The organism is Borrelia parkeri (assembly GCF_023035815.1).
Taxonomy (GTDB): Bacteria; Spirochaetota; Spirochaetia; order Borreliales; family Borreliaceae; genus Borrelia; species Borrelia parkeri.
Genome location: NZ_CP073164.1, coordinates 1 through 57671 on the forward strand (window position 1 = coordinate 1; position 57671 = coordinate 57671).

Consider the following 57671-nt stretch of genomic DNA (forward strand, 5'->3'; position numbering starts at 1 on the left):
ATTTAATTGTTAATAGTATAAATTAACTTTTCCAAATATTGCGCTATACTTTAAATTAAATTTAAAAAGAAATAACATGAAATTCAAAAATAAAATTTTAATAAATTAGAAATTATTATTGACTTTATTTTCACCAATAATTTAAACATTTTACTCATGATATTATTAAAATGAAAATAGCTAATTTTTCCATTTTAATAATATCAGAAACAAATTCTGAATTAATCTTTTCGCCTTTGATGTTAAAATACATAAAAAGAAAAAAGATCATAAACAAGAAGATGATATACATAATGAAGACATGAAAGATATCTTGGTTCTTGAGAAAGATCTTGCAATGAAAAAGGCACCCAAAATGTAATTAATATTAAATATAAAAGCAATTTTTTCCTTGATGGCATGATCATAGAATTTGCTCCTATATTTTTAATAGAGTTTTTCTTTTGATTATTCAATAATATTTATGAACCTAGTCAAATCTGATTTTTTAACTACAAATGATTTTCCTGATAAGAAATTTTTAATTTTATTAAAACTATCAAATTCTTTTTCCTCTTCATTATCGCTATCAGAATGATTCTCAATAGAATTAGTAACTTCAAATTTAAGAAAGACATAGTCTGAACTATTACTTTTATTAATCCTTATATTAATTTCATTTTCCATATCATCATAAGTTGTAGCTTCAAATACTTCACCAGTAGTAGTCATTGCATTTTTAAGTTTAGAAAGGTGCTTGTGTTCTAAATCTAAACCAATTCCTTGTGGCCCATCTTTTATGTAATTATTATGTCCTACTCTAAAACCAGTACCCCATGTATAATTATTTGTGATAACAAAAATAGCTCCATTGTTAAATTTTGCAAAAAATAGCTTCCAGTTATTAAAGTTATAATCAGAACTTTTATTAGTAATATTTTCATCCTTTCCATCTTTAATACCTAATGAAACTTCGTACATCATAACATCATTAGCACTTGCATCATTAGTATCTTGAATTTTATATTCTTTAAAAGATTCTTGATTATCTACAGATACCTTTAACTTTGGGTTTGATTTTGATTTTTTTTGTTTTTGTGATTCTAGTTGTTTTGGTATTGATTCTACTACTGGTGTAGATACCATTGAAATTAAATCTTTTGAAGGAGTTTTATTAGCTTCTAACTTTTCCGATGATACTGGTTTATTTGGAACTGAACCAGATTTTGCACTATCATCACCACTATCTTTTTTTGATTTTGAATTTTGATCTGGTAATTTTTGTTTTTCATCCGATTTTTTAATTGTCTTTTCCTTTTGTACCTGCTCTAAAGATGGTTGATTTAATTGTGGGTTAAATGAAATTGGATCATCCGCTTGTAGCTCCTTTTTTTCAGCTTTTACTGAAGTTTTTTGACTCTCATTATTCTTAAAATCTATTGACATTTTTTTTATTTTTTTAAAATCACAAGAAAATAATAATAAGCTAATAAAAATAATTTTTCTCATTATTACACTCCTTATATAAGGGATATAACATCTTTGTATTTTTATTTAAGAAAGTAATATAACTTATTATATTTTATCCACTCATATAAATATAAGTCTTATTTTATATTTTCCCAATATTTTGAGGGTTTTTATTCAAAAGCAAAAATGCAAACATAAAAATATACACCTGATGATTTGAGTTTATGGTAACATCAACAATCGAAGAACGACTAATGTTAGTCTAAATTTGTTAATCTTGTATAAGATACTACTATAACAATCCCATATCATAATATTTGTAAGATTGATTTTAGATTTAAATATTTGCTAATATTTTTTAAACTAAATTTAGTTTTATACCATTTAGCTAAGGGTAAAATTGCAGGAATAAAGAATCCTTTACCACATGCTTTCTTAAACTTCCATATATTCCATATATATTGAATATACCCGGGGCCAACTCACTAATCTAATATATAAATTAATAAATCTTTTATAAATAGCCTTATTAAAGGGCTCCTACTCCTTTTAAAATATCAATCTAGTTTAACAAATAATGAACTGTACGATATATAAGCTACTCTATGTCAATAGTTTGCAAAACTTTAGCCCTTAACACATCACAATTCGAACTATTTACTTGGTTTATACACTTATTGCTATATATTTTTGCTCTAAGGAGGTAACGATGCAATTAAAAAAACAATGTTTATTTGCACTTATATTGATAAGTTTTATTAGTTGTGATTTACTATTTGACAAAGATATACAAAAAAAATCTGCTGGTCTACTTGATAAGGTTCATTCTATCTTAGATGCTAAAAATCAAGCTATCAGCAATACTTCTGATAAGCCAAGTAAATTAATTAAAAGATCTTTAAAAAAAATTAGAAAAAAACGTAAAAAAGGTATGGAAAGAGGAAAAGTAAACACTCAAGAATCATCACAAGACAATGGACCTATTGCTGGTGTTTATGTCCCTAGTGTCAATGGTATATTAGTTTCAGATTCTATGACCCAAAGTACACTTCAAGAAAAAGAAAGAAAAAATTTGTCTGTTGATATTGTCAGCAGTAATGATTCAACTTCTCTTAACAGTCAAGAAAGAGAGTCAACACCAGAGCTTACAATACCTACAGTCAGTCTAAGTGGTACTACAGGCACTCTTAGTGATTTAAGTAGTGGAGGATACTCAGGTAACTACGAGTACACTTATTACTCAATACCAACAACAATTTCAGGTTACGCTAATCCTATTACAGAAGAAGTAGAAGATAGCCCTCAATATGAATATTATGATCAATTAGAAGAAGCTGAAAAAACTGTTAATTCTGCACTTAAGTTGATTCAAAAAATCAAAGACGATAGAGATCAAGTCGAATTTCAAGCTACTATGAGCATAAGTGGTTATTCTACCTCAGACGACAGAAAAAATGCTAAAGCAAAATTGAGCCAGTTTAGTAAAGAAAAGCTAGCACAAACACTTAAAGAAATTTTGAAAGAAGTTGACGATACACGAACAGCAATTGATAATGCAGTAGAAAATTCTTACGAACCCGTAACACAAACTTCTGCAAGCTATACCACTTATGCAGATCAAAAATTATACTTGGCTAAAGGTGAACTATACGATCTTATAAAAGCAATTGAAAGTACAACTACTACTTATGATGCCTACATAAAAAGCACAGGCTTAAGCAGACCCAAATTTTCAGAAGTAGAGAAGTATTTAAAGGAAGCAAAAGGGTTAATCAAACAAGCTATAAAATAATGTAAATTGATACTTCAAAAATTAGATTACATAAATGTTATTTTTAATTTACAACAAAGATAGGCTACATTTATAGTCTATCTTTGTTGATTAATATATTAATGTTTTTTTAAAGCAAATTGCGATATATTTATTTTAAAGGAGATAAAATTAATGAAAAAAAAATGTTTACTAACAATTCTCTTATTAAGTCTTGTTAACTGTGGTTTATTAAGTAAGAATAAAAATTCAGAGACTAGTTTATTAAATACCCTTGATAATAATCAAAAACAAGCACTTATTACCTTTAAAGATTTACTTCAAGATAAAAATCACCGAAGTATCCTAGAAAAACAACAGAAAAGTATTTTAGAAAATTTAGCACAACCCCAAAAAAATTCTAATCTGCAAGATAAGCTTAAAAAAACACTAAACTCTGAGTACGATAAAACTCAATTAAATAAATTATTTGATGAGCTTGGAAATATTAAGACTAAACAATTCCTTCAAAAATTGCACATAATGTTAAAGTCTATTAACAATGGAACTCTTACAAGCTTTTCATCTAGCAATTTTAAAGACTCAAATCAAACTTTGGAACAAAAAAAAGAACAAGCATTACAATATATAAAAGGTCAGTTATATACTGATTATTATCTTTACATCAATGGGATTCAAGATGCAAACTATTTCTTTGAAAGAATAATGTCCGTTTTAGAAATTTAAGTTCGTTATTCATAAATAAAATATTGAATTTCTTTTAACACTTAAGATTTATCTCTGACACGCGCTTCGATCTTAATTTCTTCGAATTTATTTGCATAATTCATTGAAATAAGCTCAGCGCACACTTTATCAGGATCATAAAATGCAAGTTTTAACGCTTCTTTATAATCATTGTCAATTTTCAAATAATTAGCATTTAATCTATCTTTCTCAGATATATCATTTATCATGTTTATAGCTGCTAAAGCTTCGTCCTGAGCTTTAAGAGTTTCCATAACATTATTAGTAACCATTTTGAATTTATTAGTAACAAAAATAATTTTAGATATCAGATAATGAAAATCATTGCTAGTATATGTTTTTAAACTGTGTTTAGGTTCATGACCTACATAATAAAATACAATAAACTTGGAATCAATTATTACATCTCTCAAGTAATAAACGGCTCTTTTCTCCTCAGTAGTTAAATTAAATTTGTCAAATATTTTGGCAATCAACGCCGAATCATACTCAATTGCCTTAAACTTAATATCTGCATCCATATTCAATTTAGTAAAGTGACTATCAATAAGCTTAGTATATGCCTGCTTAGGATCATCACATGCCAATTTTAACGCTTCTCTATAATCATTATTAATCTTTACAAATCGTTCACTTAATGCGTTTTTTTCAACTTCCTTTTGGACCTTTGCAACAGCTACTTCAGCAGCTACTTTTGCATTAAAAGTAACTGCAATGTTTCCAACAACCATTTTGGTTTTAAGAGCACCAAAAATAGTAGATAATAGCTTATAAAAATCATGATTATCATACGTTTTTACCATCACCCCATCTGAATCACGTACAACAAACTCAGAATCAGTTAATACACTTTTTAAATACAAAATAACACTTATTTGGTAATCAGTTAAATCAAATTGAGAAAATAATTCATCAAATCTAAAATTATTATGATCATTCACACTCTTAAATGTTCTATTTATTGGAAAATTAATAGTATGATACTCATCTATAGCGTTTTTTTTATTCATATTACAACTAATTAATAATAATATTAGTAATAATTCACTCTGACTGATCTTCATGTTTATTTCATTTCTACTTTTTTATTTACATGCAATAAATACTTAGTAATAACCCCCTATTTTCTGATCTCTCTAATAATTACCCCTAAATCTATCTGAATTCTCTCTAACAGGCTTATACAGCAAAGATTAAAATTAGCAAAGACCACACCCATAAGCTTAGCATATGATTGAGCAGAATCACTAAATAACTTTTCAACTTGACTTTATAAGTACTATTCTCCTCATTAATCCTTGCAGCAACCCACTTCTTTAGGTCTCATATTGTACATTATCAACAACTGCAACAATCCCTTTATTGTAATTCAAGACTATCTATAATATTGCTTAAAGCTCCTTCAATTTTAACAACACTAAACAGAGGAAATGATAATATAACATAAAATCCTCATCAGAAAATACTACTTCTACTTCATTACCTAGAATAATTGCAAAAATAGTTAATACGTCTCGAAAGTAATATATAAACTTTTTCTATTCAGGGGTTAAATCTGCTTAAGTTCTATCAGAATCAATAAATAATCTCCTTTTTTATGTAAAATAAATCCCATTATTTCAGTTTTAAGACCCACTGTTTACACTAACTTTTTGCTTGTGCTTCTCGTTTAAGTCTTTCAAACTCGCCTGCAACACTATGATTTAAACGAGCAAATACATCACTAGTAAGCTTAGCAAATAATTTATCAGGATCTTTTAATACGGGTTTTAACTCCTGATCATATAAATCCTTCTGACGATTAAACTGCTCTTTCAAATTATTTTTCTCAACATCATCTTTTACTTTATCAATAAATGTCTCAGCTGCGTATAAGTTTTTAATAGTATTTTTCATGGTTGCTACAACCTTTTTAAGGTTAGCAGCACCAAAAGGAGAAGACACTAGTAACTCATAAAGTTTATATTTAGTATATGGATTCACATTTACTCCAGACTCATCATCTTCACCGGGAACAAATGATAAAACTAAAATATACCGAATAACTCTTTTTTCATAAAGACCCAAATTAAAGGTATCATATATTTTAGAGGCGACCTCTGCACTTATCTTAATTTTTTCAAATACGTCTGCTACATTCAGATTACGTTCAATAAGCTCAGCATATGACAACGAAGGATCATTGCATGTCACTTTTAATACCTTTTTATACCAACCCTGCCTTAACTCAAGCTGCTCAAATACCTCTCGTTCAATTAAATCCCCTATCTTACTGACAGCATTCTTAGCTTCGGCCTGTGCTTTTAAAACTGCCACAATGCTTCTAGCAACTGCTTTAGTACCCTGTTTATCAAATCTAGATAATAAACTATAAAACTCAGCACTGGTATACGTTTTATAATACTTTTTATGTATACCAGGTATAAAATGCTTAAAATTCATTAATGTATCTTTAAAATAATCTATAGCTCTTTTCTCTTCAGCAGTTAGATCAAAATTTTTTTCTCCAATATCTTCAACAAATGAATAACGAAATTGAAAGTCATTTTGAAACAAACCACAACCAATTAACAACAACAATAATAATAATTTAATCTTATATACCTTCATACCTAATTCCTTACTTATACATAATCCTTTTATTTTAGACTAAAATAATACCCAGCGTGGAATATTATTCTGGTTTTATACTTTTAGCTTCATTAAATCTTCTTTTTCATTAACAGTGAAAAAATCGCTATCAAATATTTGATTAGGTAATACTATTATTAGTTCTCTTAACTCTTTATATCTCTTAGACCCTATCTTATCACATATCAACAGATGTTATAACTTTTTCAAAATCCCTAAAAACTTTCATCACAAATCAAAACCTTCAAGTAATTTAATTAGGCAACTTTTTACTAAATCACCAGTTAGAGATGTCGTTGATTCTTCTTTTTTAAAACTCGCAACTAACTTAATAATATTAATAAATACTAAAACCAGTATATTTATTATTATATAATAATAAATATTAAGATCCAACACTCATTCATTACTATCAAGTAATTAAGGTTAAAAATTATTTATAAAAAAGAAATTCCAAAAAATTTTAAAACTTTTTTAAAAAAAACTTGAAAACAAATAATTTTTGAATTAATAATTAATTACCAAATACTTTAATTTTTCAAAAGGAAGATTGTTTACTCACAATGTTTTATACATTCTTTTAAATATCCCCTTTATCAAGGGGCTTTTTTATATTTATTTCCTAAATAACTGCATTGTTATCTTCTTTAATTGGCCAATTTAATTCAAATATTACGTCACTCCCCATTTCTGCAAATTAAGCAAATCGAAAAGTTAAAGCGGTAATTTAAGTAAAACACATTTTAATAAATATTTACCAAGTACTATCAGATTTATGAAGTATATTTAATTGTCAAAGGAGATATTATATGGGGTATGTAAAAGTAATAAGTATTGTAGCATTGCTACTTACAATCAATTGTAAATTAGATAATAAAAGACTAAAAGCAGAAAGTGAGACTAAATTAGCACAAGAAAACGCAAAATCTGTAGCAAAATCTATTACAGGACACGTAAGTAAAATTACAGGATTAACAGTAGGTGAAATTAAAGCTTTAAGTGAAGAAGAGCTCGCCAAGATTGCTGCTGAAGCAAAAGCAAATTCTGAAGATTCTAAGAAAGAAATTAATAATTTTAGAATAATCAAAAATAAAGCAAAATTAGAAGTAAATGATATCCCAAATCCCGTTAAAGCAATCAAAAATGCTGCTGAAAAGATTGAAACGGCATTTAAGGCATTACTAAACGCAGGATACAACGGTCCTGTGGCAAATGTAATCAAAAGTAACATAGATAGTGGAGTAAAAATGATATCATTACTGGATAAGTTATTAGACATAGCTACCAAAGGAATTAATAATACCAGAGAACTAGATATTAAAAAGGTAATAGAGGAATTTAACACACAAAATCCAGAACTACGGATTTATATTAATGAATCTGGGGTAAACGATATCATGAGATCATGCATAAAGATTATTATGACAAATATAAGTAGATATTTTTTTAATGGAGTCCATAATGAGTTAAGAGATAATTTAGATAAAGCTCCAAACAAGCTTAAAGAAGCTTTAACATCTCTAAAAGAAGCTGCCAACTCCATAAACACTGCAGCAGGAATAATTGAACTATGCTTTAATAATGATTATTAATGATATTATATATGAATGATATACTGAAAGGGTGTCTCTACGAGATTATTTCGGTATATCTATCTACTTTAATAAACTTATAAATTCTTGTATAAGAAACTTGAGTATTTTTGGTAATAAATAAACATATAACTGTAAGGCTTACTTGAAAATAAAGCCCGCTACTATAATAATAGCAATAATAAAAGTAAAACCAAATATCCATCTAACAAGATTTTTTGTCTCTTTTATATTCTCATTTAATGCTTTCATAGATGCATCTATTTTATCATCTAGATAATCAAATTTAATATTAAAATTCTTCTCTAACTTTTCTAAGTCTTTATAAGTAAGCTCATTATGATGATAACGCTTCTATAGATCAAGTGTAATAAATTTATGCATCCCCATCTTAACAAATTCACTATAAATTTGATTTTATATAATTATATGAGCTATCTTAATATTTATTCCTTATTCCAAGGACAAATAACCACATATACAAACAATCCAAGTGCAAGTTGAGAATTGTAAAATGAATGTTACATATTATTCAATGTTAATTATTTAATCAGATTATTATAACTTACTAAACTTTTTCCTTTCATCCTTTTGATATTTAAATTAAATAATATATAATTATCAAATAATACGTATTATAATTTAATAAAATTATTAATTAATATTTGTTAAATTTTACAAGCAAGGAGATTATTTTGAAAAATAAAGTTTTTATAATGTCTTTTATAATAATTTTTACTCTAACCGCTTGCAAATCAGACCTTAATGAACAAAGAACAAAAGGATTTAATTATAAGACTCAAAAAGACTGTACACAGTCAATACATAAAGATGGTACATCATCAATACAACAGATACAACAAAAATGCAAAAAAGAAGTTAACACAAAAGAAAAACAGATCTTAATAGACTTTTTAAGAAAACAGGTTCAAAATGTCACTGCTTTAATAGAGAAAGATAAAAAAAATACTCAAAAGAACGAGCCTGCGGATCAATTTGGAATGAAAAATGGTGTATTTAAAATTGTCATAGGCAATCCCAGCCAGAAAGCCTACAATGATCCTGAAAGTCAAAGTAATAGAAGACAATTTTATTCATCTCTAAATTACAATGAAGTAAAAATTAGAAAGCTTGGGATCATCCTTAATCAAATAACATCTGATGATATCAACAGAGGACAATTACACATAGACATCACAAATGCAGGAAGAGCTTACTCTCAATTTTTATTTGAACGGGTAATCGATAAAATAAAAGATGTTCAAGATAAACTCGATTCTTTGAAGTTTAAAGATTTAAAAACAATTAAAACCAAATTTGATGAAATTGCAAAACTAAAGTTATTGTGGAAAAACACCGCAGATAATATCATCAAGAACTATGATGACGATGCAGATGGAATTAAAACTGATAGTCAAAAATTGATTGAATATATAAGAGAAAAATATGGCAATATATTTCAAAAGGAAATTCCTAAAATTGGCATATTAGTTGGTGATATTAACAAAATTTTACTAATTTTAAATTAGTAATTTAAAATTAGTAATTTATATTAAATATTATACTTTTATAATTAAGTAAAGACAAATCGAAAAATTTTTGCCTTAACATAAAGCATATCATACTGATAGTAACAATATATATGCTATAATATTATTTAATAATAATAAATAAATAATCATAATTAAAATATATAAAAATTTTAAAAATAAGGACAATGTTTTGAAAAATAAAATTTTTATAATGTCTTTTATAACAATTTTTACTCTAACTACCTGTAATTCAGATCTCGAGTTATTTCCAAAAACAGGAATAGTAGGTTTACGCAGATTTCTTGCTAGCTTAGAACCAGAATCAATAAAAAAAGCCAAAAATGATTTAATAAATACACTAAGCACAAAAGCTTACAATATTAAACCCATATTAGATTTACACAACAATGATACTTGGATCGAAGATAGTACTCAATTTGGACTTAAAGGAAATGGTAAGGCATTTGATAAGATTGACAATAAAATGAATAATCAAAAAGCAAGTGATACTATAAACAAGCCCATTAGAAGGAAATTTTATTTATCTTTGGAATATGATGAAATACTAATCAGAGATTTCGGAGCAGTTCTTAACCAAATAGCAGCAACTACGACTCATAAAAATAATGCTATGCTTACAACAATCATAAATGCGACAATAACATACTCTTCCAATTATTTTGAAATTGCATTCACACTACTCATTAATAAAGAAAAGCAACTTCAATCTTTAAATTTTAATGCTCTACAATTTCTTAAAGAAGAATTTGACAAACTTGAAAGGATAAAACAGAATTGGAAACAAACCGTCAAAAATATTACAAATGATTACATTAAAAATAAAAATAACATTAAAACTGACAAAACTAAAATAGTAACCCACATAATTCGTAACTATAAATTGAACTTTACAACCGCATTTAATAAAATTGATACAATAAATAATAATATTGCAAAAATCTTAGGCGAACTTAAATAAAATCAATAAAACTAACACTTAAAAAGTTTATAAAAAAAATCACATGCTCTAAATAACAACTTAATTTTCTAACTTTTCCTATTGATATTAAAAATCAAATCAATATAATCAATAATTGATATTAACAAAAAATTAATTTGATTTTAAAAGCAAGGAGAATACTTTGAAAAATTATTTTTTCACCCCATTAATTTTCATAACTTTTATTTTAATCGCTTGCGATTCAAGTTATAATTCAGATCCCAAATCAGTTATTAATGATAAAAAGATTAAGATTTTAATAGACAATTTAACAAACAAAAATGACAATATTAAGCATATATTCAACATAATAAATATACACAAAGATAATAAATGGGTAGAGGACAGTGATCAATTTAACATGCAAGGAAAGAACCAATTATTTGATGTTACTACCACTGATGATAACATAAAATATAAGAATAACAAACTTGCCAGAAGAGAAGTTTACTTAGCTTTTGAGTATCACACAAACTCCATTAAAGAATTTGGGAAAATTGCTAACAAATTAGCCGAAGGTGCTATTAAAGCCAGTAATACAGAAATTCAATACCTAAAACAGGTCATAAATCAAGTAAGACAATATGCTAGAAATTATTTTTTAGTTACATTTACACTACTAATGAATAAACAAAATAAGCTTAACTCTTTAAGTCTTTCTACATTAAAAAAACTTACAAACAAATTCAAGATACTTGAAAATACAAAACAAGAGATTAAAAATGCTATGAACAAAATCAAAGATGACTTCAATAATGATCATAATAAAATTAAAACTGGTGACATCGCTAACCTAATAAAATACCTAACCATCGATAATAAGTATCATGAACAATTTCAAAAGGCAGCTATTAAAATCAACTATATATGTGAAGACATCAAATCAATCTTAGATAAAAGATAAACATTATTTAAACATAATTACATTACAAATAATAAAGAAACAAAAACATTTATTGATTCTTCCTACATGGTAATAAGATTAACATTTATAATTTATAGGTCAATCTGCATTATGTAGGACCTGGACACAGAACACAATTGGGCTTTTTATATGTTGATTATTTTATTTGTACAATTTAAAATTAAGCTATGGATCATTTTTTTATATCCCTTTAAACAAAATTTAATATCAAAATCCAACTATAATAATTACTTACATACAAAACAATTATATATAATTTTATCTTTAAAAAAAAGAATACAGGTTTTTGATTAATTAATATTATCATAATAAAACTTTATTATTTTTAACTATTGCTATCTTGATATTTAAATTAAATCCATATACAATACTAGTTAATAACAATTATTAACTAACACTTTTATAAAAATGGTTAATAAATTTGTTTAATCTTAACAACAAGGAGAATATTGTGAAACATAAGGTTTTTATTATATTTATTTTAGCAAGCTTGGTTTTATTCATTGCTTGTGACAACAATCCAAATAAAACTGATCAGGCAAAAAAGCCGACAGAGGAAGAAACAAAAAACAAAGAAGAGGCTCAAAAACAACAAATAGTAGAAGATATACAAAAATTACTACCAATGGCAACGCAAATACTAACAACACATAATGATAATAATTGGGACGAAAATTCACAAGGATATGACCTCACTGCTGCCAATCAACTATTTGCTGTAATTCAACATACTCCCCAAGGTCAAGCAGGTGCTATACTATATAACGGTAATGATGCTGATAGTAAAATAGCCAGAAAAGAAATGTACCTAGCATTTGAATATAATAAAGACTACATTAAAGCTTTTGGTACACTTGCTAACAAAATGGCAGCAACTGCTACAGCAACTCCTGCTATAAAGACTATCCTAGAGGAAATCGTAAATGGTATGAGAGAGTATGCTGACGCTTATTACTTAAAAGTATTCTATACACTAAATAACAAAAAAGATGAACTTAAAAACTTATCTCTTGAAAAGCTACAAACACTGTCAAATAAAATTAATGCAATTCAAGAAGCAAAAAAAAATATTATAAATGCAGTAAATAAAATCAAAGCAGATTACGATACAGACAAAGAAGTTGGTACCGCTACACATAAACTTAAAACTACTGCTACCGCTACTGAAATACAAAATTACCTAGTAAGCAAACAAGGTACCTTTGTAAATGACATTAACACAATTAAAAACACAGCTGCTGAGATCCTTACTATCTTATCTTAATTAATTAATGTGATATAAAAAATGTGATATAAAACATATAAATATCATTATAAAATTTATTGTAAGAGAAGAATAAATGTTCTTCTCTTATTCGTGTGTAAATGAAATAATATTGTATCCTAATAGAAATTATTATTTTGTGCACTTATTATCTCAATATTTACTTGATATTTAAATTAAATCCACATATAATACAAGTTAATAATTTGTTATTCAATTATGCTTATTATAAATAGCATTCATAAGTTAGTTTAATCTTAAAAACTAAAAATAAGGGGAATATTTTGAAATATATCATTTCTGTCACACTCATTTTAATCAGCCTAATTTCTTGTAAATCAAGCATAAGCAAGGCAGAAATAGACAAAAAGGCACGTCAAATTAGAGAAGCAATAAAAAAAGAAGCAGAAAAAAAAAGAAAGGCACAAGAAACAATAAACAAAGCATTAACAACAATGCCAGAAAACGAAGAAATAAAAAAAGCAAAAGACGCAAGAAAAAAACAACTACTAAATCAAATACTTCAATTCAATAATACAGACATGCGATTTTATTATAAAGATTCGGTACCTTGATATCCAAATTCAATAAACATATAATATTAACTGATGGTTATTAATTAACTAATTTATAAAGTAAAATGAGCTGTTAATTAGCTTGCTTTTAAGAATAAGGAGAATATTTTGAAATACATCATTTCTGTTGTTATTTTTATCCTTACCTTAATAACTCTTAACTGTAAAATGGATCCTGGTAAGACTGCAAAATTAGAAAAAGTACTACAAGAAGCAGAAGATGCAAAACAAATAGCATTAGAAGTGCAAACAATAAGAGCAGATGTAGAAGTAGAAGCAAAAATAAAAGCAATAGAAGTAGAAGCAGAAATGGAAGTACAAAAAATCACAGAATCTGAAGCAACAGTAGCAGAATCAATAAAGGACACAAAACAAAAAATCGCAACATCAGCAAAAGCAGAAAGCGAAATTGCAAAACAAGAATTGCAACAAGCACAAAATGCAAAACTAGAAGCAAAACAACAAACAATAAGAATAACAGAAGAAATGAATCAACAACAAAAACAGTTCATAATTGCTAAATTAAAACTTAAAATTGAGAATATCGAAACAGTATTAAATATACACACAGATCCCAATTGGCCCGAACCTATTGATCAATTTGGCATGTCACATTCATCACAAACATGGAAGGACCTGAAAAGATTTAGATCAACGGACAGAAGAAAATATGATCCACACAAAACATACTTCTTAAATAAAGAGAGATCTGCTAACGACAGAAGAAACTTTTACTTAGTTTTTAAATACAATAAAACCAAAATCCAAAAATACGGTGAAATTTTTCATAAATTAATGCTGGCTCATCTATATTATGAAACCACAGAGATCGCCGATTCAATAATTAATTATGCTATGGCTTACTTTCAAACCGCATTAATGACACTGCGTAAAAAACAAGATAATCTTAATTTTTTAAGTCTTGAAAATTTAATCAATCTTCAAGAAAAATTCGATGAACTTGAACAAAAAAGTAATATTTTTGAAAATCACCTTACAACACTATATGATGACTACCACAATAATCAGTATAATATTAAAGACGGTCATTACACAAACATAATAAATTACATAAATAATCAAAACTACATACAAAAACTTCAAGAATTAATTGAAATCATAACAAATATAACTTTACAGATCACACATATACTTCAATAATATAAAAGCTTTTATTTAATATCACTCATTAACTTAACATCTACTTCAATATCCATATAGCACCTACATTCAAAACTTATTAAAAGTCAATATCAAAACAACTATTAATATTGCTATATTAGCAACCTTAATCTAGCAATATTGATATTAAAATCCAATAAATGTATAATACCCTTTAAACAAACATTATAAAATAATAGCTGTTAATTGGTTTATTTTTAAAAAAGAGGAGAATATTTTGAAGCACAAATTGCCTGTTATACTTATTTCAATGACTATTATTACCTGCAAAGCAGATCTTGGCAAGACTGAAAAATTAGAAAGAGCACTAAAAGAACAAGAAATAAAAATAGTAAAAGAAACAAAAAAAACAAAAACAAAAGCAATAATAGCAGAAGCTAAATTAAAAACAGCAAAAGAAGCAACTGAAAAAGCATTAAAAACAGTGATATTATCAGCAACAGCAATAAAAGAAGCACAAAAAACATCAGAAAAGTCAAACAGGGAAAAAGAAGATGCAAAAAATGAAAAAGCACAAATAGAGAGAGAAAAACTAGAAATAGAAAACAAGGCAAAACAATTAGAAGTACAATTGAAAGAAAAATGGAATCAACAACAAACACAGTTTGAAATTGATGAAGCCAAACTTGAACTAAAACGCAAAACTAAAGATATCGAAAGACTACTAATTATATACAACAATGATTATAGGATTGAACCGTCTGATCAATTTGGAATGCATGATAGTAATTCCAATAATAAAACATTTGATGTACTGCATCAAGGCCTAAAACCATATCATCATGCCGATAATAAAAAGGTTAGAGAGAAAATTTACTTGGTTTTTGAGTACAAAAATATTTACATTCAATCTCTTGGAGAAATTCTTAACAAAATTGCAAAGGATTCTTACCTGCCACCTGATCAGGCAAAACAAAAAACTCTTGAGCAAGAGCAGGCTAACGCCTTACTAAAAGAAATCATAGAAAATATTCATGAATATTTTGCTCACTACTTTGAGGGTACATTCAAAATACTTAGTGATAAACAAAATAGAATTGATGCGTTAAATCTTAGTGATTTAAGAACGCTTTTAAACAAACTTGATGAACTTCAAAAAATAAAGGATACCTGCAAAATGTACTCAGAAACGATTTACAATGATTTTAATAATGATAAAGGTAGAATTAGAACTGGGGGTGTTAAAGAATTAGGAGAATATATCACTAATCATGAATACAGAAAAATTTTTAAAGAGGCAATTGAACAAATCAAAACATTAGGCACTCAAATTAGCAACATCATATTAAAATAATTAATATCAAATAAATATTTTGATAGCTATTCTTAAACAAACTTGATATCAAAGCTCTATAAATATATAATATTATTTAATAAATATTATCAAATAATAATGGTTAATTGGCTTATTTTAAAATCAAGGGAAATATTTTGAAGCACAAACTAACTGTAACGCTTATTATAATCACTTTACTTATCACTACCACCTGCAAATCGGATTTTGGAAAGAATTCAGAATTAGAAAAAGCACTAAAGAAAGCAAAAGACGCAAAGCAAGCAGCCTTAAAAATCTTAAAAGCGCAAACAACAAGAACAGATGATGAACTCAAAAGACAAAAAAAATTTATAATCGCCATATTAAAAAGCAAAACTACAAGGGCCAAATATACATTAAAGATACACAAAAATGATATTTGGACAGAGAATAACGATCTATACGGAATAAATGAGCAAGGCCAAACATTTTATGTAGCTAAGAATAGCGATAATGGTGAAATTTATTCAAGTGATCGCAATAAGGCTGCTAGAAAGCTAATTTATTTAGCCTTTGAGCACCGCCTACCAGCCATTATAAATTTTGGAAAAATTCTAAATAAATTAGCAGAGAATGCTGATACTAACATTAATCATGCACCAAATGAATATGACATCAAAACAGAATACAATATTTTAATAGAAAACATCCTAGCAGAAGCAAAAAAATATGCACATAATTACTTTGAAGTTGCATTAATACCACTGTATGAAAAGCAAGATAAACTGAATTCTCTAAGTCTAGAGACCCTAAGCGACCTTAAAGACAAATTTGATGAACTTCAAAAGATAAGAGATACTTGCAAAATGTACGCAGAAACAATTTACAATGATTTTAAAAATGACAAAGATAAAATTAAAACTAGTGGTGCTGATTTAAGAAACTACATAAATAAAAACAATTATAAGCATAAATTCAAAGAATTGATAAAAAAAACAGAAGAACCAGCCTATCAAATTAGCCAAATCTTAAAAAAGATAAACACACATTGACTTGAACATTTATTTACAAGTAACTTCACAAAAAAAAATAAAAAATCTTCCTTTACTTATTGATATTTAAACCAAAATAAATATATAATAATTATTAATTAATAATTATTATCCATTTATAATACTAAGTTATACAATCAATTTTAACTAAATTACTAATTAGTATTAATTAACTTTAGTATTAATTAACTTTTAATTTTAAAAATAAGGAGAGTATTGTGAAACACATATTTTATATACCATTTATTTTATCATTATTATTTCTAATCTTTCTAACTTCTTGCAACCCAAATTCTGGAGAGACTAGTAAAGACACTGAAATGTATAAAGCAAAACTGACAGAATTGAAAGATCAGATAAGAAACAATGCAATTTATGAATTAAATACAAGGGTTAGTAATGCTCAAATAGCACTAAGCATCCATGCAAATCAAAATTGGAATGAAGAAGGTTCTGAACAATTTCAAATGCATGATAGCGTTTCCCAAAACAAAGCATTTGATATACTGAAAAAAGATAACAAACCATACAGTCATACTGACAACAAGAATGCAAGAAGAAATTTTTACCTGGCCTTAGAGTATCACGAATCTTCCATTGTATCCTTTGGCAAGATTCTAAATACACTAGCACAAGGTGCGGTTGCTAGCCCGCAAAACAAACAATATTTATTGCTGAAAGAGATCATAGAAGCAACAAGTAAGCTTGCCACAAATTACTTTGAAGTTGCATTAACAACACTAAAAAACAAAAAAGATAAACTTACAAGTTTAAGTCTAGAGGCGCTAGAAGAACTTCAAAGTAAATTTAGAAGACTTGAAGAGAAAAGACAATTAATCAGAACACGAGCAGATGAAATACAAAATAAATTCAAAGATGCTAATACTACAATAGGTACACAAGATAATTTAATAAAGTACATAGAAGACGAACATCAAGAAGTCTTTACACAAACATTTGCAACAATAGAAACATTAGCTAATGAGATTAAAGAAATTTTAGATACAATATAAACGCTATATGCTTAAAAAAACTTTAATAACTCTACTAGGAGCAAAGAAACACATCTTTGCTCCTTTTTCTTGCACACATATTTCATACAAGCATAACCACTAAACACATAAAATGATAATATCATCTTTATTATTTTCTATCTCTATTCCTATCTCTATTCATCACTACATCTGCACAAATTATCTTAAGTTATCTCAATTTAAAGCGTTGATTTAATAATCAATATAAATATATAATGTTATAAATATGTAATATTAATTAATAATAATTGGGATTTTTTTAATGGTATTTTTTAATGGTATTTTTTAAATTTATATTAGTATTAATTAGATTTTAATCTTAAAAACAAGGAGAATATTGTGAAACATATTTTTGATATATTTACTATAACGTTTATTTTACCACTCTTAGTGTTCTTTGCCTGCAATTCAAAATCTGGAGAGGACAGAGCTAATCAATTACAAACAAAATATAACTCTATTCAATCAATAGAAGAAAAACTCAAACAACATAAACAGGAATCTATAATCTTTAAATTAAAATTAAGAGCTCAAAAACACGAAAAGATGTTATATGCTCACACCCATTATGCTTGGATTGAGGATGGTGATGAGCTATATAGAGGAGCACCAGAAGGATATGGGAGAAGTCAATATGGAATGAGAGGAAATGATCAAGTATTCGGTATGATTTATGAGAAGCCTAAGAATTATGAATATCCCTTTAAATATTCATATCTAGAAAATAAACCAGCCAGATCAAAAATCTATTTGGCTTTTGAGTATAATGAAAACCTGATTAGAAATCTTGGAAAAGTACTTAATAAATTAGCGGATTCTGCCACTGAGAATACTAGCCCATCACAGTTCAACTTAAATGAATACAATCATTTACTTCAAGAGATTGCAGATGAAATAAAAGAATACACTCACAATTACTTTGAAGTTGCATTTGCAGAACTAATTAAAAAGGTTAATAAACTCAACATTTTATCACCCAATCAGTTACAAGAACTTGATCAAAAGTTTGATAAACTTACAGCAGAAAGACAGATACATATTAAAGATGCAAAAACAATTTACAATGATTTTAAGAATGACAAAGATCAAATTAAAAGTAATGCTGCCAACTTAAAGGATTATATAAATCAAAACTATAAGCAAAAATTCCTAACCTCATTTGCAACAATAGAAACATTAGCTAATGAGATTAAAGAAATTTTAGATACAATATAAAGAACTATATTCTTAAAAAAACTTTAATAACTCTACTAGGAGCAAAGAAACACATTTCTGCTCCTTTTTCTTGCACACATATTTCATACGAGCATAACCACTAAACACATAAAATGATAATATCATCTTTATTATTTTCTATCTCTATTCCTATCTCTATTCATCACTACATCTGCACAAATTATCTCAAATTAAAACGTTGATTTAATAATCAAGATAAATATATAATGTTATAAACATATAATGTTAGTTAATAACTATCGATATTTTTTAATGGTATTTTTTAAATTTATATTAATAAATATACGAATAATTTTAATTAAATGACTAATTAGTATTAATTTTAGTATTAGTTAGCTTTTAATTTTAAAAACAAGGAGAATATTGTGAAACATATTTTTGATATATTTACTATAACGTTTATTTTACCACTCTTAGTGTTCTTTGCCTGCAATTCAAAAACTGGAGGGGACAGAGCTAATCAATTACAAACAAAATATAACTCTATTCAATCAATAGAAGAAAAACTCAAACAACATAAACAAGAATCTATAATCTTTAAATTAAAATTAAGAGCTCAAAAACACGAAAAGATGTTATATGCTTACACCCATTATGATTGGATTGAGGATGGTGATGAGCAATATAGACGAGACCCAGAAGGATATGGGGGAACTCAATATGGAATGAAGGGTCATAATAAAGTATTCGATATGATTTATGAGAAGCCTAAGGATTATGAAAATTCCGTTGAATATTCATATCTAAAAAACAAACAATCCAGAGCAAAAATCTATTTGGCTTTTGAGTATAATGAAAATCTGATTAGAAATCTTGGAGAAGTACTTAATAAATTAGCAGCTTCTGCTACTGAGAGTACTAGCCCATCACAGTTCAACTTAAATGAATACAATCATTTACTTCAAGAGATTGCAGATGAAATAAAAGAATACACTCACAATTACTTTGAAGTTGCATTTGCAGAACTAATTAAAAAGGTTAATAAACTCAACATTTTATCACCCAATCAGTTACAAGAACTTGATCAAAAGTTTGATAAACTTACAGCAGAAAGACAGATACATATTAAAGATGCAGAAACAATTTACAATGATTTTAAGAATGACAAAGATCAAATTAAAAGTAATGCTGCCAACTTAAAGGATTATATAAATCAAAACTATAAGCAAAAATTCTTAACCTCATTTGCAACAATAGAAACATTAGCTAATGAGATTAAAGAAATTTTAGATACAATATAAAGCACTATATTCTTAAAAAAACTTTAATAACTCTACTAGGAGCAAAGAAACACATTTCTGCTCCTTTTTTTTTGCACACATATTTCATACGAGCATAATCCCTAAACACATAAAACGATAATATCATCTTTATTATTTCCTATCTCTATTCATAACTACATCTGCATAAATTATCTCAAATTAAAACGTTGATTTAATAATCAAGATAAATATATAATGTTATAAACATATAATGTTAGTTAATAACTATCGATATTTTTTAATGGTATTTCTTAAATTTATATTAATAAATATACGAATAATTTTAATTAAATGACTAATTAGTATTAATTTTAGTATTAGTTAGCTTTTAATTTTAAAAACAAGGAGAATATTGTGAAACATATTTTTGATATATTTACTATAACGTTTATTTTACCACTCTTAGTGTTCTTTGCCTGCAATTCAAAAACTGGAGGGGACAGAGCTAATCAATTACAAACAAAATATAACTCTATTCAATCAATAGAAGAAAAACTCAAACAACATAAACAAGAATCTATAATCTTTAAATTAAAATTAAGAGCTCAAAAACACGAAAAGATGTTATATGCTTACACCCATTATGATTGGATTGAGGATGGTGATGAGGAACATAGACTAGACCCAGAAGGATATGGGGGAACTCAATATGGAATGAAGGGTCATAATAAAGTATTCGGTATGATTTATGAGAAGCCTAAGGATTATGAAAATTCCGTTAAATATTCATATCTAGAAAATAAACCAGCCAGATCAAAAATCTATTTGGCTTTTGAGTATAATGAAAATCTGATTAGAAATCTTGGAGAAGTACTTAATAAATTAGCAGCTTCTGCTACTGAGAGTACTAGCCCATCACAGTTCAACTTAAATGAATACAATCATTTACTTCAAGAGATTGCAGATGAAATAAAAGAATACACTCACAATTACTTTGAAGTTGCATTTGCAGAACTAATTAAAAAGGTCAATAAACTCAACATTTTATCACCCAATCAGTTACAAGAACTTGATCAAAAGTTTGATAAACTTACAGCAGAAAGACAGATACATATTAAAGATGCAGAAACAATTTACAATGATTTTAAGAATGACAAAGATCAAATTAAAAGTAATGCTGCCAACTTAAAGGATTATATAAATCAAAACTATAAGCAAAAATTCTTAACCTCATTTGCAACAATAGAAACATTAGCTAATGAGATTAAAGAAATTTTAGATACAATATAAAGCACTATATGCTTAAAAAAACTTTAATAACTCTACTAGGAGCAAAGAAACACATTTCTGCTCCTTTTTTTTTGCACACATATTTCATACGAGCATAATCCCTAAACACATAAAACGATAATATCATCTTTATTATTTCCTATCTCTATTTATAACTACTCTGCATAAATTATCTCAAATTAAAACGTTGATTTAATAATCAAGATAAATATATAATGTTAGTTAATAATTATTGGTATTTTTTAATGGTATTTCTTAAATTTATATTAATAAATATACGAATAATTTTAATTAAATGACTAATTAGTATTAATTTTAGTATTAGTTAGCTTTTAATTTTAAAAACAAGGAGAATATTGTGAAACACTTTTTTGATATATTTACTATAACATATATTTTACCACTCTTAGTGCTAATTGCCTGTGGTTCAAACCCCAAGCCAACCAACCAATTAAACACTTCTCCAAAAAAAGATATATTCATAATGAGCTCAAAAACAAAAAACAATCTCAACATAAAAATAAATTTAACAAACCAAATAAAGAATAAAGTCGACACTGCCTTAACTTTAATAGATAAACACTCGGCAGATATTATCAAGGAACCTGCCAAACAACTTGGAATACAATGTGCAATCTTTGATGAAATTCACTACCATAAGGTAATGTATTCATTAAACAAAATATATCCCATCAACAAAGAAAAAATAAAGTTATTTCACGCATCTCTAAACTACAATATAATAAGATTAAAATGGCTGGGAGAAATCTTTATTCAAATGCAAGCTACCAATACTAAAAAAGGTAATGAACTTTATAAATCAATCTTAGACACAGGAAGAGAATATTCGCAAAAATCATTTGAAGCTCTCATGAATAAAATCAATATAGAAAGAGATAGGCTAATTCTCTTAAATGTTGAACAACTAAAAGACATTACAAACAATCTTGACACAATTAAAAATTTAAGAACAAGTTGGATATCATTTATCGATGATATCATTAATGATTATAGAACCGATACAGACATTAAAAATAACAGCATAAAATTAATAGAACATATAACCACTAAATACAAAAAAATAGAAGATAAAATTAATGGCATCAAAGATATAGCTCACAAAACTAACAAAATTTTAAAAACAATAAAGCACCAATATTATATTAATAAAAAGATTCATTAAAAGTAAGATAAGATACTTTGCAAAAATATTCTTATCATTTAATAAAATTACAAACTAACAACTAATATTTCAGATAAACATAACAAAAAAATAACATTTTAATATTTTTTTATAATTATATTGGTTTTTAAATTATATGATATACAATTTTATATAAGAATCATTATTAATTAATGATCATATTAATATAATATTAAGGAAGAAGAATTTCTATGAGAAACAACATTTTAAATAACTCTTTTATTACATTTGCTTTAATAGCACTTATACTAGTCGGATGTAACCCAAATGGAACCCTTGCAAAGATAAAATCTCACACAAACTCTAAAGCAAATGCAAATCAAAGCAATGACATACAAACAAAATCCAACTCAGATGAAGAACATGCTCAAGACAATCTAAAAGAAGATAACGAAAAAACAGCACTAATAGCTGAAATAATAAAAAAAGCTCAAACCAGTATAGCTTTAATAAATGGATATAAAAATAATATTGAAGATAATGATCAATATGGAATGGAATGGGGAGTTTTTAGATTCTTAAATAACGAGAAAAATAAAAAAACACTAAATTCTCCTGAAAATATACACATAAGAAAGCAATTTTATTTATCATTAGAATGGAAAAAAGATACACTTAAAAAGTTTGGAACAATCATAAAAGATAACACTGATAACTTAGCAAAAACAATCTTATTCACAGGAATACATTATGCTCACGAATATTTTGAATGGATAATTAATATAATACACGATAAAAAACACAACCTTCGGATTTTGACACTTCAAGAATTAAAAGACATCAAAAATAAACTTGTAAAAATTGACGGACTAAGAAAGAAATGGAGAGATACTATTGATAACATTATTGCTGAGTATGAAGCTGATAATGACATGCAAAATAATAATCAAAAATTAATACAACACGTAAACTCTAAGTATGGCACAATATTTAATACTGAAATTCCTAGCATTCAAGTATTATCTCAAGATATTGCAAAGATTCTAAAATAAGACTTTACAAATAACTCAAACATTTGGGAAGGAAAATATTTTTTCCTTCCTTTTTATATTTATATAAATACTACAAATAAAAATAATCTAAATCTCAACTAATAAATTACAAAAAAAATAACATTTTAATATTTTTTTATAATTATATTGGTTTTTAAATTATATGATATACAATTTTATATAAGAATCATTATTAATTAATGATCATATTAATATAATATTAAGGAAGAAGAATTTCTATGAGAAATAATATTTTAAATAACACTTTTATTACATTTGCTTTAATAGCACTTATACTAGTCGGTTGTAACCCAAATGGAACCCTTGCAAAGATAAAATATCACACAAACTCTAAAGCAAATACAAATCAAAGCGATGATACAAAAAAATCAATGAACATAACGTTCAGCCCACAAATACCTAATAGTAATGCTCAATTAGCAGCAAAAAAAGGCGATGACAAACCATCAGAACTCAACCCAAATAAAGAACATGCTCAAGACAATCTAAAAGAAGCTCAGGACTTAGAATTAAAAGAAGATAAAGAACAAAAACATGCACAAAAAAATCCAAAAGAAGATAAAGACGTAAAGTCAAAAGAAGATAACGAAAAAGCAGCACTAATAGCTGAAATAATACAAAAAGTTCAAACCAATATAGCTTTAATAAATGGATATAAAAATAATATTGAAGATGATGAACAATATGGAATGAAATGGGGGGTATTTAGATTTTTAAAAGACAATAAAAATAAAAAAACACTAAACTCTCCTGAAAATATACACATAAGAAAGCAATTTTATTCATCCTTAGAATGGAAAAAAGATACACTTGAAAAGTTTGGAACAATCCTTAACAACATAGAAAAACATAACACCACTTCGGCAAAAACAATCTTATTAACAGGAGTAGAAACTCTTCAAACAATATTTGAAGAAACAATAATTAATATAAATGATAAAAAAGAGAACTTAAATAAGTTAATTCTTCAAGAATTAAAAGACATTAAAAATAAACTTGTAAAAATTGAAGAATTAAGAAAGAAATGGAGAGATACTATTGATAACATTATTGCTGAGTATGAAGCTGATAATGACATGCAAAATAATAATCAAAAATTAATACAACACGTAAACTCTAAGTATGGCACAATATTTAATACTGAAATTCCTAATATTCAAGCATTAGCTCAAGATATTGCAAAGATTCTAAAATAAGACTTTACAAATAACTCAAACCTTAGGGAGGAATTTTTTCCTCTCTTTCTTATTTTAGATAAAATACCAAATTAAGAAATAAAAATGATTAAACTTCCTACAAGTTAAATATCTTCCTTCAAATCTAATTGACAAACTGACTTATTTTTAGATCTATAATAAACAATTATCATAGGCAATATCAGAAACAATATAATAAAATTTTTCATAAATATCGATCTTTTTTTAAGCTTTTCTACTATACAAATAATAATTAATCTTATATAATACATATTACATTATAATACTTATTACATATTTCATTAATATATAATTTAAAGGTGGCAAATTTTTTGTTTCGTCCATTCATAACAAACAATATTTAAATATCAGCTTGAGAATACAAGCTGATAGGTGGCTTAGCCTTCTCAGCCAAATCTTTATTACATCCTTTCAATATATTGATAATATTATTGATAAAATCACTTACCAAAAATACAATAATAAAAACATATTCTTTTTTTAATACTGCTCTTTAAAAAAGGAGGCCTGACACAGGCCTAAATGAAATAAACCCTTTAATCTTCACATTTATATCACATAATAATCCATGCTACCTCGCACTCTAGAAAGTTTAAATTATTCACCTAAATTCACCCAATTTATAAAGAATTAATTAAATGTTCAATGTCTTTTGACAGTTTGAATAAAGACTCAATTGCCAACCTTATCTTACCCTTTGGATCAGTAATTTCATTCAATGCATTTAACATTCTCTCTTTGTTAGCTTTGTGTACATTTGCAATATACAATTTTCTCTGAATCTTATAAATCACATCTTTCCTTACATCAATAAACTCTTCTAATTTAAGGTCAATTGCAGAAATTTTGTCTGCAGAATCACAATTATTAATTAAATCTAATTTTTTTTCATTGAAATTCATACCTAAATTATAAGAAGAATGATCTGAAACATCACACAACCGGTATAATACACCCGCCATAACACTCGTTTCACTACTACTGTATCTAGGATCACGATGATCAATTGACAAATCTAAATTTTTAAATATACTTTTCAAAGTCAGAACATTTTTAATATCATTTCCCAATGATAGATAAATCTTCCTTTTTGGATGCCGCTGATTAAAATCTCGTAATCTCTCAGAGACATTTTGGTCACCAAATAAAAAGGTTGTTGGATCAAATCCTGCTTGCACAAACGCAAATTCATCTACCTTAGAATTAAGAGTATCTCTATAATCTTTTAGTCTCATAGTGAATATTTTATAAGCCAAATCTCTGGCTGCTCGCTCTCCATTACCTTGTTCATCTGCTCCTTGTTCATCTGCTCCTTGTTCATCTGCTCCTTGTTCATCTGCTCCTTGTTCATCTGCTCCTTGTTCATCTGCTCCTTGTTCATCTGCTCCTTGTTCATCTGCTCCTTGTTCATCTGCTCCTTGTTCATCTGCTCCTTGTTCATCTGCTCCTTGTTCATCTGCTCCTTGTTCACCCGCTCCTTGTTCACCTGCTCCTTGTTCACCTGCTCCTTGTTCATTTGCTCCTTGTTCATTTGCTCCTTTGTTTTGCTTATTAACATCAACCTCAACATTATCTACTCTCAGTGCTTTTAAAATATCTGTTCCTGAATTTTCTCTAATCTCTCTAGTCAATAAAGAACGCGATACATCTAACTTATCTATAGCACCATTTACTGGATTTTTTGGGGAAATTGCCTTACCTACATGTTTCTTCCCTTTGTTCAATGATCCTTGGTCACATCCCAACATTATGCTTATAATACTAATTAAAAAAATTAATAAATTAATTTTTTTCACTACACTTCTCCTTATATATTAAAATAATTTATAAATCAACATTCAATTAATATAATTAATAAATCAAATTACAATTAAATCAACTTACAAACTAATTTATTATTAAAAAATTTTATAAAATCACTTATTTTAAGTTAAAATTATGCCATTTTGAAGATATACACAAATTGGTGAAACGTTTGAAATTAATATATACATTTAGTGATGCATAATTAACATTTATAACTTTATTGGTACTCTTTTATTTACAAATAACTACTTTTCAAATAAGAAAGCATAACTTAAAAAAATCTCATGTTAAGTTAAAATCCAAAGTGTAGTTATAGAGTGTGCTTTAAGTTGTTGTGGGATACTTAAGTTACAAAGTTAACCAATTAAATGCAATGTAATTTAAAAGTGTGTACATATGGTATAAAATTGTGTTATATATATTAGGTAATCTTGAATGATTGATAAAAATTGATAAAAGATTAAAAAAGGAGAATTATTATATGAAAAGAGTCGAGGTTAGCATTTATATAGTTGCAGTTGCAACTCTGTCTTGCAAACAGGGGGTGTCTCGTGATGTAACTAGTCAAGATGGAATGAGAGTAGTGTCATCAAAAACATATATTCCCACAAATCCTGAAGTTTCTAACGTTATCAAACCTTCTAAGTCAAAAAAGAAAAAAATTTTGATTCCTGCAATGTCTGAAATTAGCAAACCTTCTGACGCAGACATAAAACGAGATAAAGCTTACATTGAATTTAAGCAAATCATAGATGAATATAAAAAACAATTGGAAATTGAATTCAATAAAGTTACAGTTAATAAATCAGTCGATGACCTTATAAAATCATTATCAGAATATAATACTCAGTCTCAGTGGAACTATATTTATACTAGTCTGGGACATGATGAGAATGTTATTGAGAATTTAAGAGTAATACTTGACAAGTTATCTAATCTCGTTGAAGAAGAGTCTGATGAAGAAGAGTCTGATGAAGAAGAGTCTGATGAAGAAGAGTCTGATGAAGAAGAGTCTGATGAAGAAAATAAGAGTTTTTTTACAAGAACATTTTCTAATTTTTTCTTTTCTAAAACTAACTCTTCAGGTCCTGATGATACAGTTCCCAAATCATCAGTTGACAAAAACTTAGAGCATGAAGTCCTTATTGATGATTTATTGAGTAATTTATTTAATCTTACAGATTTGATTCATAAAATTTTGCATAAGTGGTCAGATGAGAAAAACTTAGTTAAATTTCAGTCTGCAGAAGAGATTGCTAACAAATCTGATCAATTAAAGACAATAATGCAAGCACGAAACACCGCTATTTCTAAGATTAAGGCCCAAATAGTATTAGCTGCAAAAAATGTAGATGATGAAGAGAAGTTGGTAGAGGAACTTGAAAAGATTACTGATAATGGAGAAGCTAATTCTGCATTTAAATATGTTGAAGAATCTGCTACAAAAGATTGGGCGGTTACGAGTTATTAAGGTTTTGATCCCTTAATCAGATATAGGAATATATTTTTTTAATGACATAAGTATTGTTAATTACAGTTGATATTTTTACTATAAAATCAACTATAAACCTAATCTTTACGTTTGCATTAATATTTTAAATACATCCATAATGCCCTCGATCCATTTTGACTGAAAAATTTAGAAAACACTGTTAATTTCTTTATAATAATCTTTAAGTTAAGGATATATTCTAAATTATATCCTAACTCAGCATAAACGCTATCTTTTTTGCCTGTATTAAAATAATTTTCTAACTTATACTAATAATATATATAATATAACTTACTAAAAAATATAGTCTTATCAAACACCATTTTGTTTTCAGCAAATGTATCATTGTTCTCTCTCAATGATCACCTAAGCCATTTAATCTCTCTAGTATGACATCATAGGATTTCTCTAACTCCTTTATCAAGACGCTGAACTTATGATCTTTTGATTTTCTTGTTTTTGTATACTTGAGAACTCACCTTTATGGTGAACTGAATCATCCTTCAATAAACCACCTACTGATGGACATCATAATATCAATAGTCCAAAAAAACATTAAAGATACATAACATACATACTTTTATCATAAAATTGCTCTTTATGTTCTTTGGTTTTTTATTTTTTAAGTGAAAGTAAAATTTGAACTTAAAAAGTTGAGCCACCACCTGATCCAGATTACTTGATTACTTATTTAAGAAATTTAGACCGGTATTTTTGTTAGCAACTTTCATTTTTTAACTATATAAATTAATTACATATTAATATCTATTATTATATACAAATAATTATTAATAATCACAATTAACATCATTTTAATGAGGATTTTTAACTGAAATTAAACTATTGGATTATAATCTACATATTTTAACTGGTTAACTGGTTATATTAATTTATATTAACATTTAATAACAAAAATATAAAAGCTCGCTAGTCCAAATATAATTGTTAGTCTGCGGACTAGCAAAAGCTCAGCCTTTTATAATCACTTAAACTAAAGGTTTTAAATTTTAATTATGCACTCTTCTTCCTCCGGTACCTTGAAGATGAATTTATAATGTCAAATCTCTTACTAATTAAATTGCTTAAGCCCAATAAGCTCTCATCGTTATCTAAGTCATTCTTCTTGGTAGAATAAATTTTATGATAAATAGATCCGCTCTTACGAGAAAAAATCTTCTCAAGTTCACTTCTAATTGATTCATTATCACCCAATTTTTCTACTGCTGATGCTAACATTTGTTTAATATCTCCTATCACCTCAATTCTTCTTGCAATCAATCCATCTAAACAATTCTTAAGATATTTAATGGTTCGTAAATCACTTCTTTTCCGCAGTATATATAAATTGAAGTCACTTAAATCACCCTCATTTTCATCTACAATCGTTAAGACAAACTGAGTAGTATCTCTTAAAGAGTCCAATAAATCATCAGCACTCATTATATCTTGATCGCTGGCCTTAGATCCTGTTAATGCATTTACTATTGTTTGTAAATTACGCACAGCATTAACATCATATCCTAGCGCAGCATAAATACTGTCCTTATCTTTACTAAAATCATTTGCAAATTGCCCATGTACAAATGTAATTCGTGAATTAAAATAAGCAGAATTATTAGACCCTTGCTCAAACGTATCATAATTATCTTTAAATGATTTATTAAAAGCTACTAATGTTTTCTTTAAAATTCCAACAGCTTCCATTACTGTCTTTGGAATTGATACTGATTGGTCTACTTCAAAATCCAAGTGTAATCGATTACATACCTTTTTTACAAATACGCATTTATGTTCATCTTTACGTTCATCTTTATCTCCTTCTAAGCCTTTATTTACTACTAAAGCTGGCTCCACAGAACTAGCTTTTATAGCTGGGATATCATTAGTACACTGGATCATCATTAATCCTAAGATACTTAGTATACATACATAAATAGATGTTATTGTCATTAATATTCTCCTTATCATTATTTTTATGTCGTACTTTTATCTACACTTCTACACATATACATAACCAAAATATAAATCCATTAATTCAATATAACAATAAAAAATAGATATATTTATTAATAAATATATCTATAATTAAAAATTTTATTTATTATTGAATAATTTATTTCTATATTTTATATCCATGTTTCAATTGGTAATACAAGAATAATTAAAGTGATATCATAATACATAAACACAATAAAAAAGCCAGTCTACGTCTTTAAAGTAAACTTTAAAGTACGTAAACTGAATCAGGTGGTGGCTCAACCTGTAATAGTTATTATACTTAAACAATATAAAATTTGCAACCTAATCGGAATTAATATTAAATTAAAACTTGAAATTAAATTTAAACAACAGCAAACCTGCCTAATAAATACACAACTGATCTAAGTTCACCTACGGTATTAAATTACTAACTTTCTTTTTAATACTTTCTTTTAAGTTCTTCAAATTTTTACCAATAACACAAATTTGACTGCTACATGTTTTAAATATCAAACCAATAATAGAGCCCAATGCATCTTGAATGTGATTTTTATCATTAACATTGAATAATGCTGCTTGATTTATTATATCTTTAAGTAATACTACCATTTGTTCTCTTTGTACAAGCATATTATGTACCATAGTCTCAAGTTCACTTAAACTTGCTACATCTTGGGTTGCTTTAAGTTTGGTTAAATTGTCTTTATTTAAATAACCATTATTTTCACTGAGAACGCTAATAAAGAACCCCACACTCTCATCTAAAGCCATCAATAAATCACAAGCGGTCTTCATACCTGCAGCACTAGTAGCAGTTGTAGTCGTTAAATTTATTACTACTACCTTCAAGTTACTGAGAGCCTCAGGATCTCGCTTTAAACTAGCATAAACTCTGTTCTTTTTCTCTTCAACAGGCAAATCCCAAACCCTACTAAACATACTATCAAACACATCCTGATTAAATCCCTTGGGCTTAAAATTTAATGACTCTTCAAGCAATCTTAATCTTCCAAGTAATGCAGCATAAGCTTGCTCTGTTGGTGTTTTAAGCTCGCATTCCTCTTGTCCCTTTACGTCCTCATTTATATCTAAGCGACAATCTAATGGAACGCTTTTTTCATTTTTGGTTGTCTTTTTGAATGCGCACCCCAGCACTGACACACTAAGCAAGCACATTACCATACATCTTATTTTCATGAAATGATTCATTAACATTCTCCTTGATAATCTTTTTGTACATTAAACACTAAGGTACTACCTTTATACCATATAATATGTAATATATATTTATATTCATTATAATATAATATTATATTAATTAATAAAAATTAATCTATTTACTTAAACAGGTACTCTACACCCCGACTTTACCTTTCTTAATTCTTTTGTTTTAAACAACATAACAAAAAGTAAAGTCTACCCTATATACTTAAATATAAAGTAAACTTAATATTTGTAAAAACTATAAAATGAACATCAATCCTAAGCAATAGAAAACTGCTTAATAAGTACACAATATGATCACACTTAGTAGACCTATTTTTTTAACTCTTCTTTCTTCAACCTTTCCTCTTTAAGTCTTTCTTTAATTTTGAAATTAAGTCGATCCTTCCGCTTCTGTTGCTCTATTAAATCATCAATTTTATTTTTAATTGTATCCTTCAATCCTAGCAAGCTATCATTACCAACCTCAATTACCTTCAAAATCTCTCCGTCATTACCAATAATGAGATCCACCGCATCTTTAATTGATTCAACCTTTTCTAGACCTGATATATCCCTTATTTTATTTTCAAATAATTCTATCACACGATTTCTTTGTACAAGCAAGTTATCTAAAGCAGAATTAATACCACTAATAACCTCTACATCCTTGATCTGCTGCAACATACCTAAATTGGTATTATTTAAAATCTGACCATCCTCTTTCACAACTTCACTAACATAAAGCCCACTATCTCTTAACGATATCAATAAATCAAGAGCAGTATCCTTATAATCAGCAATACCACTACTCATTAATGCCCTTACAATTTGCCTTATTTTCTCAATATATACAAAGTCATACTTTAAGGCAGCATAAACACAATTTTTTAAGTAATAATCATCACTCTTAAAGTACAAAGTAAAACCATTAAACATGCTATCAAACGCAGTTTGATCAAATCCTTCAGACTTAAAATTTAATGACTCTTTAAGCAATCTCACACTTTCAAGTAATGTAGTATAAGGCGTTTGTGGTAAGTCCTCAGGTAGACTTGGATTAACTAAGTCAGACTTACTACCCAAATGGTTTGTGTGGATGGCTTTGCCTGTGCGGAGCTTGGTAGGAACATTCAATGAGACTTTTCTACCCGCTGCACAACTTAGAATCACTAATCCCAAAACACTAATTATAAATATTACCATACCTATTCTCATTATATATTCTCCTTATCTGCACTATACCTCTAATTATTATAAATACATAGAAAATGCATAGAAATAAACTATAAATCTATGCAAAAATCTATGTTAACACAATACTTACCCAATTATACAATAACATTGTTAATAAATATTGTTAATATATTACTTATTGTCCCACCAACTGCTTAACATATAATTACTATAAAACCTAATGTCCTAATTTATTAACTCGTATCTTCATTAAATCTCTCAACCCTCGCAAACCTAAAATTGGCTTACAAGTAGAAAAAATACTCTTATAAAGGAATCCATCTTCCTCAATAATCTTATCAAGATGAAAGATCAATGCTTGAACATTAGCCCCTGATAATACTTTCATAGTAGCCAACCCTGCTGCTCCCCGTAGCATTATTTTAACTCTTTCTATCAAATTATTACGTATTAATAACATCAGCTCTAAAATATTCTTAATGTCATGCATACCTAATACATTATTACTGGCTCTAAGTGCTACTAAATTATCTCTACTTAAAATTGAACCCTTATCATTTATAACTTCACTTATATACTCCGCACTACTCTTTAAATTATCCAATAATTTCATAGCAATAGTCCAATTCACAACATGGTTACCTGAACTTGCCAAGTTATCTACTACTATTTCCAAGTTACTGAGAGCTTCAACGTCTCGATTTAAACTAGCATAAACTTTATCCTCATCTTCTCTCTCTTTTTTAAAACCCTGAGAATCAACCCAAACTTGAAATATATTATTAAACTGAGATCTATTAAATTCTTCGGGTTGATAATTCAATGAAGTTTTAAGTTTATTCAAATTTTCAAGTAATGCACCATAAGCTTGATCTGCTGGTGTCTTGCTCTCTCTAGCGACTCTCCCTTCACCCATCTTTACTAAGGTTAATAAATTATTATCGTTTCTAACACCTGAATAATTCCCCTTCTCTTCTTTTATAAAACTACTACCTGCTGGACACCCTAGCATTAGACTCAACAAACCCAGCATACAAATCATCATACATACTCTTTGCATTAAACAACTCCTTTTTTACACATACAATATATTTTAACTCAGTTTAACAATTAAACCATTATTAATTAAAAACATTAATATTTTATTGATTAATAAAATTTATTATTTTGGTTTATTTTTTTATTATATTTAATTTTAAATTAGTAATATGGTTAAATTTAAAAATTTAACCTAAAACTAGCATGATAGTAATCTATACCACCATACACAACAATGAAGGAAGCTTGACATATATTTGACATATAAATAACACATCAAATAATATATTATTTAATATATAAACATTACAAATATAACATAGGTTTAAGCAATGCTCATCTAAATGTGCATATATTAAAAATATGCTACGATTTACCCCTTAAAACTTGCAACCTTAAATTATCAACTGTACTTTCAATTTTAGTTCGTAAATCTCTCAAACTTAGTTTTGTACCAGAATTAATGCTCTCTTTAAGCCTACCTTGGGCACTAGTAATCGGCTCGAGTGCAAGTCGAATATTTGCATTATCACCTACCACTTTTACTGCCATCTTCAACATACCTTTCGCCATATCTACTACAATATTTCTCAATTTCAGCATTTCATCTAAATCAGACTTAAGTAAATTGATGCCCTTTAAATTATTGCTATGTTGCAGCACATTTAAATTGGCTTGATTTAAAATTCCCTCATTTTCATCTATAATTTCCCTGATGTACATCGCACTAGCCCTTAAACGGTATAATAAACTCAAAGCACAATTCCTACTAGACTGATCGACATTAGATGTTAAAGTCTTTATCACTGTTTTTAGGTTTGTAATATCTGCAACCTCATACCTTAGACTTGCATAAACATCATCTTTTGCATCACCATCAAAATCCACCTCAAACTCACTAAATATACTACTTTCAAATAGAGCCTTCATCGGCAAAAAAGCATCACGATTGTCATTATAAGAAGCTTTAAGAGTAGACAAACTTATGTTTAATGCATCATAAGATGTCACTACCTGTGGATATCTTTCTCTAGGTGGGGGAGGTGTAGATGGTGCTAATGATCCAATATATCCTGAAAGTCTGTGAATACCAGACACATTCATGCCAACTGAAGATTTTTCAGTTACTGCACATCTTAACACTAAAAACCCAAATGTGCAAACTAACATACATACTTTTTGCATTAATATTCTCCTTCCTCCTACCTATACAAAAAGACTTAAAATAAGTCTTAACATAATTATTTTATACTATAATACATCTAAATTTAGCAAATATATACACTAAGACACACAAGGTGTGTAACCCTTTGTGTCTATTGTGCGTTTGTTTTTATAAATTTATTATTTACTTAGCTTTTTTTTCAATCTCAGCTTTTAAGCCTTGTAAGCTAGTTATAGTATTCCCATAAACTTGTACATAAATACTTGCACCTACATTAACAATTGGCGATAAAGCATCTTGAACTCTGTCAATATTTTGCATATCTTTTACTGAATTTAATATTGAGTAAATCTCTTTTATTAAGTTAAATCTCAAAAAAAACATTGTATCTAGCAAAGAAACAAGATCAAGAAGAACATCTTGCTCTTTAGATAAAATAAATTTATCTAGAATATCGCTAGTTAAAATTACATTTGCTCTACCCTGCTCTACAACATCACCAACATAAGCTCCAATATCCCTTATAACATTCATAAGCGTCTGAGCAGTTGAAATTCCAGCATTATTAGCAGCAGAAACAGAATTTAATAATTTACTTATTACAATTTCTAATGCTTCAGCAAAATTTTGATTATAATCCATACCAGCATAAAGATTATTCTTTACAAGATTATCTTCAAAACCAATAAATGTCTTATCAGTACCAAGCTGATGATCAAATGGTATATTAACTGATCCATAATCAAATTGATCTTTATTAGCAGAATATGCATTGCTAAGACTCCTGAATTTTACCCTTAGCAATCCAGCACCAACATTCCCGTCCCGACCCGGCATTCCCGGCAAGCCATCCAATCCCGGAGGCCCATGCAATCCTTGAGGACCCACAAATCCCGGAATACCCGCAGGTCCCGGAGGGCCATCAAGTCCATCTACTCCTGCTGCTCCTTGTGGGCCTTGTGGACCTTGTGGGCCTTGTGGACCTTGTGGGCCGCGTAGCCCTTGTGGGCCTTGTGGGCCTTGTGGGCCGCGTAGCCCTTGTGGACCTTGTGGACCTTGAATTCCGTCCTTACCATTTTTGCCTGCAACTCCTTGCGGTCCCACTGAACCAGAACATCCTACAATCATAAATAGTAAAAAAATCAAAAAATATATACCACACATACCCTTAAATCTTTTTTGCATTAAATATCTCCTTTTTTACTTAGTTTTACATAATAAAAAAAATAAAAATAATATTATAAAACTAACTATCTATTATTAATAATAATATTTAGCATCATATTAATCAATATTTTTTATCTGTACTCCAAATTAATTAACAATAATTATTTGGAATACATAAATTCAGTCATCTAAAATGGCAGTGCTTTATATATTTATAATCTCTAAATATATCTCAAACTAAAAGCTATGCTTCACTATGGTAATAATATTTGCTTGATGTTATTCACTTTCTTCTCAATTGCATCTCTTAAATTTTTCAAGCTTTCATCACCCACATAAATTTTTTTATGAATTTTGCCATTAAAGAGAACAATTGGGTCTAATTTAGATCGAACACTTGCGATATGATGTAAAATAGACAGGTTGACTAAAAACAATTTTGTTGAATCTAGCATATTTTTTATATCATCTAGAACACTCCCCCTTCTGTATAACATCTCCATTAACATAGCATTAAGTTCACTAATATCTTCTTCATTAATTTCTCTCTTCAGTTTAGCTAAATCGAAATCATTCCCTGCATCCATAATTTCTATGACTTCATGGACATACTGAGCACTATCTCTTAAAGCTAATAGCAAATCATTAACATAGCGTTTATTAGCATTACTAACAATATTCATGAATCCAGTTACGATTTGTTTTACTATCTCAATATCTGAAACTTTATACCCTAAACCAGCATAAACGTAGTTTCTTTGTTTCTCCGTGACAAATTGATTATTAAATTCATCACTGCTAAATGGAATAATTTTATCAAAATCAGCCTTTCTTGACTTAAATGTTTCATAATTAGCATCATAGACTCTTACAAGATTCAAATAATTTGCCTTGAGTAAGTCAACATCACTTCGTCCATCGTGCCCTTTAAATCCCTTTTGACCAGTACGTCCTTTAGGCCCACTCAGCCCACGTGGCCCCATTGGACCAACACACGCTACAAATCCTAAGGCACTTAAAACGCATATTACCATACATATTCTTTTCATTAAAAACCCCTATATATTTTTTACCTTCTTTAATACCTTTAATTCACCATTAAGACACTAATAATCGTTTTAATTCATCAATTTTATTTTTAACCGAATCTCTTAACCCCTTCAAACTTCCATTTCCAATATAAATTTTTTCATAAACTTTGCCCTGAGTATTAATAATTGAATTTAGGCTACTTCTAACCTTTGCAACATCCACTCCCCTCTTAAATAACGACCTTATGTTAATTAATACCGATTGCACATCGTCTAAAACACTTTCTCTTTGTCTAAATATATCCATAACCATAGCAGAAAGTTCAGAAATATGGGGTTCATCATACTTACGAAACTTAGCTAAACCAACACCGGATAAAAAGAAATCCATAAACTCATATACATACTTCGCACTGTCCCTTAAAGCCAATAACAAACGCTTAGCAGCATTATTATCAAGATTATTAGCCAAAACATTACCTGTTAATTGCGCTACGATCTGTTCTACCATACTAACATCGCTCTCATCATGCTTTAAGCCAGCGTAAACGTAGTCTTTTGACTGCTCTGTATTAAATTCATCCTGAAATACACTATGTCCAAATGCAATACTATTATTAAAATTTGCTCTCTTTGAATTGAATACCTGATAGTTATAATAATAAGAAGACTTCAGAATCAATATACTTGCCTCTAGTAATTCAAAATCACCGCGCAAACCTTGGCCAATTGCACCACGTTTTCCATCAGGGCCTATAAACCCCATAAACCCCTGTGGTCCCATTGGACCAGTACATCCAAACATCAAGGTGCTTAAGATGCATATTATCATACATATCCTTTCCATTAAAAAACTCCTCTTTTTTTTTTACCTTCCTTTATACACTACTATGATATTAATGCCTTCTTTAATTGATTAACTTTTTCTGTAATTGCCACTAGCAAGCTTTGCAAACTCCTATTAATACTAAAACTCCCTCCATAAACTTTTTCACGCAATCTTTCCCCCGGCCTAACAATTGAACCTAATGCATCTTGAATTCGTACAGTATCAACAAAATTTGGTTTGAAAGACTGTTTTGCGTTTTTTAGTATATCGTGAACATCGTCTAGCACACACTCCCTTTGTCTAAACATCATTATTAACATAGCATTAAGTTCACTCATACCTTCTAAATTATTACTTTGCTTAAGTATAGCTAACTCCTTATCTAACAAAGAGATAACCTCTCTAATAAAACGGGCACTGTCTTTTAAAAAGATCAACAAATACTTAGCATACTCCTTAACCATAGAATCAGAAGAATTTGTTAATGACTCTACGATCCGTTTTACTGTTTGAATATCTTCAACATTATGCTTTAAACTCGCATAAACATCATCCCTACCATTTTCTGGATTATTTAACTTAAACGAATCCTCAAATATACTATGATCAAATAGAGCCTTAGTATCAATATCGTTTTTTTGTAAATTAAATTCATTAATGTTAGCATAATATGAACGCTTAAGCTTCGACAAGCTTGTCATTAACATTGCAATATCACCTCGTCCGGATTTCTCTCCAACATCTCCTCTAAGCCCTGCATTTCCTGCTAACCCCGTTATCCCTCTCGGCCCCCTTTGCCCTACTATCCCAATTGACTTTGCTATCCCCATTGGGACAGTACATTGCACTATCAAAAACCCTAATGAAATCATAACAAATATAACCACACATACTCTTGTCATCAAAAAAACTCCTATTTGTTTACCTTTTCTTTGCACGACATAAAATACATAATATAAAAAGCATTCCTACACAACCACCTATATTATCTATAATAAGATTTATACCAATATAGTAAACAGTATTTATTTATACTTATTATTATATCATACTTTATTAAGTATGATTAATTAAAATTTAGTATCCAGGTGTCATATAAATAAACATATATCCGTAAATGATATATTTAAAACTTGCAAAAACAATAGGGCCTACAATTGACCCTAACTGAATTTTTATTAAATTCTCTCTTGATAACTTCTATTTGCCTTCAATTATTTGCCTTCAATTTCTCTCAACAATCCTCCGAATTTTTGAAGATAATAATATCATATCCGCAATCTCAATCTGAAATCCTGCTCCATGCCTCCTAATCTCATTAAGCTGATCTATAATAAATTTACGATCATCACTTCCCCCTGCTAACATTATTTGATTTTTCAATTTACCTATTAATCGCTCTCTTGTCTCAATGAATTTTGTTACATCAGAATAAGTCTTAAGAATAGCATCCATACCTTTCTTTTTAAGTTTATTTAAACCTTCTTTACTCAAGATCTCACTAAATACTTCTTCAGTAATTTCTGTGATTTCAAGCAACTCTTCAAACAAATTTTTAATAACGGCACTATATACAGTTTCATCAACAAAAATCAAATCTAATATATCATCTAATTTATTAATAACTGCAATATCGTATCCTAAGGCAGCAAAAACTTCATCCCTTTTATCAGAATCTTTAAGAGAGCGCAAGGCTGCTTCATAAAGCAGACCATACAGCTCCTTCTTGTCGGCAAATTTAATATATTCATTATTAAAACTATCCTCGTATTTAGTTACTAGATTTGATAATATATCGTAAGCTTGCTCCACTGTCTCTATCTTAGTCACTTTTCGGTTAGTTGTTACAGGAGGGGGATTATTAATAATCTCTTGAACTATATGCACCCCATCCCTTTTCACTGGAGGTGGTACTGGTGGTAACTTCTTTCGCACAGGTGCAACCAATTTATTATTTGAACCTGGTTGGATCACTTCTCTTTGAGCCGAATCTATTTTTTTATTCGATTTATTATCCACACCTTGCTTACAAACAAGAATGCTTAATATACATAACATAAATAATAAGATATTGATTCTTTTCATATAATTCTCCTTTCTCATTCCATACAATTTTTTTACCCATATGGTAAAGAAATATAATTAACAATCTTCAATATTAATTAATATAGAGCACAACCACAGTTATACAATAATTTAAAGATAAAAAAATTTAAATTTTATAAATATTAATTTAACCTAAATAGCAATAAAAACTTTAAAAATAAACATTAAACCTGTATTAAATATTATTTATATATAATTAATTATTAATTATATATAAACTAAAAAACACTAAAATAAAAAAATAAAAGGGAGGGGACCAAAAGGCCCCCTTTAGATCATAAATTACTTCACTAAATATGCTATGCGAGCTACCATTCCTATAATAGAATAAGATGCATGTTGAATCTCTCTAGCAGAACCGCTACTTAACCCAATAGTTTTCTTAAGCCCATCTAACATCTCTCTCTTATTTTTTGATGCCAATGATATTATTTGGTATTGAATTGTCTTTACTGCTTTCTCTCTCTCTCTTATAAATTCTCCTAAAAGCGCATCAATTGCAATAATATCTTCTACACTCTTTCCCGTCCTAATTTTCTCAAGATTAGTACTACTTAAATGAACATTGACAAGCTTCCTGGTGTGATCTGAAATATTTAATAAAAGATTAAATAAATGAGCGGCTATTTTCGTATCACCATAAGTATACCAAGCAGGCTCTTTTAAATCTAAGTTATTAAATATCCTCTCCAAGTTCATAATAACTGACACGTCACTCCCCATAGCAGCATAAATATCCGACTGATACTCTGCAGAAGTAAAGATTGGTGATACCTTTTTAAAGGGAATATTAAATGAATAGTACCTTGGATCAAGTCTATTACGCTCATTTACAAGCTTTGACTTATACTTTATTACTCTAGCCTCAAATTCAGCATAAACTTCTTGTGCTGTCTTTCTTGGAACTGGAAGTTGTTCTTCTACCTTAACTTCTGACTGCGATTCACCCTTTTTACCTTCAACCCTATCATCTGAAACCTCCCCGTCTACAACTTTTTTATTCTCAATCCTATTATCTTCAACCTTTTTGTCTATGACTTCCTCAACTACCCCTTTATTTTCAACCTTTTCGTTTTTAATATCTTTATCTATATTTGGTGATTTTGCTGCATCTTTACTCGATGACTTACTCTTTGACTGACGCAAAACTGAAGGTTTTTTATTGGAAGATAAATTCGAATCTGCTTGGCTTAAATTTGAGTAACGCTTTAAACTATCTTCTGCTTGATACCCAAACGGAGGCTCTGTAACCACTCCACTTGCCAACTCACCCTGTTTACAAGAAAGCATAACAAAGACATATAAAAATATTATAATCAACCTTTGCATAAACTTCTCCTTTTTTAAAGCTTTTACATTAATCAATATTTATTAGTAAATATAATGCAACAGAATGATATTTACATAGTAATTTAAGTAAAATACAATAAAAAATCTTGACTTTCAAATTTTGACTTTTTTATACTTTTTGTTTTAGATAAAATTAAAAAAAATAAAAATATAAAGATAAACACAAATTCAATATAAATTATTATGAAAAAAAATGGGAGTTAAAATTAACTCCCAAATCTAATTAACAAACTAATTAGTCTTCAATTAATCAATAATTGTATATTATCTTCCAGTCTTACAATCAAGTAAGATACATTCTGAATTTCTTTACCAACATCACCATTTAAACCAATAGTGCTCTTTATTGCCTCTAACAGCTCTGACTTATCATTTTTTGAGACTAATAATCTTATTTGCTCTTGAATTGTCTGTACTGCATTGGATCTCACTCTAATAAATTTCTTCAAAAAATCAGTAATTTTAATAAGCTTATCTACATCATTGCTAGCCTTAATTCGATTTAAGTTACCATTACTTAAATGAACATCAATAACTTTTCTAGTGAAATAGCCAACCTGCCATATGAGCATTAATAAGTTATCAGCAAGGTTATTCTCAGAGATTGTACTATTTTCCTGTGAAAAAGGAAGTTCTCTTTGTAAATTTAACCTATTTAATACCCTTCCCAAATCTCGAACAGTTTCAACATCATGTTGTAACGCAGCATAAATATCTGCCTGTTGATCTAAAGCAGCAAATTTTGCGTTTACCTTATTGAAAGGAACATGTAATAAATGATGATTTGGATCAAATTGACTACGTGCATTGTTAAGTTGTGCTCTGTAATTAGCTATCCTTCCTTCAAGTTTAGTATACACTTCTTCTAAATCATTCTCTGGTATATTCCCCTTAACTTCTTTTGATGCTTTTGCTAAAATCCCTTTTGGATCATTTTTTGAGATTGTTTCTATACCTTTTGCTAAATCCTCTTTTGGATCATTTTTTGAGATTGTTTCTATACCTTTTGCTAAATCCTCTCTTAGGTCATCTCCTGGTTTTTTTTCTGGAACTACAAAGGAATTTTTTACATCACTCTTCCCTGTCGCACCTTTCACACCTTTCAAACTTTCAGCACCCTTCTCTGTTTTGTCTGAGCCCAAGTAGGTCTTTACAAGATTATCTAAACCCTTGATAACTGAACCTTTATCTAAGGACACTAAACTATCTTGTTCACAAGACATCACACCCAAGCAATACAACGAATAAAAAATTATACTAATCTTTTTCATATACTCCTCCTTTTTTAAACTTCACATCATATAATATTATGTATTATATGATACACGTTATAATAATATATTCATTATAACATGAATTTATACAAAATAAAAACCTAGAAGCTAATTTAACATCAAATTATAATAATAATCTTAAATGATTTGTCTAAGATAAATATGCATTTTAAATTTATTGAATTTGAATTACTCTTCAATCTAGAGTTTTTTAATTTCTCACAAATACTTTATTAAATGTCTCCAAACTAGTTTATTAACCGGTCTTGGATTATTCCATGCCATACTTTACACTCTATTTCAAAATAACACTACTCTTATCCCACTTAACTTACCTCAAATTTAAAAACATGCGTTGAAATACTCACTTTCAACTTAACCTAACCTTAACAAAGACTCCAAATTGTGACTGCAATTGTACTCATTAAACTAACTGTTCTTCCAATCTCTCCCTCATAATCAACAATTTCCCTTATTCCTGATAACACGGCTTCTCTAGTCATTCTTGATTCTAAAAATGTTATCTGTAATTTAACTTTAGACATACAATCTTTGCTTATATTAATAAATTCTTCTAAACTGGTATTAATTTCATTAATCCTTGATTCATTCTTGGTAGCTCTAATTTGAGATAAGTTTTCATCACTTAAATAATAAGTTACAACGGTTCTGATATAATCCGTAATACTATTTAAAATTACCAATAAATTATGAGCAATACTTGCATCAGTATTGATGAAATAAGGACCGTTGAAATCCAATTTATTAAGTACTCTTCCTAATTGTTTAATAACCTCAGCATCATAACCTAGCCCAGCATAAACTTTATCTTGTTTATCTGAAGCAATAAAATCTGGTGAGATTTTTTTGAAAGGAATATTCAATAAAAGCTTACCTAGATCAAAATGATTGTGTGCATCTTTAAGCTCCTCTTTGTAAGAACCTACTCTTGTCTTTAATGCATAGTAAGCTCTATCTTTGGAACTTATATTAAACGATTGTTGTGCACATTCATTATTACTTGAGTAACCCCTTACACTCAATGAGTGTTCAACTGGTTTGTCCTTTGCAATTCCTTCTAGGTTGTAAGAAATCACACCCATAACTAAACTAGATCCTTTCATATATTCCTCCTTATTATAGTCTGTATACTATATAATAATATATATTACATAATAAGTAATATATATTTATATTAATATAAATCAATAATTTAATTTATCAAAAATTTCAATAATAATTTAATGAAAAAATTATAATTTTAATTGCAATAAAACTTGAACAAACTTTCCCTAAAACCCTTTTATTACGCATAAATGCTCAATAATTCAATATCTTTAATATCTATTTATACTAAATATAGTTTAATACCTGATATTATATAATATAATTACATTTATGCAATAAGATCTTATACTAATAAGATACTTAAAGATTACTTAAAAAATTAAAGTGTCACAAAACAAATTAAAGACTCAAAAAAATCACAGTATTTAATTCTCAATAAAACACAAAATTATATCTACTTTTCTTTTCATACTGACATAAAGTAAATTAATAGTGTCTCGACTAATCGAAGGAGTTAACTCAACAAGATCTCCATGCCTAAGCCCATCGCCTTGCCCAACAATATCATTAGTAAGTCTCTCGAAAACAAAATCCCTATCAGCATTCTTCACTGCAATTTTGATTAACGCTATTGAAAGTTGTTTTATAAACTGCCTCCTATAACTCATAGCCTCACCTAAATAAAAATTAATTTTAGTAAGCTCCTCAGCTGTCTTATTAACCTTAAGCCGCTCTAAGGTTGCCTCATCTAATTTATCATTTAGAAGCGTCTTGAGCAATCTTGCACTATCTGATATATACTCTAATAATTGGGAAGTCTGCAATAAATCTTGATTAACAATATTAACGTCCAAGTTCAATGTATACAATATAAACTCCAAGCTATTAATAGCAATAGGATTATAATGTAAACCTTCATAAATGAAATCTGCATTCTTATAGACTGGAAATATTTGTGCTATAGGAAATTTAAATACAAGCTTATAATCTAAACCTTGAAATGTTCTACTATTAAGAAACTCTTTATATTCATTTACCATTTTGTAAAGCTTATAAAAAGCTACATGTCTGGAATCAACCTCTATCTGTTCTACCGGTTTTAAACCCATTTTTTGATCACATGGACCTATATCTTTTTTCAACTTGCTGTCCTCTTTATCAAATCCTGAGCTATCCGGGGCCCTTTGCTCACAAGCCAGTAGGACCAATATATACAATACCATACCAACTTTTTTCATAATATTTCTCCTCTTAAATACATAATTTAATCTATAAATAGAATAATAATAAAATTAAGGCACAACTTTTGTAATCTGAGTAATTAAATTTTGAATATCTCTTACCAAACTACTAATATCGCTAATTTTGCTCTTTATTTTGCCATCATTAACAATCTTTTTAAGCTCAGCGTCCATTAATTGTCTATTATCTCTTACTACTGCTGCCAAACTAATAACCTTTCTCAAATCTCTAATTAGCTCGTCTCTTGCTTGCATAAACGAAAACAGCCAAGAAGTAATCTGAGAAATATTCTCTATTGTTGCTGCACTGCTAGTCCTAACTTCATTTAATTTTTCATCACTCAAGATATTCTCTAAAAGGAAAGTATAATATGAAACCTGTTCTAAATTAAATAACAACTTAGAAGCAATGGCTATATCTCTATCTCCCTTCTTGGAACCTGGTTTAAGGTTTAATTCAGCAATTATGTTCTTTAATGCCTGCATAAGTTTAAGATCACACCCTAAAGCTATATAAATGCTATAACTCTTACTATCCTTCTTAGATATACCATAATCTGTAATACCATAGTCTGATAATTGCTTGACAATAGAATTGCTAAAATGATCAATTATAAAAGGTATATTAATTAAATTATTGAAATATTCATATGCAAACTGATTTCTAAAATACTCTACTAATGACTTTAAATCATTATAAGCTTTACTTGTCGTATCTTGTAAAAATGGTACCAGCATAGATATTGAAAAAGGTTCTTCGGATCTTTGACCTTCCATTAATACTGTGTCACTTCTACCATCAGCAGCACATCCCAACACTAAACCCATCATGCACAATATCATACTAAACCTTTTCATACTCATACAAATTCTCCTTTTAATTATCATTTTCACATATGTATAACACACATAATATCCATATTACTACATAACATACAACATATAATAATACTCATTATATAACTTTAAATTCTCTTAAATAAAAGATTTTCTCTTATATCTCTTATACACTAATTAATCACTATTCTTTATCTACAAAATATAAACCTTTAAACTTAAAGTACTTACTTGCACTTATAAAAACTAAAGGAAAAATCATCCTCTCTTAAGCAATAATCATATCAAGCTCAACCCATGCTATAATATCAAACAAAAGACCATGAATATTGCGAAGCATACTATTAAGCATTACATACTGGTTGGCAAGAATACCCTCATTTAACGCCTTTACCACATCCTTTGCACTAGTTTTTGATGCAGCTGATATCATACCATCCTTAATCCTAGGCATCAAATTCTTTACCATCTCTATAAACTGAACTAAACACTGAGTAATTATATTAAGGTCATCTATATCTCTAAACTTAAGCATCTCTAATTTTGATTCATTGAAAACATTATCAAAAAGAATCTGATTCGAACGTGCAATATGCATTAACCCGTTTAATAAATTAGTAACGGTTTTTGTATCTCTATCACCTAGATGTCTGAAGTTCAACTTATCAAACACTTGCCCTAAACTACAAATAACCTCAAAATCATACCCTAAGGCCTTATAAACTTCCCCCATATCTGATGGATAATAAACTTCACTTAATGCTCCACTTAAATTAATATTCAATTGCCCTTCCTTAAGAACAAATGCAGCACGTTTACTTTCAAGTTCTCCTTTGAACTCCACCAATACTTTATTAAGTACACCAAAAACTGTATTTACTTCATTCATATATGTCTCCCTTTTTTCTACATATACTTCTATATACACAATTGTGTAACATGTAAATATCAATTAATATAAATCTTTATTATCTATATTTAATCTGAATTATAATATAAACTTTTAACACAAAATTTATTTGAAATAAATAATAAAGTAATAATGCTTTCTTGCAACTCATCATAAAAGATCAACTAACTCTATGATATCAAATAAAAGATAATGAATACTACGCATTCCCCTATTAAGCCTCGCATCCGAATTAGAGATAACTCTATTTAACTCTTTTAATATATCATCTTCATTGTTTTTTGATGCAGCTGATAATATAACAGACTTAAGTTGAGGTACTAAATCTTTTACCATCTCTATAAACTTAACTAAATACTGAGTAATTATATTAAGGTCCTTTGCATCTCTAGACTTAAGCATTTCTAATTTTGATCCATTTAAAACATCCTCAAAAAGAATCTGAATTGAATGCGCAATATGCATTAACCCGTTTAATAAATTAGTAACAACCCTTGTATCTCTATCACCTAGATGTTTGAAGTGCAACTTAGCAAAAACTTGACCTAAGCTACGAATAACCTCAACATTATACCCTAATGCCTCATAAACTTCCCCCATATCTGATGGATAATAAACCTCATTTAATGCTCCCTTGAAATAAACATTCAACTCTTTGGGAGAAAATGCAACTCGTTCTTTTTCAAGTTCTTCTTTAAATCTTATCAGTACATTAGTAAGGCTCTCAAAAGCTGTATCTGCTTCATTCATACATTTCTCCTTTTTCCTACACATACCATCTACTATTTTGTCACGTTCACATATTTATTATTTTTATTATTATAATTTATAATTAAATATATAATATATAATTAATATTAAAAATAAAAATAACAAATAATTAACATTATTTATTTTAATTTCAAAAAATATTATCCCTTATAAAAATTCTCTCTTACTTAAAAAAGTAAAAAAAAATAACAATTTCCTGCAATTTATTACAAAAGATCAACTAACTCCATGATATCAAATAAAAGATAATGAATACTACGCATTCCCCTATTAAGCTTTGCATCTGAACTAGAGATAACTTTATTTAACTCATTTAATATATCATCTTCATTAGTCTTTGATGCAGCAGATAATATAATAGCCTTAACCCGAGACATCAAATCTTTTACCATCTCTATAAACTGAACTAGATACTGAATAATTTTCTCAAAGTCACCTACATCTCTAGACTTAAGCATCTCTAATTTTGTTTGATTTAAAACATCCTTAAAGAGTGTCTGAATTGAATATGCAACACGCATTAAACCGTTTAAAAAATTAGTAACAACCCTTGTATCTCTATCGCTTACATGTCTGAAATTTAACTTATCAAATATTGTACCTAATTTGCCCATGATTTCAAAATCATATCCCAACATAGTATAAATTTTGTCTCGATCTGACTGATAATAAACGATATTTTCTAATGTTCCCTTGAAATCAATATTTAATTGAGCCTCTTTGGAAATAAATGCAGCCCGTTCACTTTCAAGCTCTTCTCTGAACTCGATTAATATCCTTCGAAGATCATTAAAAACTTGATCTTTTTCGGCCATATATTTCTCCTTTTTTTTACACACACACCATTTATCACTAGTCTATTACTAGAATGTATATATTATATAATATAATTAACATTTATTACTTTAATCTTAAAAAGATAATTTCACTCTCAGAATTAGCATAAATTTAAATTACTAAATACCCAAAATTCATTAAAAAAAATGACAATATCAAAAATAAAAAGACAAAAAATAGACTTTTTTCTACTTTAAAAAACCACAAATAACTCTAAATACTATTTAACTATCCCATTTAAATGTATCTTTCAGTTTAAATTCAATTTTAAACATATTGTCTACAAGCCTAACTAAAATTTCTTTTGAAAGATCACCTTGATCGTCACTAAGCGTCTTTAAATAATTTATCATGGCCGATTTATCACCTCGCTTTGCTGCTGCTATTTTTATTACTTTTCTAATTTTAGACATCACATCAGCCCTTCCTTGAATAAACTGATCTAGATAAGAAGTAATATCATCAAGCAAATCAACAAGACCTAACTCAAGAAGAAAACTGTTCCTAATTCTAGCCAAGTTTCTCTTGCTTAACTGCTTATGGAACAATGTAATTGCTAAATTTGTAACACTAGTTAAATGATTTAAAATACTAACAGCAATAGCAATATCATTAGAATTGCCCATGTTTTTCAAATCTAATGTATCGAATACTTCTCTCAATCGCTCAATAACTTTAGAATCATTCCCTAGTGTAGTAGCGATGATACGCTTGGTAGTATCTTCTTCAGCTAGTAATAATACAGAAGGATAGTTTTGATCTTGAAATAATAAAATACTATCCAGATGAACTGACTCAAGCTCAGCTATAAGTTTGCTCCTGTAATTATCGACTTTACTTTTGAATTTACTGTAAGCCCGATGCGCTTTCGGGCCCAAGAATGATTCACAACCTGATGTACAAGACACACACATCATTAAAAATAAACTTAAAACACTAATTACCCATACCACACTAAGTCTCTTCATATACATACTCTCCTTTTTTAACCTATACAGCATTTGTATATCTTTTTTATGAACTTACTGCTGCCACTAATATAATTTTATATTCAATTATAAACTAAAGCTAATATCAACTTCAAATTTACTATTTGAGCACATTTAACTAACTCCTTAACTGAAACAACAATGTGACACGCCAATAGCATTACTGTTTATAAAGGCTTAAAGACATACTAATAAATATATACGTTTTAAACCCATCACACTTATTATTGCTGTGATTCCACTTTAACGTAAGATTTAATTTCAAGTCCCTTTATCATAATCTTTAGCTTTAAATCTTGAACTAAGCTCTCATCATCAGTAATTTTTTTAAGCTCATCAGTCATAACTACTCTATCACGCCATAATGGCTCTGATTTCTCTATAGCTATCTTAATCTGAGACATTGCATTGGTTCTTAAATCAGACAATTCTTTGAAAGAATTATAAATTGTAGTAAGTTCTTCTGCAGATTTATTGTCTTTCAATTGCTCTAGATTGAAATCACTTAAATGATCAACTACAACTCTTCTAAGATAAAATGTAGTATTATATAAAATGTCTAATAACCTAGCAACAATAGTAGCTGGTCTGTTAGAAAAATAAGTGGGAGCTGTTGCGGGAGTTATTGCGCTCACAATGGTTTCCAGTTTTGTAATAAGCCCAACATCATAACCTAAAGTATCATAAACTATGTCCTTTTCATCCCAGCCACTAAATTTGGGAAATTTTTCAAAAAAAGGCATCTGAAAATGATAATGACCTCGTCTAAACCTAAACTGATCAGCTCTAAATGCTTTTCTATATTTTTCTAACTCACCTGTCAGTTTATCGTAAATTTGCTCTTTTGAAGTCTTAAGCATATGATCAGAAGAACCCTCTACACGAGTTAAAGCTGATAATTTGCCCTTAAAACGACCTTTCTTATTTATGACATCTTTTATCAAAGAACCACCTACTGCATTATTTCCAGGTTCACATCCCATCACTAATCCTAATGTACTAATTGCACACAAAAACATACACATCTTTTTTATTGAAATCACCTATACCTCTCTTCAACCCTGCAAAAGTTTCTATTATCAAAAAACACTGGCTGCAAAAAATTAGAAAATTTAATATAAATCTCTCTCATCTATCTCTTCATCTTTCCCGTCAACGAAATATTGAATTTTACGTCCTATTTGCATGATCTCTAAACTTAACTGAGAAACCGATTTTTTAGAATCAACAATCTCCTTAAGCTCAGTTAACATGGCTGTTTTATTATACTCAAACTTTATTGCTGACTCGATAGCTGTCCTAATTTGAGACATCACATTGGTCCTTAAATTAGACAGTCTCTCAAGAGTATTATAAAGCTCAGTAAGCTCTTCCTTAGATTTGATCAAACTTAGTTGTTCTAAACTAACATCATTTAAATGATCAACCAAAACTGATTTGAAATAATATGTAATATCATATAAACGATTTACTAATTCAAAAATAACATGTGATGCCAAGCCACTTTCATATGATTCCTTTAAAGTTATTTTACTCATCATTGTCTCTAACTTTTTAATAAGATTAACATCATAACCCAAAGTAGCATAGATCATATCCCGCTTCTCATCAGTTCCAAATTTTACCAATCTGTCAAAAACAGGAATGCTAAATTGATGCTGTCCTTGTTCAAATTTAAACTGACAAAACCTAAATTCCTTTCTGTACCCTTTAACTCTACTTTTTAATTTTTCATAAATTTGATCGATTAAAGGCTCAAATGAGCCATCTACATGAATTGAAGCTGATACTCCGATATTAACACGAGCTTTTTGATTTTGTCCACCTATTGCCTTATCTCCCGCCAAACACCCCATAATTAATCCTAAGACACCAATCATACACAATACCATACATACCTTTTTCATTTAAAAATTCTCTTTCCTCCTACCTCTTTTTATTAATTTTTCAAGTTTTTGATTAATTTAATATACCCATGTTTGCAAAACACTAAAAGCCAATCACAATCCCATCTAAAAATCATTACTTGGAAATCACATAACAAAAACCTCACTTATTGTGATTCTGAGGCCACATTAACTAAATCTTCAATCGTTTTTGTTATGATCATCATCTTCCCAAGTGTCCGCCTAATCTCCCCGTTTTGATCAATAATTTTTCTCAGTTCAGCTTCCATAGCCGCTTTATTAGATTTTGATTCTGCTAATACGATATATCGATGCAATTTAAATATCAATTTCTCTCTTAATTGAATTAATGTCTCTAACCAATCCTTAACAGCAATAATATTCTCTGATATTACGGCATCATTAGTCTTCATTTTATCTAGATTGAAAAGATTTAAATGATTATTCAACACAATTTCTCGTACATAATACGTAACATTATATAAAATGTCCAATAAACTAGAAGCAATTCCCTTATCTAACCCGCTTAAATAAGAAGGGACATTCGGATCTACTTTATTTATCAGTGTTTCTAATTTTTTAATAACTCTAATATCATACCCCAACGATGCGTAAACTATGTCCTTTTTATCTTCACCATCAAATTTTGCAAATCGCTCAAAAAAAGGAATACTAAACTGATGTTTACCTTGGGTAAATTGAAAATTTGCATCTAAAAATTTATTCTTAGACTCCCTCACCACTCGTTCAAGCTCATCAAAAGATTCTTCTTTGCTTCCTACCAAAACTGGTGGCAATTTTTCAGATAATTCTGTATAATCAACTTCATCATTCTCGTCTTGTGGAACGGACTTAAAATCTGCAACCGGTTCATTTTCTGAAAACAACCCTTCTTCTGCAACTATTTGTGCTTTCGTAAATGCTAAGTCTTCCTGAAGTCTTGAGCGATATCCCATTTCTTGATTCCAATAAAATATTACGAATACAACAGATAATACGCACAACAATATTATGCCAAAAATTTTCATACATTCTCCTTTTTAAAATTAATACTACATAGTCATTACTATGTAGATATATTACATACCCTGTATGTTTCACTACACATTACTTACAAATAATATACTTAAATAAGGCAAAACAGATACATATTAAATCAAATACCACACACCTATGCTCAACAGTCCACATCTATATGAACCATTAAAATCCTCTTCCTTAGTTTAAGTAATTTAAATTATAACTTAATTTTACAATTTAATAATAAGTTTTGTTTAAGTTTATTACAATTTTTTAAAACATACTTGACCTAAAAAAGTCTTAAGATTATTAAGACTATCTAGTTTATGCTCATATACTTTAATATTATTTATTATACAACTACCTATATAGGTAGTTGTATATCTTGCAAAAAATAAAGGGTATTGTTATCTTTGTGCTAAAATAAATTATTTAATACTTATATCTAATCGTCCTCAAAAAATTTGCCTGCCAATAAATCAGAAATGAAGCTTACATAGTGTTCCATAGAATGGATATTCGAAGTAATAAACCTCAATTCCTTCAGATCAAAATGATTCACCAACATATTTAAAATGTCTTCTTTATCGCTAAATTGCAAGTTTACCTGATCTAGCTTATTTTTAACCTCATATAATATTCTTATAACGGTGTTTCCAACAAGATTCCATCCTTTCAAAAATATCTCTAAGTTCCAAAAAATGACAGCAATAGTTGCCTCATCTTGAGAAAACAACTTTAATCGTGATTTCGTTAAATCCTCATATACAACTTTTGTAGTAAGATCTGACATTCTATCTAACATTGATAAAAAACTATTTGTGATCTTTAAATCACGAGAACTAGGATCATCTAAATTTAACATATATAATAGATCCATCAATATATATGCGGGTTGAACCTCGTATTGTAAGGCCGTAAGAATATTATGATATGTAGCTAAACTATCTACTAATGAGCTCATTTTATTCAAAGGAAAGTTAACTATTCTTTTTTCTAACTTAGTTTCCACCTCAAAAACTTCTTTTTTATGATTAACAAAAGTTTTGTGACGATCTAACATAGATGTTATATCAGATACACTATATGTTAAATTATTATCTCTTAAAATCTTTAAAATATTAGAGCGACTCGGACGTTTTGAAAGTCCCTTGAGGTTAACAGAAGATCTCAAAAGATTATCATCAGCAAACATGGTTGAACCTCTCAAACCATCTACATTATCCTTGAATGGCTTTTCTTCGGGGTTCATCTTTGCTGAATGTTTACAAGCTATTACAAATATACATAAAAATATAATTAAAATAATACAAATATTAAGCTTTTTCAAATCAAACTCCTTTATTTAAAAAATTAAAAATTAATTATACAATATTAATAATTCACAATATGACTAATTTTTAATAAATTTAATCAAATTAACATACAAACTAAACCGATATATTACCAAAACACCAAATTAAAGAACTCTAAGTAAATTATTAACTGCACATTGAATTACAGCCGCTTTTCTTTGCGTAAAATTAAATGCTGAGACAATATCTCCTTTATCATTCATAATCTCTTGCAAGGAAACCAACATGCTCTGTATATTACCTATCTCTACATTTAAGATCACATTTTTAATATTTTCTATAAATCGAGCCCTGGTTTGAATAAATTCATCTAAATGATTACGAAGTTCAATAAGTTTTTGTGCAAACTTACTTTTTGCAAGAGAACTTAAGCGTGTCCCATATAAATACTCATTGGTAATCTGCAAAGCTGAAATTGTAATTTCATATAAAGAAAATAACATACCATAACTTAAATCTAACAACTTTTTATGAAGGTCTGTGGCTAATGAACCTCCCATTGGTGTTGTGATATTCAAATCTAATCCACCAATTATTGCCTCTAACTTATTGATAACTTTAACATCATACCCTAGAGAAGCATAAATCTTGTATACTGTATCCGGGTGACCAAACTTATAAGATACTTCATCAAAATGGGACTGTGATAATGCCTCTGACTTAACTCCTTTACTATCTGTTTCTTGACTACCATTTGTCTTAATTTCTTTGCTAACCTTTTCAACATAAACTTTAAAACTTTGTTCTTCATCGAAAAGTTGTGTCTTGTATTCTCTTACAACTGCTTCAAGTTGAGCATAAGCCTTATCCCTTTCTACTTGCTCATCTTCCAATAGTTCTCTTGGAAATTTTTCAAATGCATCTTCTGAACATAATGAAACATCTGTTTTTGCAAGCTCTGATGTTAAACCTTCTCTATCTACCGTTTGCTCATTTCCAATAAACACTTCTTGTCCTGTTTGTTGGGGACTTTCTGCTGATTTATTACAAGTTATAATAAGTAAGCTCAATAATACATTGAACATAAATAATACTGCACAAAACTTTTTCATGATTCCTCCTTAATAAAAAGTTGTACACACACATAGGTGCCAGTTACTCTGTAACGCATCTTATTATATTGACAATAATATATTATTGTATTTAATATCAAAATATATTTTTATATTCTGTATATTTATACTAATTTAAAATCAATATAAATTGCAATTATTTTTAATAAATTTAATCAAATTAATATTATTATTAAAGACGATAAAATTTTACATATTTGACATTACACAAATATCTTGCATCATAACTATATGATCATCATAATAAAATACCTAATTAATGACTCAATATGGCCTTTTATGTCGATTATAAAGTCAATTAACCGTTTATTTTCGATTTATTTCGCAAATCTCAGCAAAAAAATATTACTTATTTTATTTTCTCTCAGTCAAATTTAATTTTTAATATTAATAATTAATAAAAAAGAATAATAAAGATAACATCTTTACAAAATTTTCATGTAAAAAACTAAAAAAATACCTAAAAGATACAAATTTAATCATACTTTTAGGCATATACAAACTAAAGGAGAATAACAAAGTAAAGGACAAAGTACTTTAAACCACATTGTACGTGTTTAAAAGGACCAAATTAAAACACAAAAAGCTCAAACCCTTTTTGCTACTTAAATATTATTTAACTATCTTTGAAATCCTCCCTAGACATTTCTCTTACAAAAGGAACACTTGATTTAATCATCCCATCATCAATAATGTTCTTTAACTTTTGCAAAATATTTTGTTTGCCACTAGCTAGATCTATTGCCAAGTTCCGCCCCATCACTTGCGAAACTGACTCTTTTTCCATAGCCATTGCTCTTTTCAAATTAAAAGTGATTATAGAAATAATACCTACATTTCTGCTGATACTATTTCCAATCAAATTTGCATCACTCGGATGCCCATTAAGGATTTCATCAATTGGTTCTCTAAATTCCTCTAAAAAACACAATAAATCATAAACGATCTTTGTATCTCCATCCGTATAATCAGAGGATAAGTCTAATCTCTCAGAGATATTAGCCAATCTTTTGCTGACTGTAGCATCATATCCAAATGCATCATAAACATTAATCTTAGACTCTAAACACTGAAAGACTGGTATAAATTTATAAAAAGAAATATTAAAATTATGATTGTTTTGTTGAAAATTAGTGATTGCATTGTTAAATTCATCGCTAAATATTTTTACTGCTCCATTAAATACACTACAAGCCTTATCTCTCACTTCAATGTCTCTCTGGGACAGATCTGAAAAGTTATAAAGAAAATTATAAAACAATATGGTCACAATAAATGATATAAAAAAAATACCAAGTATAACACATATTTTCTTCATAAAACATTCCCCTTCTCAAAATCATACAATATACTAACATCAATAATTACATAGTCTATAATATATCTTGATATTTATCATTATATAATAAAATTATATTTATCAAGCAGTTTAATTTAAAAATGTTATTAAAAATAATATAAATTATTATATTTTTTTAATCACTTTAATAAACAAGCAAACAAAATGAACTAAGACCCCCCTAGAAGAGAATTTTGAATTTAATGAAATACAAACTAAATTAGAAAATTCATATAAAATCTTAAAAAAAACATAAAAAAAAGATAAAAAAAGTTAAAAACTTATAAACTAAAAGTTAAAATCAAAATAGGAAATAAAACTCATGCGAAATCATCATCCTGCAATGGCTCAATTTTCATGGGCTTTATGTAACCATTACCTTTAGTAGAGAAAAAATCATGAGTTTTAGTATCAGTTCTAAGACCATTTAAAACCAAAGGATTAACATCAATATCTTGAATGTTAAATGTAGGATCGAAACCTAAATTCATCAAGGCCTTGTCAGCATTATACCTAACAAAAACATCAACAGCAGATTCAAGACCAATAGATGAATATAAGTCTTTAGTATATGCCTTTTCTAGATCATAAAGCCTATCTAAGATCAACATAGCCTCTTTGTAAGCAAATACTTGTTCTCTAGAAGTCATTTTATTAAACTCTTCTTGTGCCAAGAGGCCAACGAATACTCCATGAACAGATTCATCACGCAATATCAAATTAATAATTTCACCACTATTAATCATCTTACCTTGACCTGCAAGATAGAGTGGATAAAAAAATCCAGAATAAAATAAAAAAGTTTCAAGAAATACAGAAGTACACAAAGCCTTATATAAACTCATTCTATCGTGTATGCTGTTATACTTCCCCAAGATCAGATCTAATTTATCTTGAAAATTCTTATAAGTTTTTACCCAATCAAATATATAATCTATTCGCTCTATGTTTGATAGACTTGAGAATATGCTACTATAACTCTTAGCATGCATATGCTCCATAGCACCCATAAATCCAAGAACCGGTTTATAATCCAAATTATCTATGGCCAAAGCTATACGAGGCATACCAACAGAACCTTGTTCTGTATCTAATAATGTAAGTCCACCTAAAACCTTCTCATAAACATCCCGCTCCTCGATATCTAAGGAATTCCAAACCAACTTATCATCAGAGATAGGGATCTCTTCATCTACCCAAAATTGTCTTATATTTTGGTCCCAAAACATCTTGGTATAACCATTATTTAATCTATTCCAATTTATAGCTTCTCTATTCATATTTATTTAACAATTCTCCTAAACTTATATTTCATATATATATATTGCATTTATATTGCACAAAGAATACATTCATCTACTGAGAGATTTTTATTACGCGTATAATATAAGCTCTTAAGTCCCTTATTTTTAGCATAAATGTAAAGTTTTACAAGTTCCCTGGTACTAGTTTCATTTGTAACATAAAGCAAGGTACTAATTCCCTGATCAACATGCCGCTGAGCCTCACTTATAA

Annotated in this window: 50 protein-coding genes (1 of these 50 running past the window's edge); 19 read left to right on the forward strand and 31 right to left on the reverse strand. The window is 28.3% G+C overall.

From position 1 onward, the window contains the following. Positions 1 to 447: 447 nt before the first annotated feature. Complete coding sequence (locus bpSLO_RS05280; protein ID WP_246989912.1) at positions 448 to 1488, reverse strand: hypothetical protein; 1041 nt, start codon at positions 1486 to 1488, stop codon at positions 448 to 450. A 670-nt stretch (positions 1489 to 2158) separates the two neighbouring features. Between bpSLO_RS05280 and bpSLO_RS05285 the strand changes: the two genes are divergently transcribed. Together bpSLO_RS05285 and bpSLO_RS05290 are read left to right on the forward strand one after the other, a co-directional pair. After that, positions 2159 to 3241 (forward strand): hypothetical protein, encoded by a 1083-nt coding sequence (locus tag bpSLO_RS05285; protein WP_032495657.1) that lies wholly within the window; start codon positions 2159 to 2161, stop codon positions 3239 to 3241. A gap of 153 nt (positions 3242 to 3394) precedes the next feature. Next, complete coding sequence (locus tag bpSLO_RS05290) at positions 3395 to 3946, forward strand: hypothetical protein (RefSeq protein ID WP_246989913.1); 552 nt, start codon at positions 3395 to 3397, stop codon at positions 3944 to 3946. Positions 3947 to 3987: 41 nt separating this feature from the next. Here bpSLO_RS05290 and bpSLO_RS05295 read toward each other — a convergent pair whose 3' ends face one another. Both bpSLO_RS05295 and bpSLO_RS05300 read right to left on the reverse strand, forming a co-directional pair. Continuing rightward, positions 3988 to 4977 (reverse strand): BTA121 domain-containing protein surface lipoprotein, encoded by a 990-nt coding sequence (locus bpSLO_RS05295; RefSeq protein ID WP_032493060.1) that lies wholly within the window; start codon positions 4975 to 4977, stop codon positions 3988 to 3990. Positions 4978 to 5611: 634 nt separating this feature from the next. Next, positions 5612 to 6577, reverse strand: a complete 966-nt coding sequence (locus tag bpSLO_RS05300; RefSeq protein ID WP_025375827.1) for a BTA121 domain-containing protein surface lipoprotein — start codon at positions 6575 to 6577, stop codon at positions 5612 to 5614. 830 nt (positions 6578 to 7407) lie between these two features. On the opposite strand from bpSLO_RS05300, the gene bpSLO_RS05305 reads away from it, so the two are divergent. The 16 genes from bpSLO_RS05305 (at position 7408) to bpSLO_RS05385 (ending at position 25150) form a co-directional block, all read left to right on the forward strand. Beyond that, positions 7408 to 8190, forward strand: a complete 783-nt coding sequence (locus tag bpSLO_RS05305) for a hypothetical protein (RefSeq protein WP_246989914.1) — start codon at positions 7408 to 7410, stop codon at positions 8188 to 8190. Between the two features lie 695 nt (positions 8191 to 8885). After that, on the forward strand, positions 8886 to 9719 hold the full coding sequence (locus bpSLO_RS05315; protein WP_246989915.1) for a complement regulator-acquiring protein: 834 nt from the start codon (positions 8886 to 8888) through the stop codon (positions 9717 to 9719). Positions 9720 to 9912: 193 nt separating this feature from the next. Further along, the gene (locus bpSLO_RS05320; protein WP_025375830.1) at positions 9913 to 10701 is read left to right on the forward strand and encodes a complement regulator-acquiring protein; all 789 of its coding nucleotides are present in this window, start codon (positions 9913 to 9915) and stop codon (positions 10699 to 10701) included. 163 nt (positions 10702 to 10864) lie between these two features. Next, a complete protein-coding gene (locus tag bpSLO_RS05325; RefSeq protein WP_025375831.1) occupies positions 10865 to 11626 on the forward strand; it encodes a virulence associated lipoprotein in 762 nt (253 codons plus the stop codon). Between the two features lie 472 nt (positions 11627 to 12098). After that, on the forward strand, positions 12099 to 12911 hold the full coding sequence (locus tag bpSLO_RS05330; protein ID WP_025375832.1) for a virulence associated lipoprotein: 813 nt from the start codon (positions 12099 to 12101) through the stop codon (positions 12909 to 12911). A gap of 284 nt (positions 12912 to 13195) precedes the next feature. After that, positions 13196 to 13486 (forward strand): hypothetical protein, encoded by a 291-nt coding sequence (locus tag bpSLO_RS05335; protein WP_246989916.1) that lies wholly within the window; start codon positions 13196 to 13198, stop codon positions 13484 to 13486. Between the two features lie 108 nt (positions 13487 to 13594). Beyond that, the gene (locus tag bpSLO_RS05340; protein ID WP_246989917.1) at positions 13595 to 14647 is read left to right on the forward strand and encodes a CRASP family complement regulator-acquiring lipoprotein; all 1053 of its coding nucleotides are present in this window, start codon (positions 13595 to 13597) and stop codon (positions 14645 to 14647) included. Between the two features lie 238 nt (positions 14648 to 14885). Beyond that, the gene (locus bpSLO_RS05345) at positions 14886 to 15962 is read left to right on the forward strand and encodes a virulence associated lipoprotein (RefSeq protein ID WP_025375835.1); all 1077 of its coding nucleotides are present in this window, start codon (positions 14886 to 14888) and stop codon (positions 15960 to 15962) included. A gap of 137 nt (positions 15963 to 16099) precedes the next feature. Continuing rightward, a complete protein-coding gene (locus tag bpSLO_RS05350) occupies positions 16100 to 16975 on the forward strand; it encodes a virulence associated lipoprotein (protein ID WP_025375836.1) in 876 nt (291 codons plus the stop codon). Between the two features lie 218 nt (positions 16976 to 17193). Then, the gene (locus tag bpSLO_RS05355; RefSeq protein ID WP_246989918.1) at positions 17194 to 17988 is read left to right on the forward strand and encodes a virulence associated lipoprotein; all 795 of its coding nucleotides are present in this window, start codon (positions 17194 to 17196) and stop codon (positions 17986 to 17988) included. Between the two features lie 411 nt (positions 17989 to 18399). After that, entirely contained in the window at positions 18400 to 19224 is an 825-nt protein-coding gene (locus tag bpSLO_RS05360; protein ID WP_246989919.1) for a virulence associated lipoprotein, read from the forward strand. Between the two features lie 437 nt (positions 19225 to 19661). After that, entirely contained in the window at positions 19662 to 20486 is an 825-nt protein-coding gene (locus bpSLO_RS05365) for a virulence associated lipoprotein (RefSeq protein ID WP_246989920.1), read from the forward strand. Between the two features lie 426 nt (positions 20487 to 20912). Beyond that, a complete protein-coding gene (locus bpSLO_RS05370; protein ID WP_246989921.1) occupies positions 20913 to 21737 on the forward strand; it encodes a virulence associated lipoprotein in 825 nt (274 codons plus the stop codon). Between the two features lie 358 nt (positions 21738 to 22095). Then, entirely contained in the window at positions 22096 to 22920 is an 825-nt protein-coding gene (locus bpSLO_RS05375; protein WP_246989922.1) for a complement regulator-acquiring protein, read from the forward strand. A 212-nt stretch (positions 22921 to 23132) separates the two neighbouring features. After that, positions 23133 to 23933 (forward strand): complement regulator-acquiring protein, encoded by an 801-nt coding sequence (locus bpSLO_RS05380; protein WP_246989923.1) that lies wholly within the window; start codon positions 23133 to 23135, stop codon positions 23931 to 23933. A 239-nt stretch (positions 23934 to 24172) separates the two neighbouring features. After that, positions 24173 to 25150: a complement regulator-acquiring protein gene (locus bpSLO_RS05385; RefSeq protein WP_246989924.1), complete on the forward strand. Its 978-nt coding sequence runs from the start codon at positions 24173 to 24175 to the stop codon at positions 25148 to 25150. A gap of 641 nt (positions 25151 to 25791) precedes the next feature. On the opposite strand, the gene bpSLO_RS05390 is transcribed toward bpSLO_RS05385, so the two are convergent. Next, positions 25792 to 26967 carry a hypothetical protein gene (locus bpSLO_RS05390; RefSeq protein ID WP_246989925.1) on the reverse strand — a complete coding sequence of 392 codons (1176 nt, stop codon included), beginning with the start codon at positions 26965 to 26967 and terminating at the stop codon, positions 25792 to 25794. Between the two features lie 491 nt (positions 26968 to 27458). Between bpSLO_RS05390 and bpSLO_RS05395 the strand changes: the two genes are divergently transcribed. Continuing rightward, positions 27459 to 28448, forward strand: a complete 990-nt coding sequence (locus bpSLO_RS05395) for a hypothetical protein (RefSeq protein ID WP_246989926.1) — start codon at positions 27459 to 27461, stop codon at positions 28446 to 28448. A gap of 1032 nt (positions 28449 to 29480) precedes the next feature. Here bpSLO_RS05395 and bpSLO_RS05400 read toward each other — a convergent pair. From bpSLO_RS05400 to nrdE, 27 genes are all read right to left on the reverse strand, one after another. Further along, on the reverse strand, positions 29481 to 30419 hold the full coding sequence (locus bpSLO_RS05400) for a hypothetical protein (RefSeq protein WP_246989927.1): 939 nt from the start codon (positions 30417 to 30419) through the stop codon (positions 29481 to 29483). 441 nt (positions 30420 to 30860) lie between these two features. Beyond that, positions 30861 to 31658, reverse strand: a complete 798-nt coding sequence (locus tag bpSLO_RS05405) for a hypothetical protein (protein ID WP_246989928.1) — start codon at positions 31656 to 31658, stop codon at positions 30861 to 30863. Positions 31659 to 31985: 327 nt separating this feature from the next. Further along, positions 31986 to 32870 (reverse strand): hypothetical protein, encoded by an 885-nt coding sequence (locus bpSLO_RS05410; protein ID WP_246989929.1) that lies wholly within the window; start codon positions 32868 to 32870, stop codon positions 31986 to 31988. 196 nt (positions 32871 to 33066) lie between these two features. Continuing rightward, positions 33067 to 33909, reverse strand: a complete 843-nt coding sequence (locus bpSLO_RS05415) for a hypothetical protein (protein ID WP_025375845.1) — start codon at positions 33907 to 33909, stop codon at positions 33067 to 33069. 344 nt (positions 33910 to 34253) lie between these two features. Beyond that, complete coding sequence (locus bpSLO_RS05420; RefSeq protein ID WP_025375846.1) at positions 34254 to 35072, reverse strand: CRASP family complement regulator-acquiring lipoprotein; 819 nt, start codon at positions 35070 to 35072, stop codon at positions 34254 to 34256. Between the two features lie 163 nt (positions 35073 to 35235). Further along, positions 35236 to 36237 (reverse strand): collagen-like triple helix repeat-containing protein, encoded by a 1002-nt coding sequence (locus bpSLO_RS05425; protein WP_246989930.1) that lies wholly within the window; start codon positions 36235 to 36237, stop codon positions 35236 to 35238. A gap of 236 nt (positions 36238 to 36473) precedes the next feature. Next, positions 36474 to 37268: a collagen-like triple helix repeat-containing protein gene (locus bpSLO_RS05430; RefSeq protein WP_025375848.1), complete on the reverse strand. Its 795-nt coding sequence runs from the start codon at positions 37266 to 37268 to the stop codon at positions 36474 to 36476. Positions 37269 to 37317: 49 nt separating this feature from the next. Beyond that, complete coding sequence (locus tag bpSLO_RS05435) at positions 37318 to 38034, reverse strand: hypothetical protein (protein ID WP_246989931.1); 717 nt, start codon at positions 38032 to 38034, stop codon at positions 37318 to 37320. 104 nt (positions 38035 to 38138) lie between these two features. Then, positions 38139 to 38981, reverse strand: coding sequence for a hypothetical protein (locus tag bpSLO_RS05440; protein WP_246989932.1), 843 nt, complete (start codon positions 38979 to 38981; stop codon positions 38139 to 38141). 322 nt (positions 38982 to 39303) lie between these two features. After that, positions 39304 to 40164 (reverse strand): hypothetical protein, encoded by an 861-nt coding sequence (locus tag bpSLO_RS05445; protein WP_025375851.1) that lies wholly within the window; start codon positions 40162 to 40164, stop codon positions 39304 to 39306. A gap of 303 nt (positions 40165 to 40467) precedes the next feature. Beyond that, on the reverse strand, positions 40468 to 41514 hold the full coding sequence (locus bpSLO_RS05450; RefSeq protein ID WP_246989933.1) for a hypothetical protein: 1047 nt from the start codon (positions 41512 to 41514) through the stop codon (positions 40468 to 40470). Positions 41515 to 41777: 263 nt separating this feature from the next. After that, entirely contained in the window at positions 41778 to 42806 is a 1029-nt protein-coding gene (locus bpSLO_RS05455) for a hypothetical protein (protein ID WP_246989934.1), read from the reverse strand. A 389-nt stretch (positions 42807 to 43195) separates the two neighbouring features. Beyond that, positions 43196 to 43933 carry a hypothetical protein gene (locus bpSLO_RS05460; RefSeq protein WP_246989935.1) on the reverse strand — a complete coding sequence of 246 codons (738 nt, stop codon included), beginning with the start codon at positions 43931 to 43933 and terminating at the stop codon, positions 43196 to 43198. Positions 43934 to 44302: 369 nt separating this feature from the next. Continuing rightward, on the reverse strand, positions 44303 to 45115 hold the full coding sequence (locus bpSLO_RS05465) for a hypothetical protein (protein ID WP_246989936.1): 813 nt from the start codon (positions 45113 to 45115) through the stop codon (positions 44303 to 44305). Between the two features lie 54 nt (positions 45116 to 45169). After that, positions 45170 to 45976 (reverse strand): hypothetical protein, encoded by an 807-nt coding sequence (locus tag bpSLO_RS05470; protein ID WP_149029344.1) that lies wholly within the window; start codon positions 45974 to 45976, stop codon positions 45170 to 45172. A 247-nt stretch (positions 45977 to 46223) separates the two neighbouring features. After that, the gene (locus bpSLO_RS05475; protein ID WP_025375857.1) at positions 46224 to 46844 is read right to left on the reverse strand and encodes a hypothetical protein; all 621 of its coding nucleotides are present in this window, start codon (positions 46842 to 46844) and stop codon (positions 46224 to 46226) included. Positions 46845 to 47015: 171 nt separating this feature from the next. Continuing rightward, positions 47016 to 47615 (reverse strand): virulence associated lipoprotein, encoded by a 600-nt coding sequence (locus tag bpSLO_RS05480; protein ID WP_246989937.1) that lies wholly within the window; start codon positions 47613 to 47615, stop codon positions 47016 to 47018. Positions 47616 to 47842: 227 nt separating this feature from the next. Next, positions 47843 to 48451, reverse strand: a complete 609-nt coding sequence (locus bpSLO_RS05485) for a hypothetical protein (RefSeq protein ID WP_025375859.1) — start codon at positions 48449 to 48451, stop codon at positions 47843 to 47845. A 246-nt stretch (positions 48452 to 48697) separates the two neighbouring features. Next, positions 48698 to 49441, reverse strand: coding sequence for a hypothetical protein (locus tag bpSLO_RS05490; protein WP_246989938.1), 744 nt, complete (start codon positions 49439 to 49441; stop codon positions 48698 to 48700). Positions 49442 to 49686: 245 nt separating this feature from the next. After that, positions 49687 to 50481 carry a hypothetical protein gene (locus bpSLO_RS05495; RefSeq protein WP_149029345.1) on the reverse strand — a complete coding sequence of 265 codons (795 nt, stop codon included), beginning with the start codon at positions 50479 to 50481 and terminating at the stop codon, positions 49687 to 49689. Between the two features lie 93 nt (positions 50482 to 50574). Continuing rightward, positions 50575 to 51369, reverse strand: coding sequence for a CRASP family complement regulator-acquiring lipoprotein (locus bpSLO_RS05500; RefSeq protein WP_032493064.1), 795 nt, complete (start codon positions 51367 to 51369; stop codon positions 50575 to 50577). A 146-nt stretch (positions 51370 to 51515) separates the two neighbouring features. After that, on the reverse strand, positions 51516 to 52397 hold the full coding sequence (locus bpSLO_RS05505; RefSeq protein WP_025375863.1) for a hypothetical protein: 882 nt from the start codon (positions 52395 to 52397) through the stop codon (positions 51516 to 51518). Positions 52398 to 52834: 437 nt separating this feature from the next. Further along, the gene (locus bpSLO_RS05510) at positions 52835 to 53641 is read right to left on the reverse strand and encodes a hypothetical protein (RefSeq protein ID WP_149029346.1); all 807 of its coding nucleotides are present in this window, start codon (positions 53639 to 53641) and stop codon (positions 52835 to 52837) included. A gap of 207 nt (positions 53642 to 53848) precedes the next feature. Continuing rightward, positions 53849 to 54796 carry a hypothetical protein gene (locus bpSLO_RS05515; RefSeq protein ID WP_246989939.1) on the reverse strand — a complete coding sequence of 316 codons (948 nt, stop codon included), beginning with the start codon at positions 54794 to 54796 and terminating at the stop codon, positions 53849 to 53851. Between the two features lie 637 nt (positions 54797 to 55433). Beyond that, the gene (locus tag bpSLO_RS05520; protein ID WP_246989940.1) at positions 55434 to 56135 is read right to left on the reverse strand and encodes a hypothetical protein; all 702 of its coding nucleotides are present in this window, start codon (positions 56133 to 56135) and stop codon (positions 55434 to 55436) included. A gap of 341 nt (positions 56136 to 56476) precedes the next feature. Further along, positions 56477 to 57436 (reverse strand): class 1b ribonucleoside-diphosphate reductase subunit beta, encoded by a 960-nt coding sequence (nrdF, locus tag bpSLO_RS05525; protein WP_246989941.1) that lies wholly within the window; start codon positions 57434 to 57436, stop codon positions 56477 to 56479. 50 nt (positions 57437 to 57486) lie between these two features. Further along, on the reverse strand, positions 57487 to 57671 hold the final stretch of the coding sequence (nrdE, locus tag bpSLO_RS05530; protein WP_246989942.1) for a class 1b ribonucleoside-diphosphate reductase subunit alpha. It continues 1891 nt past the right edge of the window; the window shows 185 of its 2076 coding nt (coding positions 1892-2076); its start codon lies off the right edge, out of view; its stop codon occupies positions 57487 to 57489.

Bases quoted from the DNA above. Each gene is read 5' to 3' on its own strand.
- bpSLO_RS05280 (WP_246989912.1), bottom strand. From the start codon at position 1,488: ATGAGAAAAATTATTTTTATTAGCTTATTATTATTTTCTTGTGATTTT.
- bpSLO_RS05285 (WP_032495657.1), top strand. From the start codon at position 2,159: ATGCAATTAAAAAAACAATGTTTATTTGCACTTATATTGATAAGTTTT.
- bpSLO_RS05290 (WP_246989913.1), top strand. From the start codon at position 3,395: ATGAAAAAAAAATGTTTACTAACAATTCTCTTATTAAGTCTTGTTAAC.
- bpSLO_RS05295 (WP_032493060.1), bottom strand. From the start codon at position 4,977: ATGAATAAAAAAAACGCTATAGATGAGTATCATACTATTAATTTTCCA.
- bpSLO_RS05300 (WP_025375827.1), bottom strand. From the start codon at position 6,577: ATGAAGGTATATAAGATTAAATTATTATTATTGTTGTTGTTAATTGGT.
- bpSLO_RS05305 (WP_246989914.1), top strand. From the start codon at position 7,408: ATGGGGTATGTAAAAGTAATAAGTATTGTAGCATTGCTACTTACAATC.
- bpSLO_RS05380 (WP_246989923.1), top strand. From the start codon at position 23,133: ATGAGAAACAACATTTTAAATAACTCTTTTATTACATTTGCTTTAATA.
- bpSLO_RS05385 (WP_246989924.1), top strand. From the start codon at position 24,173: ATGAGAAATAATATTTTAAATAACACTTTTATTACATTTGCTTTAATA.
- bpSLO_RS05395 (WP_246989926.1), top strand. From the start codon at position 27,459: ATGAAAAGAGTCGAGGTTAGCATTTATATAGTTGCAGTTGCAACTCTG.
- bpSLO_RS05400 (WP_246989927.1), bottom strand. From the start codon at position 30,419: ATGACAATAACATCTATTTATGTATGTATACTAAGTATCTTAGGATTA.
- bpSLO_RS05405 (WP_246989928.1), bottom strand. From the start codon at position 31,658: ATGAATCATTTCATGAAAATAAGATGTATGGTAATGTGCTTGCTTAGT.
- bpSLO_RS05410 (WP_246989929.1), bottom strand. From the start codon at position 32,870: ATGAGAATAGGTATGGTAATATTTATAATTAGTGTTTTGGGATTAGTG.
- bpSLO_RS05415 (WP_025375845.1), bottom strand. From the start codon at position 33,909: ATGCAAAGAGTATGTATGATGATTTGTATGCTGGGTTTGTTGAGTCTA.
- bpSLO_RS05420 (WP_025375846.1), bottom strand. From the start codon at position 35,072: ATGCAAAAAGTATGTATGTTAGTTTGCACATTTGGGTTTTTAGTGTTA.
- bpSLO_RS05425 (WP_246989930.1), bottom strand. From the start codon at position 36,237: ATGCAAAAAAGATTTAAGGGTATGTGTGGTATATATTTTTTGATTTTT.
- bpSLO_RS05430 (WP_025375848.1), bottom strand. From the start codon at position 37,268: ATGAAAAGAATATGTATGGTAATATGCGTTTTAAGTGCCTTAGGATTT.
- bpSLO_RS05435 (WP_246989931.1), bottom strand. From the start codon at position 38,034: ATGGGACCACAGGGGTTTATGGGGTTTATAGGCCCTGATGGAAAACGT.
- bpSLO_RS05440 (WP_246989932.1), bottom strand. From the start codon at position 38,981: ATGACAAGAGTATGTGTGGTTATATTTGTTATGATTTCATTAGGGTTT.
- bpSLO_RS05445 (WP_025375851.1), bottom strand. From the start codon at position 40,164: ATGAAAAGAATCAATATCTTATTATTTATGTTATGTATATTAAGCATT.
- bpSLO_RS05450 (WP_246989933.1), bottom strand. From the start codon at position 41,514: ATGCAAAGGTTGATTATAATATTTTTATATGTCTTTGTTATGCTTTCT.
- bpSLO_RS05455 (WP_246989934.1), bottom strand. From the start codon at position 42,806: ATGAAAAAGATTAGTATAATTTTTTATTCGTTGTATTGCTTGGGTGTG.
- bpSLO_RS05460 (WP_246989935.1), bottom strand. From the start codon at position 43,933: ATGAAAGGATCTAGTTTAGTTATGGGTGTGATTTCTTACAACCTAGAA.
- bpSLO_RS05465 (WP_246989936.1), bottom strand. From the start codon at position 45,115: ATGAAAAAAGTTGGTATGGTATTGTATATATTGGTCCTACTGGCTTGT.
- bpSLO_RS05470 (WP_149029344.1), bottom strand. From the start codon at position 45,976: ATGAAAAGGTTTAGTATGATATTGTGCATGATGGGTTTAGTGTTGGGA.
- bpSLO_RS05475 (WP_025375857.1), bottom strand. From the start codon at position 46,844: ATGAATGAAGTAAATACAGTTTTTGGTGTACTTAATAAAGTATTGGTG.
- bpSLO_RS05480 (WP_246989937.1), bottom strand. From the start codon at position 47,615: ATGAATGAAGCAGATACAGCTTTTGAGAGCCTTACTAATGTACTGATA.
- bpSLO_RS05485 (WP_025375859.1), bottom strand. From the start codon at position 48,451: ATGGCCGAAAAAGATCAAGTTTTTAATGATCTTCGAAGGATATTAATC.
- bpSLO_RS05490 (WP_246989938.1), bottom strand. From the start codon at position 49,441: ATGAAGAGACTTAGTGTGGTATGGGTAATTAGTGTTTTAAGTTTATTT.
- bpSLO_RS05495 (WP_149029345.1), bottom strand. From the start codon at position 50,481: ATGTTTTTGTGTGCAATTAGTACATTAGGATTAGTGATGGGATGTGAA.
- bpSLO_RS05500 (WP_032493064.1), bottom strand. From the start codon at position 51,369: ATGAAAAAGGTATGTATGGTATTGTGTATGATTGGTGTCTTAGGATTA.
- bpSLO_RS05505 (WP_025375863.1), bottom strand. From the start codon at position 52,397: ATGAAAATTTTTGGCATAATATTGTTGTGCGTATTATCTGTTGTATTC.
- bpSLO_RS05510 (WP_149029346.1), bottom strand. From the start codon at position 53,641: ATGAACCCCGAAGAAAAGCCATTCAAGGATAATGTAGATGGTTTGAGA.
- bpSLO_RS05515 (WP_246989939.1), bottom strand. From the start codon at position 54,796: ATGAAAAAGTTTTGTGCAGTATTATTTATGTTCAATGTATTATTGAGC.
- bpSLO_RS05520 (WP_246989940.1), bottom strand. From the start codon at position 56,135: ATGAAGAAAATATGTGTTATACTTGGTATTTTTTTTATATCATTTATT.
- nrdF (WP_246989941.1), bottom strand. From the start codon at position 57,436: ATGAATAGAGAAGCTATAAATTGGAATAGATTAAATAATGGTTATACC.